Source organism: Dyadobacter pollutisoli, assembly GCF_026625565.1.
GTDB classification, from domain to species: domain Bacteria; phylum Bacteroidota; class Bacteroidia; order Cytophagales; family Spirosomataceae; genus Dyadobacter; species Dyadobacter pollutisoli.
This window is the reverse complement of record NZ_CP112998.1, coordinates 4,846,905-4,904,575: the sequence shown is the minus strand read 5'-3', so window position 1 is coordinate 4,904,575 and position 57,671 is coordinate 4,846,905. Positions and strand designations below refer to the sequence as shown.

The window sequence follows — 57,671 nt, the reverse complement described above, 5'->3', positions numbered from 1 at the left end:
GGCGCAGACCGTGGATAAGAAAATGATCCAGTTTGCACGCGTTGAGGATATCGATTATAAAAAAGGAGGCAATGGTGCAGGTCGTGACATTTACTTTACAGCAACAGGTGTGAGCCAGGCTGATAAAGTGACTCCGGTAGCCGGCAAAAATATGTGGGGACGTGTGTACAACCTGAAATTTGATGCTGCTAATCCATTGATCGGTAAGTTGCAGATTATCATGGACGGTGAAGACAAGCCAGGTAGCTTTATAGTGAACCCGGACAACATTTGTGTGACTGAAAACTATGTTTACGTACAGGAAGACGGTGATTCGTTCTATAAAAACAATGATCACGACGGAACAATATGGCAGTACAGCATTGCCACAAAAGAAAGTAAAGCAATGCTTCAAATGCACCACCGTCGCGACGACGCGCTGTTCAATGCGAAGTACAACTCGGTGGGTAACAACTCGCTGAGCACATGGGAGTACGGCGCGATGATCGATATTTCGGACGTAGTAGGCATTCCGGAAACATTTATGATCAACCTGCATCCGCATACCTGGCAGGACGATAAATATAAAGGAGCCGACGGAAGTGGCATTTCTACCAACAAGGAAGGTGGCCAGACGGTCATTGTTCAAGGGATCAAAAAGTAACAAATTACTGCTACACCACATTGGAAGGCCTTTTCCGGAGGGCCTTCCTTGTTTTATTATACCATGAGAAAGTTTTTGCGCACTGTTCCGGCATTCATTTGCGTATTGATATTGAGTTATTGTCAGCCTAAAAAGAGCCCGAAGGATCAGTTGTATAGCCAGTTCAATGAGGATTTGGATTCGTTGATATTAATGAACGACGAGCTTTTAGAATTGGCCAAATCCAGACAAAAGCCAGAAGTATTGCGGGATAAATTTCTGAGCGTTCGTTTGCAGTACAAGAAAACGGAAGCTTTTGCGGAATACTTCTTTCCTACTACGGTCAGGCTGGTCAATGGCGCCCCGCTGGATGAAATTGAGGATGAGGAAAATGCTGTGTTTGAGCCGGGAGGCTACCAGGTAATTGAGGAACTGGTCTACATCGACGAGCCGATCGAAGAAGAAGAATTGATCCGCCATACCCGTAAAACACAGGTGAATGTGAAGCGGATTCAGTCACTATGGAAGGACATTCAGCTTACGGATTCTCAGGTAATGGATGCTTTGCGTCTCGAAATGTTCCGCCTGACCACACTCGGTATCTCAGGTTTTGATACACCGGCTTCGGGGAATTCCATTGCTGAAAGTAAGGTAGTAGTGGAATCGTTTCAGCGTTATGCTGATGCTTACAAAGAACTTTTGCCGGAGTATCAGAAGCTGACGAACCTCTCCAATGCAGCCATTGATTTTTTGAAAAATAGTAAAAGTTTTAATGACTTTAATCGGGCCTCATTCATTGTGGACTACATTAATCCGTTGTGTCTGTCCCTTCACCAAAATCAGAAACTCGCAGGGATTGCATTCGTCAAAGACCACAGACTTTTGAGGGGAGATGCTGCTACATTGTTTGATAAAAAAGCATTTGATCCTGAGGCGTTGCTTTCCAATACGAAGTTTAGTTCCACGGCTGACCGGATTGCATTGGGAGAGAAATTGTTTTACGATCCACGCGTTTCAGGCAATGGCCAAACCAGCTGCGGTTCCTGTCATCAACCTCAGTTGGCATTTACGGATGGTTTGAAAACGAGCAAAGGATTTGGTAATGAAAATCTGAAAAGGAATGCGCCCACCATCATGTATGCAGCTTTGCAGCAGGCATTGTTTTACGACCTGCGTTCGCCGTCGCTCGAAGACCAGGCAGCGGATGTAATTCATAATAAGAACGAAATGCACGGTTCCGTGGAAGATATTGCAAAGCTGATCAGCTCGGACAATGATTATAAAAACTTGTTTTCCAAAGCATATCCCGAGCTGGACTCCACTCAACCTGTTTACATTCAGAATTCGCTGGCGGTATTTGTACGGTCATTAAATCCTTTCAATTCACCTTTTGACAAATATATGCGTGGTGATAAAAAGGCTTTGACTGATGGCCAGGTAAATGGTTTTAATCTGTTTATGGGAAAGGCGAAATGTGGTACCTGTCATTTTATGCCTCTTTTCAATGGCACGGTGCCACCGGATTATCAGCGTACCGAGTCGGAAGTGCTGGGTGTAACTGCCAGTGCAGATCTGAAACATCCATTGCCTGATCAAGATCTTGGAAGGGGCGTTCACAATCAGTTTCCGCAATGGAAGAATGCATTTAAAACCAGTACTGTCCGGAATATTGCAAAAACGGCACCCTACATGCACAATGGTGCATTCAATACTTTGCAGGAAGTAATGGAATTTTACAACGAAGGCGGCGGCGCGGGGTTAGGACTGGAAGTGCATAATCAAACATTCGCGGCCGATAAATTGAACCTGACGCCAAAGGAAATAGCGTTGGTTATTGAGTTTATGGAGGGGTTGACGGATTAGGCATACGTGGTGGATGGTAGCGAGGACACGCGTAGGGGTATGTTACATCCCTACGGGATTTAAAAATCCATCTCATGCTGTGGTTTTCTACCGAGGTTACATGCCTGACGGCATTTTACGGTACAAATTGAACCGTAAGCCAAATCGCGTAGCGACACCACCTTGACACCACCTTGGTTTTTGCCTAATAATATCAAATCACGCCCCCCAAATTGTTACATCCCTACGGGATTTCAAAAATGTCATATCTAACGTTTTTCTACCGAGGTTGCATGCCTGACGGCATTTTGCGGTACAAATTGAACGATGGCTTAATCGCGTAGCGATGCAACCTCGGTTTTTGCTAATAATATCAAATCACGCCCACCAAATTGTTACATCCCTACGGGATTTCAAAAATGTCATATCTAACGTTTTTCTACCGAGGTTACATGCCTGACGGCATTTTGCGGTACAAATTGAACGACGGCTTAATCGCGTAGCGATGCAACCTCAGTAGAAAAATATGGATTTAGCAGAATATTAAATCCCGTAGGGATGTAACATTTGCGGTTTTAAATCCCGCAATAATTTGCTTACTATTGAAATGAACTGCAATCCTAAAGGCTCTCAATCACAACCCCTTTCTCCAATTTTAAAAAATGCGTCACACAGCTCGGTATCTCCTGCGGATAATGGGAGACGTAAATGAGTGTTCTTTCCGGGGTTGCGCAAATGGCGTCTACTACTGCTTTGAAATATTCAATGGCCTCACTGTCCAGCCCCTGGCATGGTTCGTCGAGGATGAGTAGCGGCGGGTTTTTGACTAATGCGCGGGCCAGTAATACCATTCGCTGCTGTCCTTTTGAAAGTTGTGAAAAGTCTTTCTCGATCAAATGATGCACATGCAAAAGTTCCGAAACTTCATGTACCCTTTCGATTTGAACATCGGTCAGTTTTTTGAAAAACACACCGGTTGCATCGAAAAAGCCGGAAGCAATGGTTTTGAAAACAGTCGTGTTTCGTGGGAAGTAAAGATGCAGCTCGGGAGAAACATGGCCTATCTTTTGTTTGATATCCCAGATGGAAGCGCCAATTCCGCCCCGTTTCCGGTCAAAAAGATCAAAGTCGTTGGCAAACCTTTGTGGATTGTCGGCCGTGATAATGCTGAGTAAGGTTGATTTTCCGGAACCATTTGCACCTGATAACGCCCATTTTTCGCCTTTTGCAATCTTCCAGTTCACATTGTCCAGGATCAGCTGGTCATGATATTTCACTTTGGTATTACGCAAATCCAGCGCGTACTCGAAATTCGTAAACTCGGGATGCCCGAAGTGTTCGAGTTTGATAGGATCGGGCTTTGGTAAATGAGCAGTGTCCAGTTTGGCTTTGAAATCAGCGATACGCGATTGCTTTTCAACTTTCCCTTCATTTAGTTCCAATACGTTGGTAATACATGAAGGCATTTCAGTAGCGGTGGTAGCCATGATAATCGCTACGCCTTGCTTCGATAAGGCGGCCAGGGCGTTTCGCAATACCTCTCGCGAATGTACATCCAGGCCACTAAATGCATTGTCGAGCAGGAGTATCTTTGGTTTCTTCAAAAGCGATTTCGCCAATAGCATCCGACGCGTTTCACCATTGGAAAGCGTTACGAAAGGATGGTCCAGCAAATGCGTAATGGACAGCAATTCACTCACTTCGGAAAGCGCTTCTTCGCTCACTTTGGAAGGCTTCAAACTTACCGATTTTTCATCAACGGTACCGACAGGTTTGAGCTGATCGGTCAGTATCGCGCGGACGGTAGGGGCCCGCTCGGATTCATATGCATGAAAACGCTGCTGGTAATATTCGGCACCGGCGCTCACAATCCTGTTGAAAGAATAATCATTAGAGGCCAGTTCAATGGTATCGCGCAGCGGTTCTGTCCAATCGTAAGTTATTTTTCCGGAGGCAATGGGCCATTTGCCAGCAATGACATCAAGGAGCAGTGTTTTACCGGAACCATTGGGGCCAATGATAGCCCAGTTTTCTCCTTTCTTAATTTTCCAGTTAAATTCTGATAAAACCGTTGAGTCATATTTACGTACAAAAACGTCTTGAAGCGAAATGAATGTCATAATGAATTAGCCAGCATGGAAAGGCAAATATTACAACTTTGATTGTAAACGGAAATAAAAAAAGCATCTCATTCGCGAGATGCTTTTGGTTTTATAGCTTGTAACAAGTGCTAGCCGACAGCTAGTGATGCAGTTCCAGATTAAATTCCCTTACCATCATACTTGTGAATGCGGACAAATCGTCGGTCGTACGGCTTGTTATTAAACCATTGTTAGTTACCACCTCCTGATCAACCCAGATCGCCCCTGCATTTTCAAGATCGTGCCGGATCGCTGAGCAGGAGGTTAGTGTCCTGCCAATTACTACATCCGCGTCGATCAAAATCTGCGGACCGTGGCAAATGGCGGCTACCGGCTTTCCGGCAGTAAAAAAGGATCTCACAAACTCGACAGCCTTATGATGAATCCGTAAAGCATCGAGCCCCATTACCCCTCCCGGAAGCAAAAGCGCGTCATAATATTCTGCACGCGCCATCTCTAGCGGAACATCCACTTTGTGTTTTTCTCCCCAATCCAAATGGCTCCATCCTCTGACAAAATCTTTATTGGGAGAAATTAAATGGGTAGTCGTTCCCATCTGATTTAGGACTTTTCTGGGGCAAATCATTTCAACTTGCTCAAATCCATCTGCAACCAGAATTGCAATTTTGAATGAATTTAGTGATTGTTCCACGGATTTAACTATAATATAAGGGTTAGATTATTTAGGTAAATAATTGTACAAAAATTATGCCAAAAATTGACCGTCGATTCCAGTTAAATTGGGCCATGGGGGCCGTAGCAAGCTTACCACAGGTGTGGAATTAAAATTCGCAAATTCTCAATATGTGGAAACAAAAAGAGCGGCCTTCCGACCGCTCCCTGTTTTATAACTTTATCTGGATTTATATTTCCACGCCTCCTACATTTTCAAAGATCAGATCGCCTTTTGAATTGAGCTCCATCATGATCACCGAATCTTTTGCGACCTGTCCGCTGAGTATTCCTTTGGAAAGCTCATTTAGGATTCGTCTCTGTAAAACCCGTTTCAATGGTCTGGCACCATACGCAGGGTCGAATCCGTCCTCGCCCAGTTTGGTTAGTGCTTCATCTGTTGCGTCAAGGGTAATCCCCTGTTCCAAAAGCATCTTCTGGATTCCTTTGAACTGGATATCCACAATCTTGCGGATGTTTTTCAGAGACAATGGCTCAAAAAGAACAATCTCGTCAATCCGGTTCAGGAATTCAGGTCTTACCGAAGCTTTCAACAAATCCAAAACGGCTTGTTTTGCCTCTTCTACGACCAATGTATGGTTCCAGCCTTCATCCTCTGCGAATTTCTCCTGGATAATGTGGCTGCCAATGTTCGAGGTCATGATAATGATCGTGTTCTTGAAATTAGCCACACGGCCTTTATTATCTGTTAACCGACCTTCGTCCAGTACCTGCAACAATATATTCCAGACATCCGGGTGTGCTTTTTCAATCTCATCGAGCAAAATTACGCTGTATGGTTTTCTGCGAACAGCCTCGGTCAACTGGCCACCTTCATCGTAGCCGACATATCCCGGAGGCGCACCCACCAGCCTGCTTACCGCGTGACGTTCCTGATACTCGCTCATATCGATCCTCACCATTGCATTTTCGTCGTTGAACAGGTACTCAGCCAGCGTTTTGGCTAATTCTGTTTTACCAACACCCGTCGGGCCGAGGAACAGAAAGCTACCGATTGGGCGTTTCGCATCCTGTAATCCGGCACGGCTCCTGCGAACGGCGTCGGAAACCACCTCAATGGCTTCCTCCTGGCCTGCCACACGTTGGTGCAGATGATCTTCCAGTTGCAAAAGTTTCTCCCGGTCGCTCTGAAGCATTTTGCTCACAGGGATTCCGGTCCATTTGGCCACTACTTCGGCGATATCTTCTGGCGTAATCTCTTCCTGCATCAGGCTTTCGGCATTTTCGGATTTTTGCAGTTCTTCCAGTTTGCCCTGAACCTCAGGAATTCGTCCGTACCTTATCTCCGCTACCTTTCCAAAATCGCCAGCACGTTCGGCCTGCTCAGCTTCAAGACGCAGTTGTTCGCTTTGCTCCTTCAATGTGCGAACTTCATTTACCTTGCCCTTTTCATTCTCCCACTGTGCTTTCAATGCATTTCTGTCTTCACTCAGATCGGCAATTTCCTTGTTGAGTACGGTCTCTTTATCCTTGTTGTTTTCCCTGCGAATGGCTTCCCGCTCAATTTCCAATTGCATGATCCGGCGGTTCAGTTCATCCAGTTCTTCGGGAACACTGTCCATTTCCAGGCGCAATTTAGAAGCCGCTTCATCCATGAGGTCAATCGCTTTATCAGGAAGGAAACGGTCACTGATATAACGGTTCGAAAGCTCAACAGCCGCAATGACCGCGTCGTCCTGAATGCGGACACCGTGGTGCAGCTCATATTTTTCTTTGATACCGCGTAAAATACTGATGGCGTCAGGAATGTTCGGCTCGTCCACCATTACAGCCTGGAAACGGCGTTCCAGCGCCTTATCCTTTTCCATGTATTTCTGATATTCTTTCAGCGTGGTCGCCCCAATTGCGTGCAACTCGCCGCGGGCAAGCGCTGGTTTCAGCAGGTTCGCTGCATCCATTGCGCTTTCGCCGCCTCCACCTGCACCAATCAATGTGTGTATCTCGTCAATAAAAAGGACGATCTCGCCATCGGAATCTGTTACTTCTTTGATGACGGCTTTAAGTCTTTCTTCAAACTCACCTTTATACTTTGCACCAGCGATCAGCAAACCCATATCCAGGGATACGATCGTTTTTGATTTCAGGTTTTCAGGGACGTCCCCCTGAACAATTCTTTGGGCAAGTCCTTCCACAATAGCCGTTTTACCCACCCCGGGTTCACCCAACAGGATAGGATTGTTTTTGGTACGGCGGCTCAGAATTTGCAGAACACGCCTGATCTCTTCGTCCCGACCAATAACCGGATCGATTTTTCCGGCCTTGGCCAATTCATTCAAATTTTTGCTGTACCGTTCCAATGACCGGTATTTAGCTTCTGCGTTTTGATCTTTCACCGGGTTATTTTTTCCTCTGAGTTCTTTAATTGCGCTGATCAGTTCTTTTTCTTTAAATCCAACCTCTTTCATCAGGGTAGCTGTGGAATCTTTTCCGCTCAGTATCCCTAATATAAGAAGCTCAATGCTGATGAATTCATCGCCGAATTCTTTCAAGTAATTCTGTGCCTTTCCTGCGGCCGCGGCCATATCGTTGCCCAGGTACGGCTGCCCTCCGGTTACCCGTGGATATCCGTCCAGCACTTTTTGTAACCGGTTTTCTAAAATTTCAGGACTGATATTCAATTTATTGAGGAGAAACAACATCGTGTTTGGATCTTCTTCTAAAATCGATTTCAGAACGTGGCCGGTTTCAATTGCTTGCTGCTGATTGCCCTGGACCATTTGGGCCGCGTGCTGAATTATCTCCTGCGCCTTGATTGTATATTGGTTAAAGTTCATGGCGATAATTGGTTTTTAATGATTTATAAAAGCACCAAAAATCGTATGCCGAACATTAAAAACGGAAATTTTGACATGGAAATCGACATTTTCAGAAATTTCGCGACAAAATGGCGTCATCTCTGAAATGAATGGAGGTAGCGGAGAGGATTTACAGAGGTACTAATGAAACTGATAAGTGACGATGGCTTACATGGTCTTCTTCTCAATTTTTTTGTGAATTTCCAATGTTGCGCCCAGTGCGGCGGAACCGTACCACATGAGCATTTCAGGTTCGAGGAGTTTTGCTTTTACTGCCGGATCAGTTTCAACCATCTTTTTACCCTCTTCCAGAGAAGCTGCATTCAGAATAAACAGTCCGCGGTATTTATCGTTTTTGAAGAATGGCCCGGCGACCACTAATTTGCCTTCTTCGGCAAGCTTGTTCATATTATTCATATGACCAGCGAAAAGACTATCCGTTTTGGCCTTGCCTAAGTCTGTCACGCTGCCTGTTTTGAGGAATACCATCACGTATTTTTTCATCCCATAATCATCCGCATTTAATTTTTTAGCCAATGTGGAGTCGTATGCGATATTGGTGGATTGTGCCTGCGCCTCATTTAAAAGCGCGCACAATCCGAGCAATAGCGTTAGGCAAAGAATTTTCATTGCAGTAAGATTTAATGAGTGGTTACGTGATAAATATACGTAAATGCTCTCTAAATCTCTATCTGTGTTTTCAACAGGTCTTCCAATGTTTCCCGTCTGCGGATCAGTTTCGCCTGTCCATGGTCGATCAGGATTTCCGCCGGACGGAAACGCGCATTGTAATTCGAACTCATAGTTAATCCGTAGGCGCCGGCGTTGAGGAACGCCAATACATCTCCCGGACGCACTTCGGGAAGGTTTCGGTCGGAGGCAAATGTATCCGTTTCACAAATGTACCCCACTACATTATAAGGTTTAATCTCACCCGTTGGATTCGTTACATTCAGGATATGATGGTAAGATCCATACATCATTGGCCGGATCAGGTGATTCAGCCCGGAGTCCACGTGAACGAAATGCCGCGCAGGATCTTCCTTTACAACCGTCGTTTTGACGAATAGATAACCTGATTCGCTGACCAGAAATTTACCCGGCTCAAACCATAGCTGCAATTTCCTGCCATATTCGGAGCAGAATTTTTCAAACCTTTCGGAAATCTTTTTACCCAGCAAATCCATATCCGTAATGGCGTCTCCGGGCAGGTAGGATACTTTAAATCCACCGCCGAGGTCAATCACTTCCAGGTCGGGGAAATGTTTTGCGGTTTCGAAAAGGATGTCAGCAACTTTCAAAAATGGCTCAGCATCCTTGATATCCGATCCGGTATGCTGGTGCAAGCCAATGATTTTGATGTTATATTTTTTTACAACTTCCAGGATTTCGTCCAAAAGCAGCACCGAGATCCCGAATTTGGAATCGGCATGGGCTGTCATGATTTTTACATTGCCACCTGCGGCTACATTGGGTTTAATACGGATCAGGCAAGGTTTGGTGTTGCCATATGTTTGTCCAAACCATTCCAGCAATGGAATACTATCCACATTCACGATCGCTCCCGCTTCAACGGCCTCTCTTACTTCTTCAAACGGCACGCCGCTGGGTGTGAAAGTAATCTGGCTGCCTTCATAACCCGCTATCATGCCCATTTCAAGTTCGCCTGGCGAAACCACGTCCAGTTCCACGCCAATTTCACGCATCAGTCTGAGTATCGACAAATTGGTATTGGCCTTGCACGCATATTTGATCTTCATGTTGATGCCTGGAAACGCATGTTGAAGTTCAGTTACCTTCCGGCGGATCGTGGTCCCGTCGTAAACATAGAGCGGGCTGCCGAATTGTTCAACCAGGTAGTGCGGATCGATTCCTTGAACTGAATAGGTATTTTGGTCGGAAAGTTGCATTTAAAACGAATGAATTTGCGGTAAGTATTTGTGTAGAAGAAGGGCTGGTTATTTGCAATATTTGTCAAGATATATCTCCATCTCATTTTGAAGAAGTAATGCTTCTGCCTTCGCTTTTTCAGCGAAATCAAGACCATTCCCGGCATAAATAATGCTTCTGGAAGCATTGACAAGCAGTCCGCAATGTGCATTCATCCCAAAGCGGGACACTTCTTCAAGATTACCGCCCTGCGCGCCGACACCCGGAACCAGTAGGAAATGATCAGGAATGATGCTTCTTATTTTTTGGAATTCCGAAGCTTGTGTCGCACCCACTACGTACATGATCCTGTCTGCGCCAGCCCAGGTCTGTGAGGTACGCAACACATGCTCGTATAATGCGGAGCCTTCTATATTAAGTCTTTGAAAATCAGAGCTGCCTGTATTGGAAGTCAATGCCAGCAGAATGACCCATTTATTTTCAAATTCAAGGAATGGTTTCACAGAATCGCTACCCATGTAAGGAGCAACGGTTACCGAATCGAAATCCAAGCCGGAAGATGCCGGGTCAAAAAAAGTACGCGCATATAGCCCCGAAGTGTTACCAATATCGCCCCGTTTGGCATCTGCAATCGTGAAATGTGTGTTCGGTATATATTCAATGGTCTTTTGAAGGCTTTCCCATCCTTTTGCCCCCTGAGCTTCATAAAACGCAACGTTAGGCTTATAAGAAACGCAATGATCGACAGTAGCGTCGATGATCTGTTTGTTAAACTCAAATACAGGATCGGCCGTTTTTAGCAAATGGGCAGGGATTTTTCTGATGTCTGTATCCAGGCCAACACAGAGGTAGGATTTTTTACTGGAAATTTGTTGAAAAAGCTCTTCGTAAGTCATGATTTCGTAAATATTGCGCCGAAATTACAACCTCTATGAATAGATTCATAAATTTGTCCCAAGATTAAACTTTGCACCACCAACTAATACAAAAATATTTCCATGCAGATTCGAGAAACTTCCATTGCTGGTTTGGTTGAAATTTTCCCACGTATTTTTGAAGATGATCGCGGGATGTTTTTTGAATCCTATAATGAGCAGGTATTCCTAAAATTAGGTCTGCCGACCAATTTTGTGCAGGATAATCAGTCATTTTCTAAAAAAGGTGTGGTGCGGGGATTACATTTTCAAAATACTCCTTTTGCCCAGGGAAAATTGGTGCGCGTCATTTCCGGTCGTGTCCTGGATGTTGCCGTTGATATCCGTCCGGACTCGCCGACATTTGGGAAGCACGAAATTTTTGAACTCCGTAGTGACCTTAACAATATCGCCTACATTCCGGAGGGTTTTGCGCACGGTTTTGTTGCTCTTGAAGACAGCATATTCAGCTATAAATGCACTAATATTTACGATAAGGCTTCCGAATCCGGCATACTTTGGAACGACTCCGATCTCGGCATTGACTGGGGAGTTGAAAATCCGATTGTTTCGGAGAAGGATGTTATCTTGCCTACATTCAAAGCACTCTTTGGAGATTTGAAAATCAAGGCCTGATCATTTTTCGAAGAGCTCTTCCAACGCTTTGGAAGCCACTTTACGGGCCGAATTCGGATTTTGGCCTGTAATTAATCTCTCGTCCATTTCTATGAATTCCATAAACGGGATCATTGATTTGGTGTAATGAGCGCCACGCTCTTTCAACTTGTCTTCCAAATAAAAAGGTACCTCGCTGACAAAGCTTGCCAAAGCCTCTTCCACATTGGAAAATCCCGTAAGATACTTATCCTGGATCAATAGGGTACCGTCAGAAAGTTTGGTATTTAATAGCCCGGCGACGCCGTGGCATACTGCCGAAACCATTCCTCCTTTTTCATAAATATGGGCCGTGATTTCTTGTAATTCCATATTTTCTGGTAAATCCCACATCGCTCCGTGGCCTCCTGCAAAATAAATGACCCGGTAATCGGCTGGATGAACCTGTGAAGGAGTGAGTGAATTTTCAAGTTTGGCCCTGAATGTTGTATCAGCCCAGTAACGTGCGTTGCAGTCATCTTTGAGGTCCATACTCCTTTCATCAATGGGTATTTTCCCTCCTAGCGGACTGACAATATCCATTAAGATCTTTCTTTTGGCCATCACATCATAAAAGTGGGTCAGCTCGCTCAGCCATAACCCGGTTTTTCCTGATTTGGTTGGGTAAATGTCGTGATTGGTGCAAACAATGAGGATTTTCATGGTGCCTAATATAAATTACTTCGGGAAAGATACTATAAAATCATAGTAGTTTCCAGAACAATAGCAGAATGAAAAAGAAGGGGAGGAGCTCTGTATCAGAGCAGCTGATTTTTATACGCGAATGCTACGGCGGCAGCTGTGCTTTTGGTTCCTGTTTTTTCCAGAACCCTCAGACGGTGCCCTTCCACAGTTCTGATGCTGATAAAGAGTTTATCGCTTATTTCAGCTGTGGAAAGCCCGTCGCAAATTAATTGAAGTACTTCTTTCTCTCTGGAAGACAGGGCTACATTGCATGCATTGGGAAAGAAAGGGTGTTTGTTGACCTGCCGGGTAACCATTTTGCGGTGCATCGCTTTCGATACGAAGTCATTATAATAAAAGCCTTCTTCATCGACGCGGCGGATAGCTTTTTCTACCTCATCCGGACTGGTATCCTTTAATAAGTATCCCTGAACACCTTTTTCGAGCATATGTATTACGAAACGATCTTCATTATACATGGAGACAACGATTACCTTAATGCTTGGAAAGCGCTCGAATGCAGCCTCCGTAGCCTGTATCCCATCCATTACCGGCATTTGCAAGTCCATAAAAACGATATCAGGTGTGTTAGCCGGGAGCTTGTCCAGCAGTTCCTGACCGTTTGCAGCTTCCAGAATGAATTCAAAATCAGGAATGCCGCTCAGCATCGAGATAAATCCTTTTCTGAATAATTCATGATCGTCAGCAATCCCTAATTTAAGCGTTTTCATAAGTTTCAAATATTCACTCGTTCCCGACGGAATGGATGTAATGGTTCAGGTTTATTCTCAGAAACCGGCATGACCGGTATTTGTGCGAAAGCGCTCGACCCGCCTTTTTTAGGTTTTTCATATTGGACAAACCCGTTGACAATAGCAAGGCGGCTTTCAATACCGAGCAAACCCAATCCGGCCAGATTGTTTTCCTTGATTTTTTCAGGATCAAATCCGACCCCGTTATCAGTCACTCTGAGGCCGATCAGCTTGTCATTAACTTCGAGTGAAATGTCAATTTTAGAGCAGCTCGCATGTTTGATTGCATTATTCACCAGTTCTTGCATGATACGGTACAGGGTAAGTTCGAGTTTTTGCCCCTGTCTGGGAAATTCCTCCGTATTGGCCTGAAATGAAATGACCAGATTATTGTCTTCTTCTAGTTTATGAATGAATTCCTCGATGGCTTCCATTAATCCAAAGCGTTCCAATGTGGTCGGAACGAGGTCTCGGGTAATCCTTCGGACATGTAAAATAGTTTCCTCGACGAGCGACTGTGATTTCTTCATAATCAGGTCTTCCTTTTCATCCCCTGACTTACTGACCAGTTTGCTCAGTTGGTTAAGGCTCAATTTAGTAAGAGATAGCATGGTGCCGATGTCGTCGTGCAGGTCCTGCGCGATCCGCCTTCGTTCCGTCTCTTCCGAATTAAGTGCGGTATCGAGCAGCAGACGATTATAGTTTTTTTCTATATCGTTAATCTTCTTTTCCTCTTCAAACTTCTTTTTTTGGTAATACATCACAAATGAGATCACAAAAAATGCCATCATTAACATCGCAATTAATGCTATTAGTAATGCCAATTTTAGTTCTTCATTGTTTTGCATAAAGGCTGTCTGGGAATTGAAGAATTCCAATACTAAAAAGTATGATGCTTACACTCTCAAAGATGTACGGAACATAGTACAAAAAACCAATTTCTAACCATTGCTCCCATTGAGACGAATAATGCAAGACCGGGGCAATGAACAGAAAACTTGAATAATATAGCAACAATCCCGAACAAATCCAGAAAAAAGGATAAGTAAGCAAGTTCGGGATTTTTAAGCTTCTTATTGTGTCCCGAAAGTATAATAATATCCAGAATAACATTAAAAGACTCTCGACCGTCGTCGAATACAAAACCATTTTGTGGTTGTGCAAATCCCCCAGCGTTGGATTGGTATCAATCATATCCCAGATCGAAAACGCGAGAAAAAATGGTATTACGACAAGTATCCAGGTCTTGTGCGCTTTTGTCTCAAGCTTATGGTAATACATCCAACTTATCAAAATGTACCTCACCGGTACATTGAGATTGTAAAAAACTACAGTATTACGTCTGACAGAGGCCCAATCAAACATAATGAAATCAATGCTGAACTTAACAATCAAATAAATGAGCAGAATTGCAAACGTTCTGTCCCGGTAAGCTTTTCTTTGCCAGATTAAAAAAATCGGCAGGAGGGTTAAGAAAACTGGAGTACTTGCAAAAGGTTGTCTTTCGAAATAGGAAACATAATTCTCAAGCATTTGATTGATATTAAATATTAGCAACTGCGGGGGCAGATCGGGCCATTGACCAACACCTTTCCGTCGGCCGGCATATCTTTATGACCGCCAACACTCATTAGGCCTGAAAGATCAACCCCCTGAGCATCAACCGGTACAATGATAAGCCTTGGTGTGGACTTGCCTTTGCCGTCTCCCTCAATACATACTACTGGTTCGTCGTTTTCATGATCTTCTTCCCGTACTCCATAATATACCCGAAAGCCAACCGGTTTGCCACCACATTCTTTTAATAACTGTTGAAAAGTTTCCAGGCCGAAAAATTCTGCTTCTACATAGTTTTTACCAGCGCGAATCACATCCTCTCTGCTACTCTGGTGACGTTTTGTGAATACTTTTGCTTCCCTTACTGAAATAAGCTGGCCTTCGGTTCCTCTGTACTGTGGCATGGTGGTATTTTTTGAAAATTTTGGTAAATCGATTATAAGTAAAATTAAATTTATCTTCCTTGAACACCAAGTAATGTGTCCTCAATTGATTTAACGGTTTTTCTGTAACTCTCTGCAAATCAATTAGTATTTAAGCTATCAATTTGGGAATCACGTAGTTCTACTTATGACTTCGCGCAGTATTACCAGTCATGGACTGTAAGGTTACCTATCCATAAAATCAGGTTTTTTCACTCTAAAAAGCTGTGATAGCGCGGCTTACATTTGTAAAGCGTTAGGGAAGACTTATCAAGGCTTTCTCATCAAGATTAAAGGGTTAGGTTAACATTCGAAAGCCGTGAGGGATATCCTTCACGGCTTTTTTGATTTCTTTGCATTGCGGATGATTTTGAACCATCATTTCTACCTATGAAACCTACTATCACAATCGAATACTGTCCCAAATGCGGCTGGCTTTTGCGGGCGGCCTGGATGGCGCAGGAGTTGCTGACTACCTTTGTTGAGGATTTGTATTCCGTGCAGCTTGTACCATCGGAAGTTGCGGGGAGGTACATTATTACGCTTGGTGAGCAGGTAATCTGGGACAGAAAAAGAGAAGGACATTTCCCTGAGCCCAAAGAAATGAAGCAGTTGGTGCGGGATATCCTTGCTCCTGATCGAAATCTGGGGCATAATGACCGCTAATTCACCACTAAGTCGCTAGATTAAGACAAAATGTCGTTTCTACGCGAATGAGGCTGCAATTTTGACGCTCTTTGAAGAGTTCTTGGATTAAGGTAGTCGCTTGATTTTGCTCAAATCTTGGGTAATTCGCTTGATTACAGCAGTTTGAGTAAACTGATTTAAATATTTTATTTTCAAATTTTGCCAAAAAATGATCTTTGGCACGTAGTTTTTCGTTTATCAAGAAACTTGTGAATCTTAAACGCAATAGCTATGGAAAGCAAACTAAAAATACCACAGGAAATGTTAATGAATATTGATTTTATCAATACCATTAACGGTGGAATGAGTGAGCCCGCTATAAAGCTTGACAGAGGATCGGAGGGTTTTGAAGTAGTTGTGAAAATTCCTGGCATTGAGGTGGAAGATCTGCAATTAGAGGTAGTAAAAGGAAAAAGAAATTCCAATAACCTTAAACTGTTTCATTTGCTGCCCATTTTTTCACAGGACAACCTTTCCGAAGAAGAGCAGTGGAAGACAGTTCGTTTCATCAACACGTTCGTAATACCGGACGGCGTGGATATAGAAAATATATCGGCTAAATATGATGACAGCTTACGTCATCTTGTATTATTCCTGCCATTTGGAAATGAGCAGGGGGACTATCATCGCAAGGTAGATATCGAGCGCTGGTAAGCGAATACGCAATTTGTATTTAACAAAGTCACCCGTTAGTCACAACTGACGGGTTTTTTAATGAACTTTTAATGCGCAAAATGGTGATAATTTGATCGGAATGTACGCCTAAGCTCAGCAGACACGGATGAGAATTCATTGGAAAGGATAATAGGACAGTTCTAATAGAATATATTAAGATATGGTAAAGATTTCAAGATTTATTAAAAAAAGGAGTTTCATATCTGTATCTTAGCAGTCAGATTACTAAATTACTCCTCCAATCTCAACGTTATGAAAAAATCAAACATCTTCGCTTACATTGAACTCACGAAATTAGTTGAGGAGCTCAAAGTTGCCGGAGAATCGGGCCGCCTCAAGCAAAAGTTAAAATCACAATCCGCTTATTTTAATATCATTGAACCCAGATATTTTTCTGAGGGGCTTATTAATGAGTGGGAGAGTGTGCTTAGTGTCATCAAACAAAAGGGAGCTAAGCTGAGTGACGAAGGTAAAGTTGTTTCCAATGCGGTAAGCAACACAATCGATCATTTAAGTGACAAAGAATGTCAGCTTTTGGTTGACAAGGTGTACTCCATTTACGATCGCGTAAAAAAGGAGTTTCAGTAGCAGAAGTTGGCGGAGTATTCATGCCAATAAAGATCTGCACACGACAGATCATCTATTGGCATGTATTGGCATGCGCCGGAAGTGGTGTAATTGATTTTGAGTAATATTTTTGAAAAATATGCTCAGCGGTGCGACTTCGCTTTTTATTTCTTCTGCAAATGATCAGGATACTCTATTTAGCCAATGATGGTTCAATTCCCACCTTCGGAACAAAATCTGCCCACTCTTTCTTCTCGCTAGGAAAGCACTATATCTTTCATTCGGAACGAAGGGAACAAACTCTCCATTCAACTCTCCACAAAAAATGAACCTTGGCACAAGCCTGAGCAGGCACTTCCCGGGGCGCCAAGGGCCGGTGCGGTCGCAAGGTGGTGTGAAATGCTATTTACCTGCCAGCATAATCTTCGCTCCGCCTTTGCGGATGGATTCGTAAACGGCGTCGACCACGATCATATCCTTCAATCCTTCGGCCCCGCTCACGTTCGGATCGGGCTTGTCGTTGAGGATAATGTCCGCAATTCCATCCATTTGGAGGGTTTGGTGTGTGATGACAGGTTGGTTCATCGGACCATTGTGCGTCCGGCCTTTGATCGGGCCGTATCCGAATGCGGGACTGAGTTCCACGAAGCCTTTTTCGCCGATCACGTATAGCCTTTCGTAGTTATTGAAGTTATAAGTCGTGCCGCAGCTCGCTACCACGCCGCTCGGGAAGCCAAGCTGGAACATGATCGTTTCGTCTACTTCCTTGAATTTCACCGGATCAGTTTTGGTTTCTTGAGCCGTCACCCAAATCGGCTCTTCGCCAGTACAATACCGCGCGCCGTTCAATGCGTAAATTCCCACATCCATCATTGCGCCCCCACCCGCCAAAGCTTTTTTGAGTCTCCATTGGTTGGGATCGCCGGATTTGAAACCCATATAATTGTTCACATGCATGATCTTGCCCAGCTCGCCCGCCTCACGCATGCGGATCAGCTCGCGGGTATGCGGCTCAAAATGCATGCGGTAACCAATATAAAACTTCACCCCTGCCTTCTCGCAAGCTGCAATCATTTCACGGGTTTGCTTGGCATTATCAGCCACAGGTTTTTCACAAAGTACATGTTTGCCAGCCGCAGCAATTTGCAGCACGTGCTTGTGATGCAGCGAGTTAGGTGTGGTGATGTACACGATGTCAATATCCGGATTGTCCTTAATCTGGCTGACTGTCTCGTAGTTATAGGTATTCTTTTCAGGAATGTTGTATTTCTTTTTCCAGTCTTCCAGCTTGGCGGGAGTACCCGAAACGGCTCCGACAAGCGTGGCCATTTTACAATCTTTCATCGCTTCGGCAACGCGAGTTCCGTAGCTTCCGAGTCCCATAATAGCAACGCGTAATTGCTTGTCCGCTTTCGGGCCTGAGTACAATTCTTTTGCGGCCGCCGGCAGATCTGCCAATGCAGTAGCACCAATTCCAAGGCCTATTTTTTGAAGAAAATCACGACGTGAGTCCATAGTAATGAGTGATTATTTGTTGATAAATACTTTCGCACGTTTTTGCGCAGCGATCAATGTCAGGATTGTTCTTGATTTCGTGGAGATTTTCGTAATTATAAATATTCTTATCCTCAATTCCATACTTCTGCTTCCAATCAGGGATTTTGGAAGGAGTTCCGGTCACAATCCCCACCAATTTCGCGGTTTTGCATTCTTTCATTCCTCTCGCTACAATGTTTGCATAACCGCCCAGGCCCATTAATGCAACGCGGAGTTGTTTATCGGCTTTTGGGGACTCGATGATTTTTGGAGTTGTGGCAGAAACAGGTTCGGCAGCAGCAACCCATGTGGCTGCACCGATTCCCAGTGAGATCTTTTGGAGAAAGTCGCGACGCGAATTCATAGATGGCTTGGTTTGGTGGGGAAGTGTTGGAAATGATTGAAAAAGAGATCATAAGGCATTATCTCCTTATATTCTCAACCTTCCTTACCAGCCATTTTTGAATAAAATGCTTTTTTGTAATAATTTATAGAAGCTAACTTTTGTATGGATCGTTAATTTCTGTTGCGATGGTTTTAAACCTATCAATTACGTTTTTGGGCGATGTGATCAATAATAGTATCGAGAAGTAAATAAATGTGAGTAGGATGAAAATGATTCCGGCAAAAAGCAACGTGAATTTGATGGCAGCAAAACTGATTGGAAGGATAATCGTAACAGTATTATCTTCAAAATTTGACAAGGCATATAACATCGCAATGTTTTCCAGCACATCCAAAACTCCTATTGTCGCCGCCCATACCAGCGCAATTCCAATTTTTTTACCACTCAGGACTGCGAGGGACGTATATCTGCTTTTGTAAAGCAGGTTTAGCAGGATTCTGAGGTGGCTTAGTCTCCAAAAACTCAGGGCTTTTGACAGCAAGATGTAAGCCAATGCCGAATAAAAAATGATAAATAGGAAATCCCAGTAAATGTCTGTTCGTGCAATTTCAATCAGGTTGCGAGGACCGTTATCGGTTTGGCCTCCATATAGAAGTTTAACTATGAATGGTTGTAATTCGACAGCTGTACTGTTGCACCAGACATTAAGAAGTTTGTATATATTCTTATCCGTTGCAAGTTCCAGATCGCCAATCCCATTTGCGCTGATATCTTTATTCCTAAGTGCTTGACCATGATCCGATAACCAGGCCATTTGGGCAATAGTTAGTATGGTGACAATCATGGCACCCTTGCCAAACCACCGAAGAAATTTGAGTTTTGATTCCATATAGACTGTTAGGGTTATCTTCTCAGTCGTTGAGATTGTTTGTTAATTGGTAATGAAAATCCAATGGCTTGCTTTAACTCATCCAAATCTGGTGTAGCCCAAATGTCTTTGCATCTTTTTAAAACTCTATTGATCGCACCGTTCGAAAGCACCCAGTTTACCGGAACATCTTTTAATTTGTCGCCAACTTTTAATGTGATGAAATGAGACTTTTTATATCGTCTGGAAACGTAGTTTTTTAGATTTTCAGTTGCAAATTCAGTATGCCCGCTTTGGTCAGAGATCGCCCCAGTAATGATATCCAGCGGCTCATTTAGAAAGCGATTACCCTTATTTGCGTCTTTTGCAAGTTCTTCGCTACCATCCAGGTGGATCACAAAAACATCGTACATATTGCTTTTAAGCGAATCTTCCAAGCTGAGCAGTGCCTCGTAAAGTGTCAAAGTGCCCGACGATTCGAAATAGCCGCCATCAACATAATGTCTCTTAATTCCGTCAACTTCCACTGCTACTGATGGAGAAATCAATGGAAATCGGGCACTAAACAGAATGGCCGAACTGAAAGGTAAATCTCTGTTAACTCGATTGTTCAAATTGCTGATCGCACTGAAAACGGTATCATTCATTAGTACATTGCTATAAATGGCCCGCTTTCCTGTTTCAACTTCATGAGAATTAATAAACATGACGGGTTTAAAATACTTGGCCGTGTCGGATATTTCCAACATTCTTTTCACGCCCAGCTCCATGGCGTTTTCTGTTTTATTTTTAAGAAACGGCATAATATCTTTCCATGCCGCCTGCCACTCCGTTTCCAGAGCTAACCCTCTATCAAACTTTGGTATATATCCCGGCCAGAAATATCCCAATGCATCACCAAAAAGGAATGTACCAATTACCGGTGCAAGAAAATCTCTTTTGAAAAACCGGCGGGACTGTTCGGTAAAACAGGTATCTGATTTATCCTGTGTAACAAGTCCGTCTCTGGATAAAGCGTAAAATACATTTGCACCTAGCGTACCTCCTGATATGTCGCTGTATGCGAAAACATGATTTTTGAAATCAGGAAGGTTGTCTTGTAAGACAGACAACATCATAGCCCCAAAAAGGCCAGTTCTGCTAGCTCCGCCATCTACTGCAACAAAGACAATAGGGATTTTTGTACCGTCGGGCTTAAAAGTACGGTGATACCTGTCCAGGTTTTCCGCAAGAGTAACATTAGGTTTGAGTGGTGCGCCATCCAATGCATTTACCGGATGATCGCTGTTGAAATACGAGCAAATTAGCACCCATATCAAGATAACCATCTTTAAAGACAAAGAGTACCCTCTGCCGTTGAAGGTGAAACTGAAAGGATTGACCTTGTACAGTTTATCGATCAATTCAACCGCGACGTAAACATTGGTCCACGTGCCGAGACCGAATACCATCAGCGCCGCAGCTCCGATAAAATAGTAAAAGTTGCTGGGTAGGAATGCGAATACAATAAATAATAACACGGAGAATGTGAAAAACACACACAAAATATTGATCAAAGGTTTGAAGTCTTTGAGCTTGACTTTACCGGCTCCTCTGAAATCTTGAATGAATTCGCTGGCTTTTTTGTCGTCGTTGTGAATTTTTTCTAATCGATACCTGATGTACCTCCATATCCCTTTTCTAACCTTAAAAATTAGCCATAATCCGAGACCTGTAAAAAATAGGGTGAGAAAAATCGCAGTATTGCCAAAGCCTTCGGAATCGGTCTTTTTCTGAAAAGCAATGACTTTATATAAGCCCAAAAGAAATGACAGGTAAGGAAAATACCATAGAAACGTGACAAGCCAGCTTCGGAAGGATCCATACCCTGCGTTTGTTTGGTCTGGGTTTTCAGGCACATCTTCGGGTAATTTAGGCAGCCAGATTGTTTCGCTTTGTGATAAAATCATTTCTCCGCCAAGCCCCGACGAGCAACTCAGGAAAATCAATGCGATAAATAAGAGAATGATTGGAACCGCGTTCGTCCAGAAACCCTCTTCGAGCAGGTAAACATAGACATCGTGGCCCTGAGGAATCAGCGCTAAAATTGTGAAGACAAGTACTTCAATCAGGAGGAGCCAGAAAAGTGGCTTAAGAACGGCTATGACATTGCCGATCCGGACATCGATGTACAAATTTCGCATAAGCTTAGAGGGATAAATAGTTACTCAAAGTTATGCATTGATTGACAGGAAGAAACGGGCAAAATCACGTGTTGAAGACCGTATTTCTACGGAAAATTTTTGTTGAGCCGACACAACAAAAAAACGGCGCCGTTACTGGCGCCGCTCTTGCTAAACTCTGCTTTTTCTAATTATTTAACAGACAAAACTCGTTCCGTTTTCTGCTCGGACAACTGGAATGATTTAGACTGGATTTCATCTCCGCTGATCACGTCCAGCTTATATTTACCTGCTTCCATTTGATCCATGTTCAGGACACGACCGAACTTTTTATTGTCTTTGCCAACCGTTTCACGGTACACGACGTCACCATTTTCGTTTTTAAGCAACAAGGTAGTGCTTGATTCCAGGTTGGCTTTGTCTACCAGGACATTGATTTTACCGTCTTTGGTAGGGTAGATTCCAGTGCCGAAGCTGGATGGTTTTTTGTTCTCTTTGTCTTCTGCGTTGGCAGCGAAAGTAGATGCGATAAATGCTAATGCAAATGCGAAAGTTTTTACTGAAGTTTTCATGGCTATTTTATTTTTATGGCTGTTGTTATTGTTTTTATTTTCTTTTTGTCCCTGAGGACATGACAAAAGTGGCAGGAATTCCGGTACTATGTATTACAAAGTACAGGAGTGGACATTTAAGTGAATGAGTGGTTGATATCTTTCATGAGCAATTGAACGGTAAATTGTTTTCAGACGACTTTGAACCAAGAGAGTAGGTTTTTAAAGGCAATGTTGCTTGTGAATGTGTTAATAAGTGTTAAAAAAAACGGCCACTGAAACCAGCGGCCGTTTTAAACCTAACTAAAACCGATACTTATTACTCTTTCTCTACAAAGTTCATGTCCTTTGTAAATGTTTCTTCAAGGAAATATAATGCCAGCAACGCTACCAGGGAGGTTGCCGCTCCAATGACCAATCCACTTTGAATTACACCCAAATCGGGTTTGAAACTAACAAACAATGCCGCGAGCGGGATGGTAGCCCCGCGAACGAAATTCGGGACGGTAGTCGCAACGGTTGCCCGTAAGTTGGTGCCGAAAAGTTCTGCTGCAATGGTAATAAATAAAGTCCAGTAACCATTGCAAAACCCGAGCAAGGTGCATAACAGATAAAAAGAAAACAAATCCTGCATCGGTATCATGAGATAGCCGACCACCATGGCAAGGGATAGTACAATGAACAGTCGGATCACTTTCTTACGGCTTTTGAGATATTGACTGAGTAAGCCACTGACAATGTCACCCGCCACTTGTCCTGAAAAAGCAAGCATTACTGCCTTCCCCGCATTGATTCCTTCGATTCCTTTGGCTGCGCCGAATTCCGGGGAGAAAGTAATGAGGATACCCACGACAAACCAAATCGGCAGCCCGACGAGAATGGCCATCAGGTATTTTGTCAATCGTTTGCCATTGGTCAGGATCATCAAAATGTTTCCCCGGTCAACGGTATTTTCTTTCACCTGCCTGAACATGCCGGATTCAAAAACATTGAAACGAAGCACCAATAAGAGCAAGCCCATACCACCACCGACAAAATAGGATATCCTCCATGCGAACAAGTCCGCTACGAAATATGCCAGTATAGCACCCAATACGCCCAATGTAGCTACTAATGTGGTTCCATACCCACGTATTTCCTTTGGAAGTACTTCGGTTACGAGCGTGATCCCCGCGCCCAACTCTCCCGCAAGACCTACGCCTGCAACAAAGCGCAGAAGAGCATATTGATCCAGCGATGTGACAAAGCCATTACCAATGTTGGCAACTGAGTACATAATGATGGAACCAAAAAGTACCGAAAGTCTTCCCTTTTTATCGGCAATAATGCCCCATAGTACACCGCCGATGAGCATTCCTGCCATTTGATAATTGAGCAAATTAATACCTTCTGTAAGTAATTGATCAGTAGGTACATTCAGTGCTTTCAAACTGGGGACACGTACCACACTGAACAGAAAAAGGTCGTACATATCGACCAGATAACCCAATGCCGCCACAATGACCGGCACTTGTAACAATTGCGAAAGCAGGGAAGGACGGGAATTAGGAAGTTCGGACATGAATGATGTTGGTTACTTCGGCTGTCGGCTGTCGGCAGTCGGCTTTTTTTAATGATCTGTATAGTCTTCCTTCTGAGAAAAAGCTAGTGTTTGACCGCTGACCGCCGATGTTTGACTGCCGACGGCCGAAAGCCTTACAATCTATCAATCAACATTCCTCCATCTACGCCGATCACCTGGCCGGTAGAGTAGGGGAAATCGCCCCGGGTAAGGGATGCTACTGCTTTGCCTACATCCTCGGGTGTGCCCCAGCGTGGCTGCAATGCAATACCGCTTTGGAATAGATTGTCGTATTTCTCCTGTACTTTGGAAGTCATATCAGTGGCAATAATACCCGGACGAATTTCAAAAACCGGTATATTATATTCAGCCATTCTTACCGCGAAAAGCAGATTGGTCATGGCCAGTCCCGCTTTTGAAATACAATATTCGCCCCGGTTAATGGAGGCAACGGTGGCTGAAATAGAGGTTACGAAAATAATGGCCGCATCGAATGCATGATTATTCTCCTTGGCATGTGCCATGCGTTTCGCTATCGCCTGAGTCAGGAAGAAAGGTCCCTCCATATTCGTTTTCACCACTTCCTGATAGTTTTCAATGGTGGTTTCCAGAATGTCCAGTCGCTGCCGTGGAGCAATTCCGGCATTATTCACCAACACATTGATTTGACCAAAAACAGAATAAGCTTTTTCTACAATGGCTTCGCGGTCACTTTCTACCGCGATGTTGCCCTGGCAGTAAAGCACTTCTGCGCCTAGCTGGCGAAGTTCGTCGAGTGCCTCGGCTGCACCTTCTTCGTCCCGGACGCCATTGATCGCAAGGTTATAGCCTTCGTTGGCAAGTGCTTTGGCGATTCCGAAGCCGATTCCGCGGCTACCTCCTGTAATAAGTGCTGTTTTTTTCATGTTTTGAAAAAAGAGAGAGACTTGGTAAGTCTTCAAGACTTGCCAAGTCTTATTAAAATTTACAATTCCTCAATATTAACCCATTGCCGCTTCTCCCAGCTTTCAATTCCTTTTTCAGCCAATTGCACACCGCGCGCACCGGCTTTCAGATCCCATGGGAATGGCGTGTCTTTTACAATGTGCTTCAAGAATAACTCCCACTGCGCTTTGAATGCATTGTCGAAAATCTCTTGCTCCGGTACCTTGGACCAGCCGTCAAAGAATGGGATTGGTTGTGGAATATCAGGGTTCCAGACAGGTTTTGGTGTATTGCCATAATGCTGAATGTAGCAGTCACGCAGACCGGCAACCGCCGAACCATGTGTGCCATCCACCTGCAACGTCAGCAGATCGTCGCGACGCACGCGTACTGTCCATGAAGAGTTGAACTGAGCAATCACATCGCCTTCCAGTTCGAAAGTCGCGTAGCATGCGTCATCCGCGGTACATACATAAGGCTTGCCGTTTTCGTCGATACGCTCCGGAATGTGCGTCGCTCCAAGGCAGGAAACCGCTTTTACTTTTCCAAAAAGGTTGTCAAGCACATAACGCCAGTGGCAAAGCATATCTACAATGATACCGCCGTCGTCCTCCTTGCGATAGTTCCAGGAAGGGCGCTGTGCAGGAATGCTGTGCCCTTCAAATACCCAGTAACCGAATTCGCCGCGAACAGAAAGTATTTTTCCAAAGAAGCCATTCTCCATCAAACGTTTCAGTTTCAGCATACCTGGTAGCCAGAGTTTGTCTTGTACCACACCGTTTTTAAGTCCGGCAGCTGTCGCCAGTTCATATAGTTCCAATGCTTCCTCGGTTGTAGTACCGGTTGGCTTTTCGCAGTAAATGTGTTTTCCAGCCAAAATAGCCTTTTTCACCGCAGCAGCGCGACGGCCTGTTACCTGAGCATCAAAATAAATCTGGTAATGCGGGTCCGACATAACGGAATCCAGGTCGGTTGTATATTTTTCAATACCTGCCTGCTTGCAAAGGGCTTGCAGCTTGCTTTCATTACGGCCTACCAATATCGGATCGGGCATAATCACTTCGTCAGAAGAGATCTTTACGCCACCTTGTTCAATAATAGCCTTGATAGATCTTAGTAAATGCTGGTTTGTACCCATACGGCCCGTAACGCCGTTCATGATGATGCCAATGGTATGTGTTGTCATGTTTTAGCTGTTAGCTTTTAGCGGTTTAGCAATTTTTTGATTAAACAGTTTTTAAAAAAGCGTCTGTAATTTCTCCCAGAAACAGGTGCTGATCCTTTGCCCAATGGATGTTTGAGAAAATCTCAACCTCACAGAATCCATTGAAGCCCGTCGCTTCCACCCAGCCTCTGATCTTTTTTAGATCAATGCAGCCTTCGCCCATCAATCCGCGGTCGTTGAGCAGGTCAATGGTGTTCACTTTCCAGTCGCACACATGATAGGCCAGCAAGTTTCCGTTTGCACCGCATCTTGCGATTTCTTTTTCCAAATCGGCATCCCACCATAAATGGTACACATCAACCGCCACTCCGACGAATGGAGATTTGAAATATTCCGCCATATCATTCGCCTGGCCCATTGTATTGATCGCCGAACGGTCGGCCGCATACATGGGGTGCAGGGGTTCAATGGCCAGTTTTACTCCTAATTTTTCAGCTAATGGCAGAATAGCAGCGATCCCTTCCCTAATCTGGTCCCTGGATTTTTCCAGTGACTGATCAGGTGACGCACCGCAAACCAGGACGATCATCGGAGCCCCCAAAGCTGCGGCTTCTTCGAGTAGCTTTCTGTTATGATCAATCGCCTGAGCTCTTCCGGCGCTGCTGGTATGGGGGAAAAACCCGCCCCGTACGTAAGAAACTATTTCAAGCCCGGCCCTGCGAATGAGCTCCCCAGCCCGGTGCGGCCCGATTCCCTCAATAGCATTTTGCCAGACGCTAATCCCTTTGATACCAGCTGCCGCATAGTTTTCCACCGCCTCCGGCAAAGCCCACGGCTTGGTAGTAATGGTATGGATGCAGCAACGGTCTAATGTTATATTTTCCAATCTCTGTTAATTTTTATGCGTCATTGATGCTTAGTGTTGTCATCAGTAGTCACTTATTGTCAGGTGTTGTCATTTATCGTCAGGTATTGTCATTTATGGTCATAAATTGGGTAACTACTAACTACCAATGACCACTAATGACTAAAAATGACAATAAGTGACTAAAAAATGACGATCAATGACTCCAATCCCAGTTTAACAATCACCTCACAGCCCCCAAATAAGAATAATAAGGCAGCCCTTTATTAACGCGGTGCAGATAAAGTGCTACTTCTCTTGCGTGGTAGTCGCCCCACATGCTCGACTCGCCGCATGGTATCGTCTGGCCAGCCGGTATGTTATCCCAGCCATTTGGACGGTGATAAATGGAATGTAGGATCAATCCCTGGTGCGTTGGATCTGTTGAAAGATATGGTTCTTCGAAAAGCGAATCCACGGCCGTCAAGCCTGCTTGCCAGTACACATTACCCTGATCAGCCTGACCTTTGTCATTCAAATATTTACCCAAACGCAACAAACCTTGTGCGCCGATAGCTGCTGCTGAGCTATCTATCGGTTCAAATTCATTATATGGATCGGAAGTACGCGACGTGTAATCCCCCAGTTTGTGAATCAATGGAGCGCCGGTATCCCAGTATGGAATGCCATCGGAAGCGGTATTGGCAATGTAAAAATCGCAGGTAGCTTTCGCAGCTTTTAAATAAATAGCTTCTATTTCGCTGCGACCTCCCAGGGGAGCTAGTTCTTCGTCTGAAAAGCTCGGTAATGTTTCAAGTTGTTCAGCAAAGCCTACCATTGCCCAGGCCAGTCCACGCGTCCAGGTTGTGAAGCCTGAAAACCCTTGCTGTGAATTGGGGCAGCGATAGTTGCCGTCATTGGTATTGAAAACACTTTCATGGGCTGTTCTGCCCCACAAATCGTAACTATCACGAGCTTCGCCGTAATACACCGAGTATTTCGCAGTAGCCACGGAATGTAATGTTCCGCGTTCCAGCAAACTCGTTTTTAAATCATTCTCGCCCATTAAACTGTGGCCAAGCAAATGCGAAACCATCAGCGCACGCACCGAGCGGATCGTGTCGACAAACAGGGAATGCGGTCCGTTGAAAGAATGAATGTAACCCTCACCATTCTTCGCATTGGTCCAGCGCTTGGCCTGTACCGCCCCAGAGATTTTCAATGCGATCTCATAAAAGTTGCGTTCCCATTCGTTTTCAGGGATGCGACCTTCGTTCATTAACCGCAGCAAATTTCCGTAAGTACTTACATTGTTAAAGCCGTGATCGTGTACACCAAAATGGCCCACATGGGAAGCCATGCTGGCAACCGTATTTTTTCTGGCACTTTCAAGAAATGCAGATTCGCCTGTTGCGTCATATTGAAGTACTTCGGCGCCGTACTGGAAGCCCTGCGTCCATTCAGTCCATCCGCGCAAGGTGTATTTCCCGTTGACGGTGAATACGGGCGTTCCTTTCGAGTTGTCGTATTCTTTGGAAATGAGGTTGATTTTTTCGGCTGAAAGCTGCCACAACCTGTCAATTTTGGATTGTAATGATGCGGCTGTAAGATCGTTTCGAATCTGCATAATTTATATCAATAGTATTATTTAGCCATTTTATTTTTGGATAATACAAAGATATATAGTCAGTAAAGGTATAGCAAGGTACATATTTGCTATTAAATGGTACTTTTCCGAACATGATCGCGGTATTCGTTCGGTGTCAGGCCAGTCTTCTTTTTAAAGATCCTGCTGAAATAGGACGGGTCGTCCAGGTGAATGTGGTAGGCAATTTCTTTACTGCTGAGGTTAGTGAATACCAGCAGTCGCTTGGCTTCCAGCAGCAGCTTGTCCAGAATGTATTCCTGTGAAGGCGTACCCAGATATTTCTTGATGATTTTACTTAAATAATCAGGGGAGACGGACAGTTCGTGGGCGTATTGCTGTACTTCATGCATTTGCCTGAAATTTTTCTCGACCAGCTCCTGAAAACGGCCGACCAGCTCGGGTACTGTATGTGTCGCGGATTCCGTCGGCTGCTCATTTTTCTGAATTAAGTACAAACATTTTTGTAAAAGCACGCCCAGGTATTTGCCGATCAATGTCTGGTCTATGTCTGCGCTCAAATGGTCGGATACCATATTTTCCATGATATTATGGAAATACTTTTTTTCGGCAGGATCAAGGGTAATGATGGGCTGCCGGCGAGCGGGCTGGAAAAATGGCAGCTGAGACAGCGACGGATTGACCGGATTGTAAAAAGTGTAGAAATCTTCCGAAAATGCGACAATGTAACCTTGAAAAGAACTCGAAAAGGTCAGCAAATGAACCTGTCCGGGCGTCAGGAAATGTAGACCAGCTCCCTGAATGTTGTAGGAATGAAAATCAATTTCGTGATAACCTTGTCCTTCCTCGATGAACAGGATCTCATAGTAGGTATGGCGGTGCGGGGTGTCGGTCGGTAACGGGGTAATGGGCAAAGGGACAAGCGGTTCCTTTTGGAAATCCCGGCTGTTTTTAAACCGGAAAATTTTTAATGCCGGAACCTGGCTAGGCGTTTTCGGAAGAGAATGGACGGGTATTGCATCAGGCACGGAAACCATGAACTACGACTTTTTCAAATTCAATAACCTTTTCAAAAGCCATATTACGAATAAAACTACCAGTATCGTATAGAAAATTGACATGGTCGATGTAATCGGAGAATTTTTACTCCTTGGGTGACATTTTTTACTTTTACATTGTTGGTTAGGTTACCAGTCATAAAAAGCAACTTCAATTCAATCGTACCAGGTGAATCAGGAAACCAAAAGCGGCCAGATATTTGATCTCCCTACTTTAAGACGTTTATATGCATTCGTTCGTCCTTATCAAAAGCAGTTTTACCTGCTGATCGGGATCATATTACTGAATGCGTTGCTTGCTCCTCTTACGCCGCTTTTGATCAAATACACCATTGATACTCCTATCGCGAGCGGTAACTATCGTCAGCTGACGATTATGCTGGTAGTGATGATCGTAGTAACGATTTTTCAAGGTCTTGCGCAGTTTTGGAACACCTATATGTCGGGCTGGCTCGGGCAGCACATTATAAGGGATATCCGGGTTCAGCTGTATCAAAAGATCATTGGTCTGCGATTGAAATTTTTTGACAACACACCCATCGGCCGGCTGGTAACCCGTACGATTTCCGATGTTGAAACGCTTTCCAACGTGTTTAGCGATGGTATGGCGGCTATTGCGGGGGATATTTTACAGTTGGTGCTGATCATTGCGGTTATGTTTTATACAGACTGGAAGTTGTCGATCATCAGTTTGTCGATGATCCCGCTGATGTTGTTTTGTACTTATGTTTTTAAAGAAAAGATCAAGGATTCCTTTAATGAAGTGCGGGCCGCGGTTTCCAATCTGAATGCATTTGTGCAGGAGCATCTCACCGGAATGGGTATCGTTCAGATTTTCAGCAGCGAGGACATTGAATTCAAAAAGTTTCGCGAGATCAATAAAGTACACCGCAATGCCAATATCAGGTCCATTCTTTACTACTCGGTTTATTACCCGGTGGCCGACGTGATTGCGGCGGCTGGTACCGGGCTGGTAGTGTGGTATGGGTCTAAACAGATACTGGAATCAGAAGTGACTTTTGGTACTGTTACTGCCTTTGTGATGTTTATCAACCTGTTCTTCCGCCCGATCCGTCAGCTGGCAGATCGGTTCAATACATTACAAATGGGTATCGTCAGTACCGACAGGATTCTCAAATTACTCGATAGCGACGAGTACACGTCCAATGAAGGCACATTCGATCCAAAAACCATTAAGGGAAATGTTGAATTTAAGAATGTTTGGTTTGCCTATAATGAAGAGGAATATGTGTTGCGAGACATTAATTTCAAGGTAAATGAAGGTGAAACGATTGCGTTTGTCGGAGCTACCGGAGCCGGTAAGTCATCGATTATCAATTTGCTGACACGTTTTTATGATATCAATAAGGGCAATATATATGTTGATGGCGTAGAGGTTCATGATTTTGAACTGAATGCGCTTCGCAGGCATATCGGTGTGGTTTTGCAAGATGTATTTTTGTTCTCCGACACCATTGAAAATAACATCAGACTGGGAGACTCAACCATTACCCACGAAAAAATCGTTGAGGCCGCCAAAATGGTTGGAGTACACGACTTTATAGAAAGATTGCCGGGCGGATACAGCTACAATGTTATGGAACGTGGCGCGACGCTTTCGGTAGGGCAGCGGCAGCTCATTTCTTTTGTGCGTGCAATGGTGCACGAGCCGAAGATCATTGTGTTGGATGAAGCTACTTCGTCGGTGGACAGTGAAACGGAAGAACTGATTCAAAAAGCCATTGAAACATTAATGAAGGGCCGCACAGCGATTGTAATTGCGCACAGGCTTTCTACCATTCAGGAGGCTGATAAAATCATTGTGGTTGACAAAGGCGCTATCGTAGAGGAAGGAAATCACGAGCAGCTTCTGGAAAAAGAAGGCTTCTATGCGAATCTTTACCGGATGCAGTACAAGGAAGTTTTGAAAATCGGGCACGTTTAACAAGACTTACCAAGTCTTAAAGACTTGGCAAGTCTCTCTCATCTTAATTCCTTCTTCCGGTATCCAGCGGAATCGGTGGTGGGCCTATCAGGAAGTCCTCCTCCTCATTTCTTTTCACAGGCATACTGTCGCCTTCTACGCCCAATGAATCGCTTTCGCTCGGTGCCCATTGTGTTGGGCAGTTATAGTTCTTGGATATTTTAAAACTCGGTTTCGGGAATGGACCTGGTTCGTAGCCAATGGATTTGTCACGGTAAACTTTTTCCAGAAAGCTCCCCACAATAGGTAATGCTGTTTTAGCTCCTTCGCCGAGGTTAGTGGTCCGGAAGTGTATGCTGCGGTCATCGCCGCCCACCCACGCGCCTACCACCAGGTCGCGGGTAATGCACATGAACCAGCCGTCCGAGTTATTGGATGTAGTACCTGTTTTGCCACCCAGCTCATTACCATTACGTGTCACATCGAATTTCCAACGGATACTTCCCGACGTTCCGCCCGGTTCTTCCACGCCGCCACGCAGCATTTGTACCATCAGGAATGCAGACTCGGGACTGATCGCCTGCCTGTGCTCGGGCTGAAATTCTTCAATGATCTTGCCATTGCTATCCTCAATTTTCGTGACGAGGATGGGCTGTGTGTAGGTTCCGTTGTTTACAAAAACGCTATAAGCGGCCACCATGTCATAGAGCGAAACATCAAAAGGCCCCAGTCCGATCGAGGGTAACCCCCTCAATGGCGTAGTAATGCCCATTTTCTTGGCATACCGCGCCACATTTGCTGCTCCAACCTGATCAGTGAGTTCAGCGGTAACCGAGTTGATGGACTGTGCCAATGCACGTCTCAATGTCATGTTTGAATATGAAAAAGTCCCGGTAGCATTTCTTGGCTTCCACACTTTTTCAACACCGTCCTCCATATATGTCTTCTCAAATGGTTTGTCTTCAATCTGGTCACAGGGTGACATATTGAATGACGAATCGTCGATTGCAGTCGTGTATACGAACGGCTTGAATGTAGATCCAGGCTGACGTTTTCCTTGTTTTACCGCGTCGTACTTGAAGTAATTATAATCCAAACCACCCACCCAGGCCTTGATCTGACCCGTTTGTGGGTTCATGGCCATCATTCCGGCGCGTAGTATTCTCTTATAGTAATCCAGCGAATCCATGGAACTCCAATATTTGTCCATTTGGCTGCTGTTCTTCCAGTCGTACACCGTCATGGTGTCCTTTTTGTTCAAATAATAGGTGACACTATCAGGCTGATTCGGGAATTTGGCAGCCAGCGATTTGTACTTGCTGGTTCTTTTGACAACGTTTTCAAGGAAATCGGGAATCTCGTTTCCTTGTTCGTCGACCCACGGATTTTGTTTGTTCCAATGGTTTTCAAACACGCGTTGCAATTGCTTCATTTTTTGCGTCATAGCCTCCTCAGCATGCTCTTGCATACGGGAATCAATGGTCGTGTAAATTTTTAATCCATCAGTGTATAGATCATAACCGTTCTCATCACCCCATTTTTTCACAAAATCGACAACTGCGTTTTTGAAATAATTGGCATTGCCGTCGTAGGGAGTTTCAAATTTCGTTTTCAGTTCAATAGGCAGCGCACTGATCGAATCAGCTTGCTTGGCATTGAGGTAACCGTATTTTTGCATTTGCGCGATCACGACATTGCGTCGTTCAAGCGAACGCTTCATGTTACGGATCGGATTATAGGTAGTGGTTGCTTTTTGCAAACCTACGAGCACAGCGGATTCTTGAACGTTCAGACTGTCGGGAGACTTACTGAAATAGGATTGTGCTGCGGTATTGATCCCGTAAGTGTTGTTACCATAGTCGACCGTATTAAAGTACATGGTCAGGATTTCTTCTTTGGTAAAATTCCTCTCCAGCTTGATAGCGGTAAGCCATTCTTTGGTTTTGTAAATCAATGTACCCAGTCCCGGAACATAGCCCAGCAAGCCGCGCGCACCTGATTTTCGCGTTTTGAATAGCTTTTTAGCCAGCTGTTGGGTAATGGTACTACCACCTCCACGGTCGGTAGCGCCGGTTGCTATACCGATTGCTACGCTGGCCATTGCCTTGTAGTCTATACCTGAATGTTTGTAAAATCTCACATCCTCGGTCGCGATCAGCGCTTTTACCAAATTCGGGGAGATCATCTTGGAAGTGACCGGCGTCCTGTTTTCGGTGTAAAACTTGCCGATCATAATACCGTCCGCAGTGTAAATCTCAGAAGACTGAGCAACTTTCGGATTTTGAAGATCCTCTACGCTGGGCATACTTCCCATGAGCCAAAGGAAATTGGTCTCCACGCAGAAAATATAAATGGCGCAGGTCACAAGTCCGTAGACAAATGTTTTCCAGATCAGCACTACCGGGCGATAATACGCGGCATTTACATCTACTTTTTCTTCCCACCAGCCCCGGATAGATTTTTTATTCTGACGGTAAGAGTGGAACATATCGTCAGCACGTTTCTTGCCTGTAAACAGAGAAGTCAGCTTGTAAGCAGTACGGTTGATGAGTGTTGCTAGCTGTGTTCCAACGAATTGAAACATGGCTTTTATTTTATTAAAAAACGATCTGATAACTTCCATCAAACGTTAAGGTTCGTAAGAATTCAAAGATAAGAAAAGCCGGACACTTATGACCAGGTCCGGCTTTTGCGAAAATATTCTATTCGGCTTTGTGGAATTTCAATGCGGCACCGTTCATGCAATATCTTAGTCCTGTTGGTTTTGGCCCGTCGTTGAACACGTGCCCCAAATGACCGCCGCAAGTTCTGCAAACTACTTCCGTACGTGTCATGCCGTGGCTTTTGTCCACGATCTCCTCCACATTGCCTGATGCTATCGGCCGAAAGAAACTTGGCCAGCCTGATCCTGAGTCATATTTAGCCTCAGAATCGAACAAAGGGGTTCCGCATGCAGCGCATACATAAGTTCCTTCTTCTTTGTTGTCATTATAAGGATGTGAAAAAGGTCTTTCTGTTCCCTTTTCAAAAAGGACAAAGCATTGTTGTCCAGTGAGTTCCTGCTGCCACTCTTCCTTGGTTTTCTCTATTTCTCTCATTTTTTCAGATTTTTAGATATTGGTAGCTTCAAGAAAACTATACCATATCCATTATTAACGTTTGAGAATATATTATCGTTTAGTAAAAATGCGCCTCAACCAGGAATCTTCCGGTGGCCAGCATTGATTTTGGGACTCCGGAGGACGACGAAAAAGTCCGCCGGAAATGCCGAAATACAGGTTAAATGCTTTTGGATTACCAATGTTCAGCAAGCCCGTCAGGTGGTCAGTTCCGATCCATAATGGTCCCGCACGACCCACAAGGCCTATAGCCGGAGATCGATAGCGGTTCATCAATGATAGGGGAACCGAAATTTCATACCATTTGTGTTCATAGCGTGGGGTGACTGCAATGTACGATTCTGCTTTCATGCCGAATGCACTTTGCGAGATTAGGTTTTGAACCCACAAACCGCTTACGTAAACATTGGGTTTAACATTATAATCAACACTGGCCTGGAATGCCATGGGTAGAACGGAGTAAAAGTTGGGTGCCATCGGTTGGCCGCCGTCCAGTGAGGTATTGATCGCATTGAATATACCTTCGGAGCCCTTCAGCTTTTGGAAAGCGTCGTAGCGTAGCTCTTTGTTTGTAGTATGTATTTCTTGCTGCAATACGTAAGCAGGGTTTTTGAAATGTACCCTTCCAATGTCAGTCAATGACGCTGCAATACGATACAGATATTTGGTTTTGGAGGCATCGCGCTTGCGTATCCCTTTTTCGGTGTAGGTATATTTGTTGATATCGGGCCGATATTCGTAAACCGCACCCAGATCAAAACCCCAGCCGCTGCCCGGAGGTGCACCGCCTATCAGCCAGGCTGGTGATGGTTTAACGTTTTGAAAACCTTCGTCACGGGTCATCGCGTACCGTACATTAATTTCATTGACATTAATGTACTGCCGTTTGTTTTCCCAGGTTTCGTCAGGACGAATGTCGTAAGAAGAAGCCTCGATAATTGCGTGGGCATTGTACAATCCAATGAGCCTTTTCACGGTCACACCCACTTTCAGGAAATCGGTTTCATTGTCGAAAACGGTGCCCCCAACCGTAAAAGCCACTTCTCCGAGGCCATTTAAATGCAGCTGCCCTGATTGGTTTTCAAAAAGAGGGCCCTGTAATTCTTCCAGCCGTGTGGTTTTACTGATCAGCCGTGCGAGTGGCTCCGTTACGCCGGTGGTATTGAGAATGTACCTTACCCTTGTGGAAATACCTACACCAATTTTGCCTTTGAACATATTGAACATGACCGAGGGCAAGCGCGTGTCACCGCCGGCATTGAGGTATTTTTTGTTGCCATTTAGTTTCTCGCCCAGGTAGGAGCGGGGAAACTGCAGTACGCCCCTTTCGTTGCGGTACTCGTCCGAAACAGTATTGGTGATCAAACTTAGAAATGAGTAGGGAGCTTCGTATTTGACGTGATTGTTGGCGGTATAAAACTGGGTGCCTACCAGGTTGACATACAAGTTATAACGGCTGTCGGCAACAAATGCAGGATTATGATAAAGCGCATTAGTACCTGCAAAATTACCCATTGAGACTCCCGGCATATGCTGAGACAGACCCGAATGGGGCAATCCGAGGAACACAGCGAGTATAAGCAACCAACTTTTGCGCATAGTGACTTAAAACGTTCGATATGAGAAATTCATATCAGGGTGCAAATAAAAGGGTAAGTACACGGACTTGCAACGAATGTTTATTGATTGGGAAAATAATATTGTACCCAAACCAGCGGCATGATTTTAATATTTATCAATGAATGCTTTTGAAATGTGCCCGTTTTGAAGGTGTCAGTCAATTGTTTAAAGTCTTGCTGATAAGTGTAAACGAAAGGGATGGGGTAATATTTATAATTTAATTACAGAATTAATGATACCGGGCAATAGATAATTGTTTTGTAAAGTGAAACATTGACCATATATTGTTCTGTAAATTATAGATATAGACTTATTCAAATTTTGTATTGTATGAATTTTTCATTTTCAAATTATCAAAGCGAAAATTTCTTCGATGAAATGTTCACTGAGGAAGGAGAAATACGTCCTGGTTATGAGCATTTAAAGAACAAATTTGAAAACCTTACAAATGAAGATCTGACCAACCGGCAGCTTGCTACTGAACGTGCTTTGCTTTCTATGGGTATCACTTTCAATGTTTATTCTGAGGGGGAAGGTACCGAACGAATTATGCCGATTGACATTATTCCACGCGTACTATCAAATGCTGAGTGGGAATGGCTGGAAACTGGCCTCAAACAGCGTATTAAGGCATTGAACATGTTTATCGACGATGTCTATAACGAACAGAATATTCTCAACGACGGCGTAGTACCGCGCGAACTGATAGAATCAAGTAAATGCTTTTTGAAGCCTTGCATTGGACTGAAACCGCCAAAAGGAATCTGGTGCCACATTACCGGTACTGACTTGATCAAGGGTGATGACGGTACTTTTATGGTTTTGGAAGATAACCTGCGTTGTCCGTCGGGAGTGTCTTATATGTTGGAAAACAGAGAGTTGTCCAAGCAGATTTTCCCGGATGTACTGGCGCGTACCGGTGTTCGCCCTGTTTCCGATTATCCGACCAGGTTGCTTCAAATGTTGCAACACCTGGCCGACAGGCCAAATCCGACCGTGGCCGTACTGACGCCAGGGATCTATAATTCGGCCTATTTTGAACATTCATATCTTGCCCAACAAATGGGTGTAGAACTCGTGGACGCGCGTGATCTGGTGGTTTCAGACGGGTATGTGAAAATGCGCACGACCAATGGATTGCAGATCGTGGATGTGATTTATCGCCGTATCGATGACACATTTATGGATCCGGAAGCATTTAATCCTGATTCGCTGATTGGTATTCCGGGGATTTTTGAGGTTTATAAAAAAGGGAGAGTAGCATTAGCAAATGCGCCTGGTACTGGCGTTGCCGATGATAAAGTGGTGTACGCATATGTACCGCGTATCATTAAATATTACCTGGGTGAGGAAGCAATCATTCCTAATGTAAAAACCTACATATGCGGAGAGGAAGAAGATTTTAATTACGTGATTGAAAACATCGCGCAGCTTGTGGTGAAGGAAGCGAATGAAGCGGGCGGCTATGGAATGCTGATTGGGCCCAAAGCCACCGAAGAAGAGCATGAGCTGTTTCGCGAAAAAATAAGGGATAATCCTAGAAATTACATTGCGCAACCTACTATTTCATTGTCAAGAGTACCTTGTATGGTAGAAGGTCATGCGGAGGGAAGACACGTGGATTTACGTCCATACATTCTATATGGAGACGATATTAGTGTGATTCCGGGTGGTTTGACGCGCGTTGCGTTGCGGAAAGGTTCTCTTGTAGTGAACTCATCGCAGGGCGGTGGCGGAAAGGACACCTGGGTTTTGTATTAAGTTGTCATTAACAGTTGCTGGCAGGCTGTTGATGATAACGGTTTATTAATATTTAGAGTAAACCAATATTGGACATGCCTGGGTTTATTAATCAACAACAGCAACTAAAATGACAAAGCAATGCAACGTGAAGTAACCGGTTGGTTTAGTCCGGCGCTGAATAAAAATATGGAGGTTGCGGTCTACGGACATTATGGATTCGCACTTTTACTGATTCCGACCGCGGCATCAGACTATCTTGAATACGAGCAAAACGGGCTGATTGACAGTATCAGTCCGTATATCAATTCCGGGAAGGTAAAGGTTTATTGCATCAATAGCATTAATGCCGAGAGCTGGCTTAATCCGCACATGCATGGCTATGACAAAGCTGTAAGACATCAACTGTTCAATGACTACGTAATCAAAGAAGTGGTGCCATTCATTAAAGACACCACCAGCCAAAACAACGAGATCATTGCCAGTGGTGCGTCCTTCGGGGCAATGCATGCGGCAAATCTGTTTTTCAAACACCCCGACTACATTCATGGTGTGATCGCGATGAGCGGATGTTACGACCTGAGCGTGTACACGGACGGATATTATGATGATAATGTGTATTTCAACTCGCCAGTACATTATTTGCCACAACTCAAAGCAGAGTGGCATCTTTCGATGTATAGAGATAGTCGCCACATTCATTTCGTGACAGGTTCGGGAGCATATGAGGTACCGGAGTATTCGAGACAAATTTCAGCGATATTGAATTCTAAAAGTGTCCCGCACGAGCTGGATATTTGGGGGCCCGACATTCCCCACGACTGGTGGGCATGGAAAAGAATGTTACCTTATTATATAGAAACCAGATTTTAAAGATTGACCGTTAAATGATAAAAGCTCCGTATTTCGCCTTTTTTGGGTCAAATATGGAGCTTTTAGTTTTATAACAACGATCAGATCAGGCGCCTTCGAATTGTCGCAGGAACCTTACATCGTTTTCTGTAAATAACCGGAGATCATTGATTCCGTAACGAAGCATGGTGATGCGTTCGATACCCATTCCAAATGCGAAACCGGTATATTCGTGGCTATCAATTCCACAATTCTCCAATACATTAGGATCTACCATTCCCGAACCGGCGATTTCCACCCAGCCACTGTACTTGCATACATTGCAGCCTTTACCACCACATATGAAACAGGTTACGTCAATTTCGGCGCTGGGTTCTGTAAAAGGAAAGTAAGATGGACGTAAACGGATTTTTGAATCCTTGCCGAACATCTCTTTTGCAAAGTGGTATAATGTATCTTTAAGATCTTTGAAACTCACATTTTTATCAACATACAAACCCTCTACCTGGTGGAAAACACAGTGCGCACGGGCTGAAATAGCTTCGTTGCGAAATACTCTTCCAGGCATAATGGACCTGATCGGTAGTTTTTGTTTTTCCATCAGCCGTACCTGTACGTTGGATGTATGCGTACGAAGCAAAACATCATCTTTTACTTCTCCTTCACTTTTGGATATAAAGAAGGTGTCCTGCATTTCGCGGGCCGGGTGGTTATCTGCAAAATTCAAAGCGCTGAAATTGTACCAGTCCTTTTCTATTTCCGGACCATAGGAAACATTGAATCCCATTCGTTCGAAAATCTCGATAATTCTCCTGCGTACAATGGTAAGCGGATGCAAGCTGCCTTGCAGATTGGGCGTAACAGGCAGGGTCAGATCGATCAACATTTCCGGATTGTTGTCGGCAGCATTTTCTACAATAGCCGAAAATTCCTGAAAACGGTTTTGGGCTAGATTTTTCAGGATGTTTAATTCCTGGCCTACAGCGCGTCTGTCTTCCTGTGGAATGTTTTTCAAGCCGTCGAACAGCTCGGTAACAACCCCTTTTTTACTGATATATTTTAGCCTGAACGCTTCCAGCTGCTCCTTATTTTCAACCGAGCTTTGTTCAATTTCAGCGACTAATTCCTTTACCCGTTCGGTACTCATAAACTTTTTGTGTTAAAAAATCAGATCGGTACCGGGTCAAAATGTGCAAATGGTACCGTAAAATACTTGCAAAGATAATTAAAGTTAGCTGCTCCTAGGTGCTCAAAAGTGTCCAATACGGTCACCAAAGCAAATATTTCGATGCGAAGGCCTATTTTGGATATAGGTAAAATTACGCATTTTACTAAGGTCAGTTACGTCTTTTGATTTAAAGTTTAAAAATAACGTGTTGATTTTCAATCAGTTGAAATAATGTACGTAGTTCTACGTATTTTTCTGAGACTACGCTATGTGCTAATTTTGGTTCAACAAATCATCACATTATTAGTCGTAGTTACCATGAAAACTTTTGCAAGCTTTACTCGCCCCAACCTGTCAGAAAGAACTTACAGTGACAGTCGCACTTCTATCTCGGTTCAGTCCATGGGCAGAACTATTTTCCTCACTCCCGATGTCATCACGTTTTTAGAAGGGGAAGGAAACTACACTTTCATTTATACAAATACCGGAAAGAAATATTTGGTTTCAAAAACATTGAAATCGTTAGCTGAGCAATTGAATAATAATTTCATGCGCGTTCATAAATCATATCTTGTAAACGCCGACTACGTAGTGGAGCGCCTGGAAGATGACCGCATGTTGAAATTGTCTTGCGGCAAAGAAGTAGTAGTATCACGTAGGAAAATCAAAGAGATCACAGGTTTTCTGGATCACACAAATCTACGTATCAGCGCTTAGTCATTGCAGCGCAAAAACTTTGGTGAATTAAATTAGTGGGTTATTCATAAAAACAGCAGCCATCGCTCGATCGAAGGCTGCTTGTTTTGTTTTTAGGCAATTTCAATGAGTGAATTTTGACCGGGTCGCCGGTGCGATGAGCGAATGAGTGAATAAAATTCAATTGAGCATTCACTCATTAATTCAAAACAACTTCAATCCCAACGTAACCTGCCACGAACTGATCTTTTGCTTTACTGATGCATCTCCGCCCGCCGGTTGGCCATTTACCTGAAAAGAAGCGAGATTGGTAAATGAACCCTCTTTTCTAACATCTAAACTAAAACTGCCTAAGTCAAGCCCGGCACCGAGCTGGTATCCGAATGTTGCCTGAGACATAGCATTGTTCAGATCGGAAGTGTAATATTTGAAGGCATCCCGCAATCTCTGGTTATCTCCAATTCGAAAAGAAGTGACCGGGCCGGCAAGAATTCTTATTGGCCCACCTTTGAAACCAACTAACAAAGGAACATCGATATTGCTGTACTTGATATCTACCGTTTTGGTTACTGGCTGCTGCTCATTTGTCTGAATAATCTGAAAAGAACCGCCTTTGGTAGAGACCAGTACTTCTGGCTGAATAAAAAATGTACGCCCAAATCTTGCATAAATTCCTCCTACCGCTCCTGTTCTGGTTTTAAAACTTTGTTTAAGATTGTCCCTCACTTCCTTACCATCATACCCGAGGTAAGGATTGCCATTGTCGTCATAACGTGTTGTAAATACATCTCCCATGGTCAGGCGCGACAAATTCACACCACCCTTGATACCGAACGCAAAACCTTTTTTCTGCGCCTGCACTGATGTCAATGCAAAAATGCATAACATGCACATACAAGCTACTTTTGTCAGGATGTTCATGGATAATATAATTTTTTAAGTAAAACCGGATAATAACGCCAAAAGATAAAAAACTATACCTTACCTATATTTTTTTTGATTTTATGGTCGAAACGTACTAATATTTGGATATTTATCAACCCAATACTGTTAGTGTATAAGCGAATACAAATTAGACTTTTCTCCTTATGGCCAAAGCCAAAACAGCATACTTTTGTCAGGAATGTGGGTATAATTCACCCAAATGGGTGGGCAGGTGCCCCTCATGCGGTGAGTGGAATACTTTTGTCCAGGAAGTTATTGAAAAAGAAGATAAAAAAACAGCGGTAACCTGGAAGGCAGTCAACCTGGCAAGCCGGCCGAGGGCTATCGCTGAGATTGAATACGAAAATGAGCCGAGGATCAAGACACTGGATGAGGAACTTAACCGCGTTTTGGGCGGTGGAGTTGTTCAGGGCTCTTTGGTGCTGATCGGAGGAGAGCCAGGAATTGGGAAATCAACATTAATGCTGCAAATCGGGCTTACTCTTTCTAACAAAAAGGTACTATATGTTTCAGGTGAGGAGTCGGAACAGCAGATCAAGATGCGTGCTGAAAGAATGTCTGCCAAAAGTGATAATTGCTTTATCCTTACAGAAACGCATACTCAGAACATCTTCCGCCAGATAGAGGACTTTCAGCCGGAAATCCTCATTATCGATTCTATCCAGACCATGCAGTCCACCTACATTGAGTCTGGCGCAGGCAGCGTGTCGCAAGTCAGGGAATGTACGGCGGAATTTATGAAATACGCTAAGGAGATGGGCGTACCCGTGTTTCTGATCGGGCACATTACAAAGGATGGTTCACTGGCCGGTCCCAAGGTATTGGAGCATATGGTAGATACCGTTTTGCAGTTCGAGGGTGACCGGCACAATACATACCGGATTTTGAGGACCATTAAAAACCGATTTGGGAGTACTTCGGAACTTGGTATCTACGAAATGCACGGAACTGGTCTGCGGCAGGTGAGTAATCCTTCCGAAATCCTGATTTCGCAACGCGACGAACCGGTGAGTGGCATCGCGATAGGGTCAATGATGGAAGGAAACCGTCCGCTGCTAATAGAAATGCAATCATTAGTGAGTGTAGCTAACTATGGAACACCTCAACGGAGCAGCACAGGCTTTGACGCAAAGCGTTTGCAGATGTTACTGGCAGTTTTGGAAAAAAGGGGAGGTTTCAGGCTAGGTGTCCAGGATGTGTTTTTGAATGTTGCCGGGGGTTTGAAAGTGGAAGACCCAGCCATTGACTTGGCCGTCGTAGCGTCGCTTGTCTCGTCCTATGAGGATAAATTCATTCCACCTTCCGTTTGTTTTGCCGCAGAAGTGGGTTTAGGGGGAGAGGTGAGGGCCGTGAATAGAATTGAAAGCCGGATTTCTGAATCTGAAAAGATGGGATTTAAGAAGATCTACATCTCAAAATATAACAGCAAAGGTCTGGATCTTAAAAAATCAAAAATAGAGATTATTCCGGTCGCACACCTGGATCAGCTCTTTATGTCTTTGTTTCTCAATGACTAGGGAGTTTTAAAAAAGGACGGCCGACAGCCGATTGCCGAAAGCTTCTTCAATATTTCGCATAATATGTCTGCAGCTTGCTGGTCAAACGCTCATAAATAGGCTTGCTGAATTCAATAAACAGTTGTTGAGGGTCGGGAGGCAAGAGCTCCTGACTCTTACATTTGCGAAGTTGGGCGGGTGTAAGCGCACGCTCGTCCCCATTGAAATTCGCCCATTCGCACATCCAGTTATATTCACCATTGAATTTTTCCTGATTTACAATTCTTTTGGTCCTGAAATCCGTGATTTGCATATCCAGTAATCCCGCGGAAAGTACTGTTTTACGACTTTGAGTAAATTTGGCCGTCACCTTCCCAAATACCGGAATTTTAGAGCGTCCAACAAACTTTTCCCCAACTTTGACGCTGTCCTTGCTAATCAGATTTTCAGTGTTCCTTTCGATCAAGGTTTGGCCAACCACAAAGTCGTCGAACTGCAAAGTAATTACATGATCGGGTTGAAGTTTCAGTTCGGCAGCTTCGTTAGGCATATAGAACCGGACAAATTTGTTCAGCCTTTTGTTAGTCTGAAGATATTCATTCACACGGTCCTGAAAGTACTCATTACTCAGCTGGTAGGTTTTAGAAGTCACCAGTACCTGTTCTACAACCACTTTGAATGAAGCGATTTCATATGACAGGTCCATCTTCTTTTGTACGTCATTGAAATCAGGCAGAATAGCATTCACTTTTTCAAAATGCTCGTAAGCCTTCCGTGCATTTTCCCGGTCACCTATTTTTAATAAACCAGAGCCTTCCTTATACCTTACATTGGCGGCATTATGGCGAGCGATTTTTTCTTCTTTTTCGAAGTTTTTGGGAGCAATTATTTTGATACAAGCCGGACATTGCGAAACAACATTAAAAAGCCGGTTCAGTTTAACGTAGGTGTCTAGTTGCGGCTCCCATTTAAAAATATCATCGGAAGACTGAAACTGCTTAATGTCATTCAAATGCTGCTCGACGGCAAGTGGATACGCTTGTTTGAGCGTTTCCATGGACGAGGATTGGCTGGGAGAGCTTTTTAGCCTATCGGCTGAACGTAATACCGAATCGTCAAAATCTCCTTTTTTAAGTGATTTCTCTGCGGATTTGCAGCCATTGAACAGAATAATGATAACGAGTAGACGCGAGATAGCCGTGAGCCAATTTTTCATAACGTGATGTGCGAGGCCTGATAGAGGGATCTCACATCAAATTTCTTAAAAAATTACCTCATTTTCGAGTGTTTTACTAAATAGGCCAATAGAATGGGGTCAAAACCTTTGGCGATGTCGGCTTCTATGAAATCGATCTTATACTGACCACATTTTAGTTTCAGTTTTTGATAAAAATCGCCTACAAATTCCTTGTAAGACTCCCGCACCTGATCAGGCTGAACCTTTATCCTGTCGCCGGTTTCGAGATCGATAAATTCGTAAGGACGGTTTTCAAAAGCAAAATCTTCTTCAGTCCGGCGGTCGGTCACATGGAATAACAGTACTTCATGCAGATTATGTCGCAAATGCTGTAGAGCTGAAAAAATCTTCTCGGCCTCTTCCAGGTTATCAAACATGTCGCTGAAAATGACAACCAGCGAACGCTTATGAATCTTTTCGGCAATTTGGTGGAGTACTTCTGAAACAGATGTTTTTAAGAGAGGCCTCTTAGCCTGCAACTGGTTTTCCAGTTCCAGCATGATCTTATGAACATGCGATGGCGTCGATTTGACCGCAGTCTGTATTTCAATGCTTTCGGAGAATGTACATAAGCTTACTGCATCTTTTTGTCGCTGCAGAAGGTAGGTGAGGCTGGCAGCCGCCATGACGCTAAAAGTCATTTTGCCAAAGTTTTCTTCCGGATAGTACATGGAAGAAGAGGTATCCAGGAGGATATGGCAGCGGAGGTTGGTTTCTTCCTCGTAACGTTTCACATAAAGGCGATCCGTTTTGGCAAAAACCTTCCAATCTATATTTCGGGTGGATTCTCCGGTATTGTAGAGCTGATGTTCCGCAAACTCGACCGAAAAGCCGTGGAAAGGCGACTTGTGCAGACCAGTAATAAAACCTTCAACCAGTTGTTTGGCAAGAAATTCCAGGTTACCGAACTCCCTTACTTTTGCCAGATCCAGTTGTCGGTTACTCATTTATCCCTGAAAATTATCTCTTGGTTCGCATCGATATTACTTTTCCGGATTTGGGGTCAATTTCTTCGCTGGAACCCAGCAAGACCATTCCCTCCATTCCAACAACTCTGATTGACACATTGGCCACGCCTTTTGCAATGATACCTAAAAGCCTGGCCGCTTCTTTACTTAAATCTACCACGCGGTTTCTGGAGAATGGGCCGCGGTCATTAACCCTGACGATTACTTTTTCATCATTTTCAAGATTCGTTACTTCAAGCATCGTATTAAGCGGATAACTTCTGTGCGCTGCAATCAGTTCTGTACTTTTATGTACTTCGCCGAAAGAGGTCTTTCTGCCGTGAAACCTGGTGGAATAGTAAGAAGCATTTCCGGTTTCTGTTTTGCCAAGCTTAACCTGAGCGAAGGTGTCTGGTTGCGTGGCGAAAGCTAACATGATGAGAATCAGAATCCGATGATAAGTCATATCTCTGGATTTAGGTGAAACATAATAAGGTAATAAAGCCCTATTTCATATTCATTCGCTAAGAGAATCCGGTAAAAATGGAAACCCACGAATTTCAAAAGTAATAGAAAAATTATAAAAACGAACAAAAGTTGACGTTAAAGTGCAAATTGTTTGTAAAAAAGAAGCCCAATGCTAACAAATCGCTAATATGTCCCGGTTTTTTTGTTAGCAGCAATAAACTTTATATTTTAGCGTTTGAAAACCTATTTAAAACTAAACATAGTGGAAGACAGAGAGCAAATCTACTCCAAAAGGGTCAGGGCAGGAAAACGGACTTACTTCTTCGATGTTCGCTCAACGCGATCCAACGATTATTATCTTACCATCACAGAGAGCCGTCGTCATCCGCAGGGAGACGGGTTCACGTATGAAAAACATAAAATGTTTTTATACAAAGAAGACTTCGATAAGTTCGTAGATGCTTTGAAAGATGCGGTGGATCACGTGAAGACAGAGTTGATGCCGGAAGTTGACTTCTCCCAGTTTGAGACCAAAGCCGATGAGGTGGATGTAGTAGGAGAGTCTGACCTTAAGTGGGATTAAGAAATTTACATTAAGATAAAAGCCTTCGCAATCATTTACGAAGGCTTTTGGTTTTTGTACTCGCTAAATGGTAATTTTGCAAAAAATATCATTCAGCAGACAGGTGTTCTTTGCACTTTTGCACGGGAATTGCCTGCTATTAACTGCATACCAATCAAATATGAGTCTTCAATGTGGGATCGTGGGATTGCCAAACGTAGGGAAATCCACTCTTTTTAATGCCATTTCTACCGGCAAAGCCGAAGCTGCCAATTATCCTTTCTGTACGATAGAGCCCAATGTGGGTGTGGTAACAGTTCCAGATGAACGTCTGGACGTACTTACCGGTTTGGTAAAACCTCAAAAGGTAATACCTACTATCATTGAGTTTGTGGATATCGCAGGCCTTGTGAAAGGTGCCAGCCAGGGAGCAGGCTTAGGAAATAAATTTCTTGCTAACATTCGTGAGGTGGACGCAATTGTTCACGTAGTTCGCTGTTTTCAGGACGAAAACGTGGTTCACGTGGAAGGACGTGTAGATCCTGTTTTTGATAAAGAGATCATCGACATTGAGTTACAAATGAAAGATCTCGAATCTGTTGAAAAGAAGATTCAGAAAACAGAAAAAGGTGCGCGTGCTGGTGATGCAAAAGCAAAAGCCGAACTGGAATGGCTGAAAAAATATAAATCGACGCTGGAAGAAGGCAAAAATGCCCGTAGTGTCGTGATTGATGAAGAAACGAAGGAAGCTGTAATCGGTGACTTGCAGTTGCTGACAGCAAAGCCGGTTCTTTATGTTGCCAATGTGGACGAAGGTTCAATGCTTTCTGGCAATGAATATTCTGAAAAATTGCGTGAAGCAGTAAAACACGAAGGGGCGGATGTAATTGTACTTTGCGCGGCTATCGAATCCCAGATTTCAGAGATCGAGGATCCTGAGGAGCATGAAATGTTTTTAGGAGAGTATGGTCTGAAAGAATCAGGACTGAGCAAGCTGATCAAAGCTTCTTATGCACTTCTCAATCTGATCACTTATTTCACCGCAGGAGTGAAGGAAGTCCGCGCCTGGACAATCGTAAAAGGCTGGAAAGCGCCTCAGGCGGCTGGTGTGATCCATAGTGATTTTGAAAAAGGATTCATTCGTGCGGAGGTTATTAAAATTGCTGATTATGAGCAGTATAAAACGGAAGCTGGCGTGAAGGAAGTTGGCAAAATGGCAGTGGAAGGAAAAGAATATGTAGTTGCGGATGGTGATATTATGCACTTCCGATTTAACGTGTAAATCTTTCCGGAAGAATATAAGATTAAGGAGCGACCGGATAAGTCGCTCCTTTTTTTAGCGCCTTCTGTTCCATTCGACGGTCCGGTAACCCACAAGCAGATCTGATCTTCCGGCAGGTGGGCGGTGGTAAATCAGGATGTCGTAATCATTCTCGGTAGCTCCGTAATTGCCTTCAATGTAGGCCTCATCGGGTTTTTTGCCGGCACCATTTACCATTGTATAATTGTAATTGATGACACCCTGTTTAATCATAATCTCTGCCTCGTAGGCCTTTGCAATGGCATTGTAGGTCATGCGATTTCGATCATTGAGCTGCCATAAATTAAATGCACCATTGACATAGAATGTGGCACCAGGTTCTTCTTCCGACCGTAGGGTAAATAATACCGGCGTGTAATCTGCCTCGATACTCCCGCGACCGGACTCCCGCTGATCCACAATGTACTGGCCATTGAAATCATCAATTTGAATGTAAGAGCCTACCCTCGCCTTGTCAGGGAATAAAAGCAGCCGGGTAAATTCATCAGATCTTTCCATTTCATTAATACCATACCCTCTTGCCGACAATGTCCTGCTATCGAAATACCTGAACTCATTGCCTCCCGGAAAGGTGTTTTCAAGATCGAAAAAAGTGTATTCGAGCACCTGATCAAAAGGTTTAACATTGGTCGGCTTGAATCCCGTTTTGAGTTGATCAAAGCGAAAATTTTTTCGCAGAACGACTTTTAAATCAGTTTGCGGAGCATTGAGCGGATAACCTTTATAGTCGACCGTAAAATCAATCTGCTGATCGCTGAATTGTTGCTGAATACCTTGCGAAAATCTGGCCTGCGCGTTGATGTTCACCCTGTTTTCATAAAGCATAAATCTGCGGCTCAGGACTGGTTTTCTGTCGCGGTCTGAGTACACATACACCACATAATTACCGGAAAGTTTCAGTCTCGGAAGTTCCAAGCGGTAGTGAAAGTACGGCACCTTGGTACTGAACGACTGCTCGTAGGAATTGATGGGATACTCATTGAATTCAAATGTAAATTCAATGTCATTCAGATTTGATTTGCTCCAATCGGCATTGCAATGCACTATTTTGGCACGGTAGCCCTCAAACTGTCCTGATAGATCATCAAATTCAAGAACTAGGGGAGACGTGCCATTCAAAGGTTTTATGGGTGGGGTAAGCAACCGCGTAGGATTTTCCGGATTTTCCAGGGCTGGATACAACAGCACGGTCCTGATTTTTTCATTATATATAAAATCTTCCAGACGCAGATTTTGCTGTTGCGCATTTGTCTGATAAAAACAGGAGATCAGGAAGAGTAAAATGACTGATAAACGCATGACAAGATTTTAAACGATAACGTTACTTTTCAGTGTAAGGTACGTCTGAATAGAGAAACGTGTTTTGCGCGTTAGCAACTATTTTTTAACTTACACTAATCAAATGACAGCACAAACTATCAAAATGTATTCAGAAAAAGAATATCTGGAACTGGAAAGAGAGGCCGAGTACAAAAGCGAATATTATCGGGGAGAGATATTTGCAATGGCTGGGGCGAGCTACGATCACAATCGGATAAAAGAAAACTTGTCTATTGAAATCGGCGTATTTTTTAAAGACAAATCTTGCCAAAGCTTTTCCAGTGATATGCGCCTGCATATTCCTCAAACTGGATTATATACTTATCCGGACTTACTTATTCTTTGTGGGAAGCCAGAATTATTAGATGATCAGGCGGATACAATTATGAACCCTACTGCACTCATTGAAGTGTTATCTAAGACAACCAGTGGATATGACAGAGGTGAAAAATTTCATTTCTATAGAGGTATACCGACTTTGAAAGAATATATTATGATTGATTCATTGTCAATCTCTGCAGAAGTCTGGGCTAAAAATGAAGATGGAATGTGGTTTCTAGCGTCAGAAGCCCACAGCATCGAAGAATATATCACTTCCGCAAATTTTGATTTGAAATTAAAGCTGAGCGATATTTATGCGAAGACCAAAGATTTGAGTTAATAGTAAAAACAAAAAAAAGGGAAATCGAACCGATTTCCCTTTTTACGCTGACTTCATATTTACTTTCCCGACAACTCGTCTACTTCCAGCATCAGGTTTTCCCACGATTCGGTGGTGCTATTCAGCTTTTGTTTAATGTCCGCATAAAACTTGTTCAGCTCGGTCAAAGCTGCATTGTCGTTGTAGATTTTTGGATCGGCCAGTTTAGCTTCCGTCTCTGTTTTTCTTATTTCAAGACCATTAATGGTATTTTCCAGTTCCTCAATCTGCTTCTGAACCTTTTTTATTTTCTGCGCATCTTCATTGGAAACTGATTTTCCATTACTTTTCTGTGCAGGACCATTGTTAGAAGCCAGCGTGGCATTTTTCTGCGGAGGTGCGCTGCTGACAACCGCTTTATCACTTACGGCAGATTGTAAGCCGCGTTCTTCCACCCACACTTCGTACTCCTCGTAAGTACCAGGGTATTCTTTAATCTCGTGATCTTCAATGTACCATATTTTGTTTGCAATATTTTCAACAAAATACCGGTCGTGGGATACTACAATGTAACTACCTTCATACTGCTGCAAAGCCTGTATCAGGATATTGACAGACTGCATGTCCAAGTGGTTGGTAGGCTCATCGAGCAACAGGAAGTTAGCTTGTGAAAGTAGTACTTTGGCCAACGCTACCCGTGATTTTTCACCTCCGGAAAGGACCTTGATTTTCTTGAATACATCGTCGCCGCTGAAAAGAAAACAACCCAAAACGGTACGCAACTCTGTTTCCGTTTTGTTTGGGTTGGCATATTTCAGCTCCTCGATGAGGTTATGCTGTACATTCAGGGATTCGAGCTGATGCTGAGCGTAGAATGTAAACGATACATTATGTCCCAGTCTTCTTTTTCCTTCAATGGGTTCGGTACCTGCTACTACGCGAAGAACCGTAGACTTTCCGCGACCGTTAGCACCGATCAGCGCAATTTTATCTCCACGCTCCATGCTAATATTGGTACCTTGAAGAATAACCTTTTCTCCATAAGCCTTGGAAGCATCTTCAAGTTGAAAAACGTGCCTTCCGGGCTGGGTAGTAAACTGGAAACGGAAATGAACTTTTGCATTTTCATCAATCACCTGGTCCACTACATCCATTCTGTCCAGCGCTTTTACACGGCTCTGTACCTGGCGGGATTTGGTTGCTTTGGCTTTGAAACGTTCAATAAAACGCTCGGTCTGGCGGATCTTGGCTTGCTGATTTTCATAAGCACCGCGCTGAATTTCATTGCGTTCCTCTTTTTCCTCCAGATAGTAGGAGTAATTTCCTGCGTAGTAATTCAACTTTCCGCCTGAAACTTCCACAGTGGTATCAATCGTATTGTCAAGAAATTGCCTGTCGTGAGAAACCACGATAACAGCTCCTTCATAGCTCTGTACATATTTTTCAACCCATTGAATGGATGGTAAGTCCAAGTGGTTGGTAGGCTCATCGAGCATGAGCAATGACGGCTTTTGCAAAAGCAGTTTCGCCAACATCACACGCATTCTCCATCCCCCGGAAAACAACCGCAATGGTCTGTGCAAATCGTCCGTTACGAATCCTAAACCTTCAAGAATAGCTTCGGCTTTGGATTGAATGGAATAACCGTCCAATGCTTCGAATTCGTCCTGAACCCTGGCCAGTCGGTCGACCAATGCATCCGTATAATTATGCTCCATATCATGGAGGATCTTGTCCATTTGAATTTGCAAAACATTCTGACGTTCAAATGCTTGCATCGCAACGGAAAGGATCGAGTCATCACTCTGGTAGGAAAGTAAATCCTGGTTCAGAAACCCTATTGTGCAATCTCCTGCTTTGGAAATATTTCCACCGTCCGGCTGGAATTCCCCGTTAATCATACGGAGTAGCGTCGACTTACCGGTACCGTTAAGACCAATAAGACCAATTTTTTGTTTGGGCTTTATATGGAGCGACGCACTATCATAAAGTGCTCGGTCGCCGAGAAAATAACTGAGGTTCGTAATCGCGATCATGGTGCAAAGGTACGGGGAAAGAAGCACATAGTGAAAGTGTAATTGTTGGAATAGTTATAAAAGGGTTGCTTCCCCAACCTAATGTGTGATATTTCCTGTAAATTTGAGATATGAATAACTTGTTCCCGATATTCCTCAAACTTGAAAACCTGCATACACTGATCGTTGGAGGTGGCTATGTAGGTTTGGAAAAAATAACCGCTGTTCTTGATAATTCACCCGAAGCCAGGGTGACCCTTGTTTCGCCGGAAATCAGACAGGAAATACTGGATTTGGCCAGCCAGAATTCACGAATAAATCTAATTGAAAGGAAATTCAATGACGATGATCTGGATGAAAAGGACCTCGTTATTGTGGCCACCAACGACAAAGAAGAAAACAAAAGAATAGCAGCAATTGCCAGAACCAGGCATATCCTCACCAATGTCGCCGATACACCGGCCATTTGCGATTTTTACCTTTCTTCAGTCGTACGAAAAGGGAACCTTAAAGTCGCGATCTCTACAAACGGAATGTCCCCGACATTTGCCAAACGGCTCAAAGAAGTATTGGGCGACGCACTACCCGACAACCTGGATACGGCGATGGAGCAGCTGAAAGCGGTCAGGGATATGTTAAAGGGAGACTTTGCCCATAAAGTCGATGAATTGAACCGGATTACCGCCGTATTGACCGAAAAGAAAAAAGATATTAATGAAGCTTTGTAAAAAAGGCTAAAATCACTCAGCGGGAAAACAATAAAATGCGGCCTAATTTGTTTTATTTAAGATAATTGCCAAAGTTTATCAGCACCTCCTCCACATCATTCGGTTTTCCTGCGTATTATAGTCATTCAGTGACTTCCTGTTTTTTATTTACAGTTAAAGACTTTTAAAAGATTTGTAACCGTTAGTGCCATAATCTTTTCGTTTTTTTCTGTGATAATGTGTATTATTGAGAGCATTAACAACTAAACCCGCCTCGGCGGACACCCATTAATTTAGAGTTAGACTTATACTTACATATATGGATGTTTTCTATCGGATCAGTGGCCTGAGTCGGCTGTTAGTATTACTCCTTGTTTTTACCTTTTTATCCGGTTTTACCTCTCCCTCTTCTGCTTATTCAGCGGATATTGACGTTAAAGGTGTTGTTAAAAGCAGTACCGGCGAGATTTTGATCGGTTCCACAGTGCGGGTGAAGGGGACTCAGAAGGGGACGGTAACCAATGAGAAAGGAGAATTCCTGTTGCAGGGCGTGAACGATGGAGCGACGCTGGTCATTACCATGATAGGATTTCTGCCCAAAGAAATAAAAGCTGGCCGCAGCCTGAGTATTGTGCTCGTGGAAGATGCGGTAGGATTGCAGGATGTGGTTGTTACTGGTTTTCAGCAGATTGACAAGGATAAATTTACCGGATCAGCCGTTACGCTGAAAACGGACGATGTGAAAATTGACGGTCTTCCGGATGTGAGCCGAATGCTTGAAGGACGGGCCGCCGGTGTTTCGATCCAGAACGTGTCGGGAACATTTGGAGCAGCACCGAAGATCAGGATTCGGGGTGCTACTTCGCTGAACGGGGACAATAAGCCATTATGGGTGATCGACGGGGTTGTGCAGGAGGACATTGTGAATATTTCCAACGATCAGCTGTCCAGCGGCGACCCTACTACTCTATTGGGATCTGCAGTTGCCGGGTTGAACCCGAATGACATTGAAACGTTTGATATCCTAAAAGATGCGGCCGCGGCGGCATTATATGGTGCCCGTGCAATGAATGGTGTGATTGTGATCACGACTAAAAAAGGTAAAAGCGGCAAGCCAGTCATTACTTATTCAGGAAACTTCAGCACCCAGCTCACCCCTTCCTACCGGAACTTTAACATCATGAATTCGGCTCAGCAAATGTCTGTTCTCGGCGAATTGGAACGAAAAGGCTATCTCACCTCTAACATTTTGTCTAAACCTGATTATGGGGTTTACGGTAAGTATTACAACTCTTTAAATGGCGATGAGGAGGGCAATTTTGAGATCCCTAACACGCAGGAGGCTAAGAAAGATTTCCTTCTAAGGTATGCCAAAGCGAATACTAACTGGTTTGATGTACTTTTTAAGCAAAATTTTATTCACGAACACTCTTTGAGTGTTTCCTTCGGTACTGACAAATCAAACTCTTACGTATCGGCCAGTTACCTGGATGATAATGGATGGACCGTTGCCGATAAGGTTAAAAGGTATACGCTGAACTTCAAAAACACGTACCAGATATCCGACAAGATCAGCATGGGTATTTCGACTCTTGCCTCGGTGCGGCGCCAGCAGGCTCCCGGCTCTCTGAGCAGACGTAGTAACCCGGTAGAAGGTAAGTTTGACAGGGATTTTGATATTAATCCATTTAGCTACGCACTCAATACGAGCCGAACACTGACAGCTTTTGACGAAAATGGCGACCGGGAATATTTCAGGAGGAATTTTGCCCCGTTCAATATCCTTACTGAGCTGGAAAACAATAAGATCAACCTCACATTAGCGGATATCAAGTTACAGGGTAATTTTTCCTACAAAATTACCGATCACCTGACCTACGATTTCCTGGGCGCAATGCGGTACATTCAAACGGGACGTGAGCATACCATTACGGAAAACAGTAATATGGCTAATGCATACAGAGCGGCAGGTAATTCCACAATCGCATTGGCAAACAAATACCTTTATACAGATCCGGACGTACCTAATGCATATCCTGTGATCGTGCTGCCCAGCGGAGGGTTTTATAATACAAATGAGGATCAGCTGCTGTTTTACAACATTCGTAACAACCTGAGGTATAACAAAAAATTCAATGACAGGCATGTTATAGATCTTTTGGCCGGTCAGGAAATTAAGTATACAAACCGTAAGAATTCAAACAATACAGGTTACGGATTTCAGTATGAGCAGGGAGGAACACCTTTCGTGGATTACAGGATCTTGAAACAGACCATTGAAAGTAATTTCCAATATTATGGTATGCGGATGGATTACGAACGTTTTGCCGCATTTTATGGAAGTGCTGGTTATACGTTGGACGATAAATACAACTTCACCGGATACATTCGCTACGATGGTTCCAATGGTTTTGGTAAATCGGCCAACGCCCGCTGGCTGCCAACGTATACAGTGGCAGGGTCTTGGAATTTTGACCGTGAAAATTTAGTAAAAAGATTTAAGTGGCTGAGTATGGGAAGGCTGCGTGCGAGTTACGGACTTTCGGCGGATACCGGCCCGGCTACGAATACAGCAGCATTGTTTCAAAGTATCATTACCAGAAGGCCGGTCGTGGACGAAAAAGAATCCGCGATACAGCTTACTTCGCTTGAAAATACGGAGCTTACCTGGGAGAAACTGTACAGTGGTAATGTGGGGCTGGACCTTGGGTTTCTGGCGAATAGAATCAACCTGACGGTCGATGGTTACATTAGAAACAGCTTTGACCTGATCGATGAAATCAAGACTTCAGGGATTGGAGGGCAGATCTACAAGGTGGCCAACTATGCAGACATGCAGTCGCACGGTGTTGACTTTTCATTGGACGGTGTTCTTTTCAAAACGCGTGACTGGGATTTCCGTTCCAGGATTACAGTAGGATATGCCCGTACATTGATCACTAATGTGGACAACAACCCTGGTATTTTTGATCTTGTGAAAGCAGAAGGAGCTAATGTACAGGGCAGGCCGGTACGAAGCCTTTTTTCCATTGATTACCGGTCACTCAATCCCAAAACCGGTGTTCCGATATTCCTGAATGAGAAAGGTGAGGTAAGTTCGGACGTTTATTTGCAAGATCAGAACATCAGCTACCTCAAATATGAAGGGCCGGTTGATCCTCCTTTTACTGGCGGGTTCAACAATACACTTACTTATAAGGAGTTGTCCCTGAATGTGTTTTTAACCTATCAGGCGGGAAACAAAATTCGTTTAAATCCATTGTATAAGGGCTCATTCAGCGATCTGGATGCGATGCCGAAGGAATTTTTGGACAGATGGGTGATCCCGGGTGACGAAAATATCACGAAAGTACCATCCATTGCCGATCAGCTGGAACAGCAATATCTGGTAGGTACTTATCCTTACAACATTTACAATTACTCTACCGAACGCGTTGCAAAAGGAGACTTTGTGAGGTTGAAATCAGTTTCGCTCGCTTATAAGGTGCCGCTTCCTATTGCTGCAAAATACGGCTTCAAGGCAGCAAGCATCCAGGTTTCGTCTATTAACCCGTGGCTGATCTACGCCGACAAGAAGTTGAAAGGACAGGATCCGGAGTTTTTTAATTCAGGTGGTGTAGCGCAGCCGATACAGAAGCAGTTTACGGTGGCGATAAAGCTTACATTGTAAGTGGTGAAAGTTTGAAATGATTTAGGTACCGGATGATTTTATGAATTGATATATATGAGTAAGACATTGATTTTAAAAAGGATACTTCTGATCATACCTTTTCTTGCATTGGCAGGCTGCGAAGATTTTCTTTCCAAAGAGCCAGATAGCACACGTGCCACGATCAACACTCCGAAACAGGTTTCGCAATTGCTTACAACGGCCTATCCTCAGGGAGGTTATGTGGTGTTTTCGGAGGCAATGAGCGATAATGTCGGAGATAAAGGCACCGGGCAGGATGACAAAACGAACCGTTTTTCGTTTCAATTTGAAGTGGTGGAGGCAACCGTAGATGAACAGGATTCACCTGACCAATACTGGGCGGAATGCTACCGGGCTATTTCCGTAGCTAACCAGGCGTTGGAAATTATCAGTAAATCCGCCGACCCGTCGCAATATACTGCGCAGAGAGGGGAAGCACTGCTGGCGAGAGCTTATGCACACTTTATGCTCGTTAATTATTTCAGCAAGTTTTTTGATCCGCAACAACCTAACTCCGATCCGGGTATACCTTACGTGACTGAGCCAGAAACGGTGGTTATCAAGAAATACGAAAGGAAAACAGTCGCATATGTGTACGAAATGATTGAAAAGGACTTGCTGGAAGGCTTGCCGCTCATTAGCGACGGCTCTTACACCATTCCCAAATACCATTTTAACCGGGCTGCTGCCAATGCCTTTGCATCGCGGTTTTACCTGGTCAAGAAGGATTATAACAAGGTATTGCAGTATTGTAACGAGGCTTTTCCGGGAGGTAATATCGGCGAGAACCTCAGACCCTGGAATACGACTTATTCAAGCTTGTCGCCTGCTGAGCTTTACAACACTTATTCGAGGGCAAACCAGAATGCCAACTTGCTGCTCATTGAAACTTCGTCGACATACGGAAGGTATGTGGCGCAGTACCGATACGGCATGAACTTCCGTAAATGGCAGGAAATTTCAGATTCGGAGAACATTATCGCGGGCGGGGCCAGCTGGGCGTATCCGTTATATACGCAGGGGGATAATAATTATCTGATCCCAAAACTGAATGAGTACTTTGTAAGAGAGTCGGTGAATGCGGAAATCGGGCAGCCTTATGTCATGTTGCCCGTATTTACGGCCGAAGAGGTTTTGTTCAATAAAATTGAAGCTAATGCCTATCTGAACAATACCACAGCTGCCCTGGCCGACCTCAATGTGTTCGTTAGCAAGCGTGTAAGCAATTATAAATCTGCCACGCAAGTGGTCACGGCGAGTAGCATCAGGAGTTATTTCGGTACCGCCAATTTGAGAAATGGTATTATCAGCACGCTTTTAGCATTCAAGCGGGTTGAGTTTGTACAAGAAGGAATGAGATGGTTCGATATTCAGCGTTACGCCCTTCCGGTTCAGCATGAAACCTTCACAGGATCGGTCATTTCAGTTCCGGCGAATGATCCGCGCAGGATTCTTCAGATTCCACAGTCGGCCACATTATCAGGTATAGAACAGAATAGCAGGTAAAAAATTAGAAAATAGCGACAGAGATGAATATAAAACCATTTTCAAAGATTTTCTTTGCGACGCTCATGATGAGTGTGACGCTGAGTGCGTGCAAGGAAGACGCGATTGGGGAAGTGGACGACATTCCCGGACTTGGTGGCGATACCTGGGTACAGGGGCCGGTTGATAAATGGATTCTGGA

Annotated in this window: 49 protein-coding genes (2 of these 49 cut by a window edge); 18 read left to right on the top strand and 31 right to left on the bottom strand. The window is 44.0% G+C overall.

Going from position 1 to position 57,671, the window contains the following annotated elements; translation table 11 throughout:
- Both ON006_RS19980 and ON006_RS19975 read left to right on the top strand, forming a co-directional pair.
- Nucleotides 1–643 carry the 3' end of a PhoX family protein gene (locus ON006_RS19980; protein WP_244821142.1) on the top strand. Its footprint begins 821 nt before the window's first position, so 643 of the gene's 1,464 nt are visible here — the last part of the coding sequence; its start codon lies beyond the left edge, outside the window; its stop codon occupies nt 641–643.
- 63 nt (nt 644–706) lie between these two features.
- Nucleotides 707–2,485 carry a cytochrome-c peroxidase gene (locus ON006_RS19975; protein ID WP_244821141.1) on the top strand — a complete coding sequence of 593 codons (1,779 nt, stop codon included), beginning with the start codon at nt 707–709 and terminating at the stop codon, nt 2,483–2,485.
- 599 nt (nt 2,486–3,084) lie between these two features.
- Here ON006_RS19975 and ON006_RS19970 read toward each other — a convergent pair.
- The 6 genes from ON006_RS19970 to pyrF form a co-directional block, all read right to left on the bottom strand.
- Nucleotides 3,085–4,584 (bottom strand): ATP-binding cassette domain-containing protein, encoded by a 1,500-nt coding sequence (locus ON006_RS19970; protein ID WP_244821140.1) that lies wholly within the window; start codon nt 4,582–4,584, stop codon nt 3,085–3,087.
- 121 nt (nt 4,585–4,705) lie between these two features.
- On the bottom strand, nt 4,706–5,257 hold the full coding sequence (locus ON006_RS19965) for a type 1 glutamine amidotransferase domain-containing protein (protein ID WP_244821139.1): 552 nt from the start codon (nt 5,255–5,257) through the stop codon (nt 4,706–4,708).
- A 211-nt stretch (nt 5,258–5,468) separates the two neighbouring features.
- Nucleotides 5,469–8,072 (bottom strand): ATP-dependent chaperone ClpB, encoded by a 2,604-nt coding sequence (gene clpB / locus ON006_RS19960; protein WP_244821138.1) that lies wholly within the window; start codon nt 8,070–8,072, stop codon nt 5,469–5,471.
- Nucleotides 8,073–8,261: 189 nt separating this feature from the next.
- Nucleotides 8,262–8,723 carry a YciI family protein gene (locus ON006_RS19955; protein ID WP_244821137.1) on the bottom strand — a complete coding sequence of 154 codons (462 nt, stop codon included), beginning with the start codon at nt 8,721–8,723 and terminating at the stop codon, nt 8,262–8,264.
- A gap of 50 nt (nt 8,724–8,773) precedes the next feature.
- Nucleotides 8,774–10,003 (bottom strand): diaminopimelate decarboxylase, encoded by a 1,230-nt coding sequence (gene lysA / locus ON006_RS19950; RefSeq protein WP_244821136.1) that lies wholly within the window; start codon nt 10,001–10,003, stop codon nt 8,774–8,776.
- Between the two features lie 48 nt (nt 10,004–10,051).
- Nucleotides 10,052–10,879, bottom strand: coding sequence for an orotidine-5'-phosphate decarboxylase (pyrF, locus tag ON006_RS19945; protein ID WP_244821135.1), 828 nt, complete (start codon nt 10,877–10,879; stop codon nt 10,052–10,054).
- Between the two features lie 102 nt (nt 10,880–10,981).
- Between pyrF and rfbC the strand changes: the two genes are divergently transcribed.
- A complete protein-coding gene (rfbC, locus tag ON006_RS19940) occupies nt 10,982–11,533 on the top strand; it encodes a dTDP-4-dehydrorhamnose 3,5-epimerase (protein ID WP_244821134.1) in 552 nt (183 codons plus the stop codon).
- On the opposite strand, the gene ON006_RS19935 is transcribed toward rfbC, so the two are convergent.
- The 4 genes from ON006_RS19935 to ON006_RS19920 all read right to left on the bottom strand — a co-directional run bounded on the left by ON006_RS19935 (nt 11,534) and on the right by ON006_RS19920 (nt 14,948).
- Nucleotides 11,534–12,214, bottom strand: a complete 681-nt coding sequence (locus tag ON006_RS19935; RefSeq protein ID WP_244821133.1) for a type 1 glutamine amidotransferase domain-containing protein — start codon at nt 12,212–12,214, stop codon at nt 11,534–11,536.
- A 95-nt stretch (nt 12,215–12,309) separates the two neighbouring features.
- Nucleotides 12,310–12,966, bottom strand: coding sequence for a response regulator transcription factor (locus ON006_RS19930; protein ID WP_244821132.1), 657 nt, complete (start codon nt 12,964–12,966; stop codon nt 12,310–12,312).
- A 5-nt stretch (nt 12,967–12,971) separates the two neighbouring features.
- Nucleotides 12,972–13,778, bottom strand: a complete 807-nt coding sequence (locus ON006_RS19925) for a sensor histidine kinase (protein WP_244821131.1) — start codon at nt 13,776–13,778, stop codon at nt 12,972–12,974.
- A 759-nt stretch (nt 13,779–14,537) separates the two neighbouring features.
- Entirely contained in the window at nt 14,538–14,948 is a 411-nt protein-coding gene (locus ON006_RS19920; RefSeq protein ID WP_244821130.1) for a hypothetical protein, read from the bottom strand.
- Between the two features lie 408 nt (nt 14,949–15,356).
- On the opposite strand from ON006_RS19920, the gene ON006_RS19915 reads away from it, so the two are divergent.
- The 3 genes from ON006_RS19915 to ON006_RS19905 all read left to right on the top strand — a co-directional run bounded on the left by ON006_RS19915 (nt 15,357) and on the right by ON006_RS19905 (nt 16,916).
- The gene (locus tag ON006_RS19915; protein WP_244821129.1) at nt 15,357–15,632 is read left to right on the top strand and encodes an Rdx family protein; all 276 of its coding nucleotides are present in this window, start codon (nt 15,357–15,359) and stop codon (nt 15,630–15,632) included.
- Between the two features lie 252 nt (nt 15,633–15,884).
- On the top strand, nt 15,885–16,307 hold the full coding sequence (locus ON006_RS19910; protein WP_244821128.1) for an Hsp20/alpha crystallin family protein: 423 nt from the start codon (nt 15,885–15,887) through the stop codon (nt 16,305–16,307).
- Nucleotides 16,308–16,580: 273 nt separating this feature from the next.
- A complete protein-coding gene (locus ON006_RS19905) occupies nt 16,581–16,916 on the top strand; it encodes a hypothetical protein (protein ID WP_244821127.1) in 336 nt (111 codons plus the stop codon).
- Between the two features lie 381 nt (nt 16,917–17,297).
- On the opposite strand, the gene ON006_RS19900 is transcribed toward ON006_RS19905, so the two are convergent.
- The 11 genes from ON006_RS19900 to ON006_RS19850 all read right to left on the bottom strand — a co-directional run bounded on the left by ON006_RS19900 (nt 17,298) and on the right by ON006_RS19850 (nt 29,495).
- Nucleotides 17,298–18,410 (bottom strand): Gfo/Idh/MocA family protein, encoded by a 1,113-nt coding sequence (locus ON006_RS19900; protein ID WP_244821126.1) that lies wholly within the window; start codon nt 18,408–18,410, stop codon nt 17,298–17,300.
- Nucleotides 18,394–18,795: a Gfo/Idh/MocA family oxidoreductase gene (locus ON006_RS19895; RefSeq protein WP_244821125.1), complete on the bottom strand. Its 402-nt coding sequence runs from the start codon at nt 18,793–18,795 to the stop codon at nt 18,394–18,396. Before ON006_RS19895 ends, ON006_RS19900 begins: the two co-directional genes overlap by 17 nt.
- A 133-nt stretch (nt 18,796–18,928) precedes the next feature.
- Nucleotides 18,929–19,666: a hypothetical protein gene (locus ON006_RS19890; RefSeq protein WP_244821124.1), complete on the bottom strand. Its 738-nt coding sequence runs from the start codon at nt 19,664–19,666 to the stop codon at nt 18,929–18,931.
- A gap of 14 nt (nt 19,667–19,680) precedes the next feature.
- Nucleotides 19,681–21,828, bottom strand: coding sequence for a hypothetical protein (locus ON006_RS19885; RefSeq protein ID WP_244821123.1), 2,148 nt, complete (start codon nt 21,826–21,828; stop codon nt 19,681–19,683).
- Nucleotides 21,829–21,998: 170 nt separating this feature from the next.
- Entirely contained in the window at nt 21,999–22,379 is a 381-nt protein-coding gene (locus ON006_RS19880; protein ID WP_244821122.1) for a hypothetical protein, read from the bottom strand.
- Nucleotides 22,380–22,677: 298 nt separating this feature from the next.
- The gene (locus ON006_RS19875; protein WP_244821121.1) at nt 22,678–23,919 is read right to left on the bottom strand and encodes an MFS transporter; all 1,242 of its coding nucleotides are present in this window, start codon (nt 23,917–23,919) and stop codon (nt 22,678–22,680) included.
- Nucleotides 23,920–24,053: 134 nt separating this feature from the next.
- Nucleotides 24,054–24,824 (bottom strand): 3-ketoacyl-ACP reductase, encoded by a 771-nt coding sequence (locus tag ON006_RS19870; protein ID WP_244821120.1) that lies wholly within the window; start codon nt 24,822–24,824, stop codon nt 24,054–24,056.
- A 59-nt stretch (nt 24,825–24,883) separates the two neighbouring features.
- Nucleotides 24,884–26,029: a Gfo/Idh/MocA family protein gene (locus tag ON006_RS19865; protein WP_244821119.1), complete on the bottom strand. Its 1,146-nt coding sequence runs from the start codon at nt 26,027–26,029 to the stop codon at nt 24,884–24,886.
- 40 nt (nt 26,030–26,069) lie between these two features.
- Entirely contained in the window at nt 26,070–26,894 is an 825-nt protein-coding gene (locus ON006_RS19860; protein WP_244821118.1) for a sugar phosphate isomerase/epimerase family protein, read from the bottom strand.
- A gap of 202 nt (nt 26,895–27,096) precedes the next feature.
- Entirely contained in the window at nt 27,097–28,479 is a 1,383-nt protein-coding gene (locus ON006_RS19855; RefSeq protein ID WP_244821117.1) for a glycosyl hydrolase, read from the bottom strand.
- A 92-nt stretch (nt 28,480–28,571) separates the two neighbouring features.
- A complete protein-coding gene (locus tag ON006_RS19850) occupies nt 28,572–29,495 on the bottom strand; it encodes a helix-turn-helix domain-containing protein (protein ID WP_244821116.1) in 924 nt (307 codons plus the stop codon).
- A 190-nt stretch (nt 29,496–29,685) separates the two neighbouring features.
- Here ON006_RS19850 and ON006_RS19845 point away from each other — a divergent pair, with 190 nt between their 5' ends.
- Nucleotides 29,686–31,461 (top strand): ABC transporter ATP-binding protein, encoded by a 1,776-nt coding sequence (locus tag ON006_RS19845; protein ID WP_244821115.1) that lies wholly within the window; start codon nt 29,686–29,688, stop codon nt 31,459–31,461.
- A gap of 43 nt (nt 31,462–31,504) precedes the next feature.
- Here ON006_RS19845 and ON006_RS19840 read toward each other — a convergent pair whose 3' ends face one another.
- From ON006_RS19840 to ON006_RS19830, 3 genes are all read right to left on the bottom strand, one after another.
- A complete protein-coding gene (locus tag ON006_RS19840; protein WP_244821114.1) occupies nt 31,505–34,063 on the bottom strand; it encodes a penicillin-binding protein 1A in 2,559 nt (852 codons plus the stop codon).
- Between the two features lie 79 nt (nt 34,064–34,142).
- Entirely contained in the window at nt 34,143–34,538 is a 396-nt protein-coding gene (gene msrB, locus ON006_RS19835) for a peptide-methionine (R)-S-oxide reductase MsrB (protein WP_244821113.1), read from the bottom strand.
- Nucleotides 34,539–34,610: 72 nt separating this feature from the next.
- Entirely contained in the window at nt 34,611–36,158 is a 1,548-nt protein-coding gene (locus ON006_RS19830) for a DUF5723 family protein (protein ID WP_244821112.1), read from the bottom strand.
- Nucleotides 36,159–36,509: 351 nt separating this feature from the next.
- Between ON006_RS19830 and ON006_RS19825 the strand changes: the two genes are divergently transcribed.
- Nucleotides 36,510–37,940: a circularly permuted type 2 ATP-grasp protein gene (locus ON006_RS19825; protein WP_244821111.1), complete on the top strand. Its 1,431-nt coding sequence runs from the start codon at nt 36,510–36,512 to the stop codon at nt 37,938–37,940.
- Nucleotides 37,941–38,060: 120 nt separating this feature from the next.
- Nucleotides 38,061–38,792 carry an esterase family protein gene (locus ON006_RS19820; protein WP_244821110.1) on the top strand — a complete coding sequence of 244 codons (732 nt, stop codon included), beginning with the start codon at nt 38,061–38,063 and terminating at the stop codon, nt 38,790–38,792.
- A gap of 85 nt (nt 38,793–38,877) precedes the next feature.
- Here the strand turns inward: ON006_RS19820 and pheS are convergent, their stop codons facing one another.
- Complete coding sequence (gene pheS, locus ON006_RS19815; protein WP_244821109.1) at nt 38,878–39,918, bottom strand: phenylalanine--tRNA ligase subunit alpha; 1,041 nt, start codon at nt 39,916–39,918, stop codon at nt 38,878–38,880.
- A 339-nt stretch (nt 39,919–40,257) separates the two neighbouring features.
- Here pheS and ON006_RS19810 point away from each other — a divergent pair, with 339 nt between their 5' ends.
- Nucleotides 40,258–40,656 (top strand): LytR/AlgR family response regulator transcription factor, encoded by a 399-nt coding sequence (locus ON006_RS19810; protein WP_244821108.1) that lies wholly within the window; start codon nt 40,258–40,260, stop codon nt 40,654–40,656.
- A 183-nt stretch (nt 40,657–40,839) separates the two neighbouring features.
- On the opposite strand, the gene ON006_RS19805 is transcribed toward ON006_RS19810, so the two are convergent.
- Nucleotides 40,840–41,556: a porin family protein gene (locus ON006_RS19805; RefSeq protein WP_244821107.1), complete on the bottom strand. Its 717-nt coding sequence runs from the start codon at nt 41,554–41,556 to the stop codon at nt 40,840–40,842.
- A gap of 167 nt (nt 41,557–41,723) precedes the next feature.
- Here ON006_RS19805 and radA point away from each other — a divergent pair, with 167 nt between their 5' ends.
- Nucleotides 41,724–43,097 carry a DNA repair protein RadA gene (gene radA / locus ON006_RS19800; RefSeq protein WP_244821106.1) on the top strand — a complete coding sequence of 458 codons (1,374 nt, stop codon included), beginning with the start codon at nt 41,724–41,726 and terminating at the stop codon, nt 43,095–43,097.
- Between the two features lie 46 nt (nt 43,098–43,143).
- On the opposite strand, the gene ON006_RS19795 is transcribed toward radA, so the two are convergent.
- The 3 genes from ON006_RS19795 to ON006_RS19785 are packed head-to-tail and all read right to left on the bottom strand — an operon-like array spanning nt 43,144 to nt 45,726.
- Nucleotides 43,144–44,292: a hypothetical protein gene (locus ON006_RS19795; RefSeq protein ID WP_244821105.1), complete on the bottom strand. Its 1,149-nt coding sequence runs from the start codon at nt 44,290–44,292 to the stop codon at nt 43,144–43,146.
- Between the two features lie 53 nt (nt 44,293–44,345).
- A complete protein-coding gene (locus ON006_RS19790) occupies nt 44,346–45,260 on the bottom strand; it encodes a DUF58 domain-containing protein (protein ID WP_244821104.1) in 915 nt (304 codons plus the stop codon).
- A gap of 13 nt (nt 45,261–45,273) precedes the next feature.
- Nucleotides 45,274–45,726, bottom strand: coding sequence for a septal ring lytic transglycosylase RlpA family protein (locus ON006_RS19785; RefSeq protein ID WP_244821103.1), 453 nt, complete (start codon nt 45,724–45,726; stop codon nt 45,274–45,276).
- A gap of 237 nt (nt 45,727–45,963) precedes the next feature.
- Between ON006_RS19785 and ON006_RS19780 the strand changes: the two genes are divergently transcribed.
- Together ON006_RS19780 and ychF are read left to right on the top strand one after the other, a co-directional pair.
- Nucleotides 45,964–46,311 (top strand): DUF3276 family protein, encoded by a 348-nt coding sequence (locus ON006_RS19780; RefSeq protein WP_026630755.1) that lies wholly within the window; start codon nt 45,964–45,966, stop codon nt 46,309–46,311.
- Between the two features lie 160 nt (nt 46,312–46,471).
- Nucleotides 46,472–47,572: a redox-regulated ATPase YchF gene (ychF, locus tag ON006_RS19775; protein ID WP_244821102.1), complete on the top strand. Its 1,101-nt coding sequence runs from the start codon at nt 46,472–46,474 to the stop codon at nt 47,570–47,572.
- Between the two features lie 54 nt (nt 47,573–47,626).
- Here ychF and ON006_RS19770 read toward each other — a convergent pair whose 3' ends face one another.
- Nucleotides 47,627–48,910: a type IX secretion system plug protein gene (locus tag ON006_RS19770; RefSeq protein WP_244821101.1), complete on the bottom strand. Its 1,284-nt coding sequence runs from the start codon at nt 48,908–48,910 to the stop codon at nt 47,627–47,629.
- Between the two features lie 103 nt (nt 48,911–49,013).
- Here ON006_RS19770 and ON006_RS19765 point away from each other — a divergent pair, with 103 nt between their 5' ends.
- Complete coding sequence (locus ON006_RS19765) at nt 49,014–49,592, top strand: Uma2 family endonuclease (RefSeq protein ID WP_244821100.1); 579 nt, start codon at nt 49,014–49,016, stop codon at nt 49,590–49,592.
- 59 nt (nt 49,593–49,651) lie between these two features.
- Here ON006_RS19765 and ON006_RS19760 read toward each other — a convergent pair whose 3' ends face one another.
- Nucleotides 49,652–51,607, bottom strand: a complete 1,956-nt coding sequence (locus ON006_RS19760) for an ABC-F family ATP-binding cassette domain-containing protein (RefSeq protein ID WP_244821099.1) — start codon at nt 51,605–51,607, stop codon at nt 49,652–49,654.
- Between the two features lie 110 nt (nt 51,608–51,717).
- Here ON006_RS19760 and ON006_RS19755 point away from each other — a divergent pair, with 110 nt between their 5' ends.
- From ON006_RS19755 to ON006_RS19740, 4 genes are all read left to right on the top strand, one after another.
- Complete coding sequence (locus ON006_RS19755) at nt 51,718–52,314, top strand: precorrin-2 dehydrogenase/sirohydrochlorin ferrochelatase family protein (RefSeq protein WP_244821098.1); 597 nt, start codon at nt 51,718–51,720, stop codon at nt 52,312–52,314.
- Nucleotides 52,315–52,612: 298 nt separating this feature from the next.
- Nucleotides 52,613–55,963, top strand: coding sequence for a SusC/RagA family TonB-linked outer membrane protein (locus ON006_RS19750; RefSeq protein WP_244821097.1), 3,351 nt, complete (start codon nt 52,613–52,615; stop codon nt 55,961–55,963).
- Between the two features lie 54 nt (nt 55,964–56,017).
- Complete coding sequence (locus ON006_RS19745; RefSeq protein ID WP_244821096.1) at nt 56,018–57,490, top strand: RagB/SusD family nutrient uptake outer membrane protein; 1,473 nt, start codon at nt 56,018–56,020, stop codon at nt 57,488–57,490.
- Nucleotides 57,491–57,513: 23 nt separating this feature from the next.
- Nucleotides 57,514–57,671 carry the beginning of a zinc-binding metallopeptidase gene (locus tag ON006_RS19740; RefSeq protein WP_244821095.1) on the top strand. The gene runs 769 nt beyond the window's last position, so 158 of the gene's 927 nt are visible here — the first part of the coding sequence; its start codon is at nt 57,514–57,516; the stop codon falls past the right edge of the window.

Excerpts from the sequence above, each read along its gene's own strand:
- ON006_RS19975 (WP_244821141.1), top strand. The coding sequence starts at position 707 with ATGAGAAAGTTTTTGCGCACTGTTCCGGCATTCATTTGCGTATTGATA.
- ON006_RS19970 (WP_244821140.1), bottom strand. The coding sequence starts at position 4,584 with ATGACATTCATTTCGCTTCAAGACGTTTTTGTACGTAAATATGACTCA.
- clpB (WP_244821138.1), bottom strand. The coding sequence starts at position 8,072 with ATGAACTTTAACCAATATACAATCAAGGCGCAGGAGATAATTCAGCAC.
- ON006_RS19955 (WP_244821137.1), bottom strand. The coding sequence starts at position 8,723 with ATGAAAATTCTTTGCCTAACGCTATTGCTCGGATTGTGCGCGCTTTTA.
- lysA (WP_244821136.1), bottom strand. The coding sequence starts at position 10,003 with ATGCAACTTTCCGACCAAAATACCTATTCAGTTCAAGGAATCGATCCG.
- pyrF (WP_244821135.1), bottom strand. The coding sequence starts at position 10,879 with ATGACTTACGAAGAGCTTTTTCAACAAATTTCCAGTAAAAAATCCTAC.
- rfbC (WP_244821134.1), top strand. The coding sequence starts at position 10,982 with ATGCAGATTCGAGAAACTTCCATTGCTGGTTTGGTTGAAATTTTCCCA.
- ON006_RS19935 (WP_244821133.1), bottom strand. The coding sequence starts at position 12,214 with ATGAAAATCCTCATTGTTTGCACCAATCACGACATTTACCCAACCAAA.
- ON006_RS19930 (WP_244821132.1), bottom strand. The coding sequence starts at position 12,966 with ATGAAAACGCTTAAATTAGGGATTGCTGACGATCATGAATTATTCAGA.
- ON006_RS19925 (WP_244821131.1), bottom strand. The coding sequence starts at position 13,778 with ATGATGGCATTTTTTGTGATCTCATTTGTGATGTATTACCAAAAAAAG.
- ON006_RS19920 (WP_244821130.1), bottom strand. The coding sequence starts at position 14,948 with ATGCCACAGTACAGAGGAACCGAAGGCCAGCTTATTTCAGTAAGGGAA.
- ON006_RS19915 (WP_244821129.1), top strand. The coding sequence starts at position 15,357 with ATGAAACCTACTATCACAATCGAATACTGTCCCAAATGCGGCTGGCTT.
- ON006_RS19910 (WP_244821128.1), top strand. The coding sequence starts at position 15,885 with ATGGAAAGCAAACTAAAAATACCACAGGAAATGTTAATGAATATTGAT.
- ON006_RS19905 (WP_244821127.1), top strand. The coding sequence starts at position 16,581 with ATGAAAAAATCAAACATCTTCGCTTACATTGAACTCACGAAATTAGTT.
- ON006_RS19900 (WP_244821126.1), bottom strand. The coding sequence starts at position 18,410 with ATGGACTCACGTCGTGATTTTCTTCAAAAAATAGGCCTTGGAATTGGT.
- ON006_RS19895 (WP_244821125.1), bottom strand. The coding sequence starts at position 18,795 with ATGAATTCGCGTCGCGACTTTCTCCAAAAGATCTCACTGGGAATCGGT.
- ON006_RS19890 (WP_244821124.1), bottom strand. The coding sequence starts at position 19,666 with ATGGAATCAAAACTCAAATTTCTTCGGTGGTTTGGCAAGGGTGCCATG.
- ON006_RS19885 (WP_244821123.1), bottom strand. The coding sequence starts at position 21,828 with ATGCGAAATTTGTACATCGATGTCCGGATCGGCAATGTCATAGCCGTT.
- ON006_RS19880 (WP_244821122.1), bottom strand. The coding sequence starts at position 22,379 with ATGAAAACTTCAGTAAAAACTTTCGCATTTGCATTAGCATTTATCGCA.
- ON006_RS19875 (WP_244821121.1), bottom strand. The coding sequence starts at position 23,919 with ATGTCCGAACTTCCTAATTCCCGTCCTTCCCTGCTTTCGCAATTGTTA.
- ON006_RS19870 (WP_244821120.1), bottom strand. The coding sequence starts at position 24,824 with ATGAAAAAAACAGCACTTATTACAGGAGGTAGCCGCGGAATCGGCTTC.
- ON006_RS19865 (WP_244821119.1), bottom strand. The coding sequence starts at position 26,029 with ATGACAACACATACCATTGGCATCATCATGAACGGCGTTACGGGCCGT.
- ON006_RS19855 (WP_244821117.1), bottom strand. The coding sequence starts at position 28,479 with ATGCAGATTCGAAACGATCTTACAGCCGCATCATTACAATCCAAAATT.
- ON006_RS19850 (WP_244821116.1), bottom strand. The coding sequence starts at position 29,495 with ATGGTTTCCGTGCCTGATGCAATACCCGTCCATTCTCTTCCGAAAACG.
- ON006_RS19840 (WP_244821114.1), bottom strand. The coding sequence starts at position 34,063 with ATGGAAGTTATCAGATCGTTTTTTAATAAAATAAAAGCCATGTTTCAA.
- msrB (WP_244821113.1), bottom strand. The coding sequence starts at position 34,538 with ATGAGAGAAATAGAGAAAACCAAGGAAGAGTGGCAGCAGGAACTCACT.
- ON006_RS19830 (WP_244821112.1), bottom strand. The coding sequence starts at position 36,158 with ATGCGCAAAAGTTGGTTGCTTATACTCGCTGTGTTCCTCGGATTGCCC.
- ON006_RS19825 (WP_244821111.1), top strand. The coding sequence starts at position 36,510 with ATGAATTTTTCATTTTCAAATTATCAAAGCGAAAATTTCTTCGATGAA.
- ON006_RS19820 (WP_244821110.1), top strand. The coding sequence starts at position 38,061 with ATGCAACGTGAAGTAACCGGTTGGTTTAGTCCGGCGCTGAATAAAAAT.
- pheS (WP_244821109.1), bottom strand. The coding sequence starts at position 39,918 with ATGAGTACCGAACGGGTAAAGGAATTAGTCGCTGAAATTGAACAAAGC.
- ON006_RS19810 (WP_244821108.1), top strand. The coding sequence starts at position 40,258 with ATGAAAACTTTTGCAAGCTTTACTCGCCCCAACCTGTCAGAAAGAACT.
- ON006_RS19805 (WP_244821107.1), bottom strand. The coding sequence starts at position 41,556 with ATGAACATCCTGACAAAAGTAGCTTGTATGTGCATGTTATGCATTTTT.
- radA (WP_244821106.1), top strand. The coding sequence starts at position 41,724 with ATGGCCAAAGCCAAAACAGCATACTTTTGTCAGGAATGTGGGTATAAT.
- ON006_RS19795 (WP_244821105.1), bottom strand. The coding sequence starts at position 44,292 with ATGAAAAATTGGCTCACGGCTATCTCGCGTCTACTCGTTATCATTATT.
- ON006_RS19790 (WP_244821104.1), bottom strand. The coding sequence starts at position 45,260 with ATGAGTAACCGACAACTGGATCTGGCAAAAGTAAGGGAGTTCGGTAAC.
- ON006_RS19785 (WP_244821103.1), bottom strand. The coding sequence starts at position 45,726 with ATGACTTATCATCGGATTCTGATTCTCATCATGTTAGCTTTCGCCACG.
- ychF (WP_244821102.1), top strand. The coding sequence starts at position 46,472 with ATGAGTCTTCAATGTGGGATCGTGGGATTGCCAAACGTAGGGAAATCC.
- ON006_RS19770 (WP_244821101.1), bottom strand. The coding sequence starts at position 48,910 with ATGCGTTTATCAGTCATTTTACTCTTCCTGATCTCCTGTTTTTATCAG.
- ON006_RS19765 (WP_244821100.1), top strand. The coding sequence starts at position 49,014 with ATGACAGCACAAACTATCAAAATGTATTCAGAAAAAGAATATCTGGAA.
- ON006_RS19760 (WP_244821099.1), bottom strand. The coding sequence starts at position 51,607 with ATGATCGCGATTACGAACCTCAGTTATTTTCTCGGCGACCGAGCACTT.
- ON006_RS19755 (WP_244821098.1), top strand. The coding sequence starts at position 51,718 with ATGAATAACTTGTTCCCGATATTCCTCAAACTTGAAAACCTGCATACA.
- ON006_RS19750 (WP_244821097.1), top strand. The coding sequence starts at position 52,613 with ATGGATGTTTTCTATCGGATCAGTGGCCTGAGTCGGCTGTTAGTATTA.
- ON006_RS19745 (WP_244821096.1), top strand. The coding sequence starts at position 56,018 with ATGAGTAAGACATTGATTTTAAAAAGGATACTTCTGATCATACCTTTT.